Source organism: Micromonospora sp. NPDC049107, from assembly GCF_040648595.1.
Lineage (GTDB): Bacteria > Actinomycetota > Actinomycetes > Mycobacteriales > Micromonosporaceae > Micromonospora.
Map to the genome: position 1 here is coordinate 285,069 of NZ_JBEZEC010000010.1, position 57,671 is coordinate 342,739.

Below are 57,671 nucleotides of genomic sequence, written 5' to 3' on the forward strand. Positions count from 1 at the left end.
CGCGACCCGCTGGCGCCGGTCGGGCGCGGCGCGGTCGAGACGCAACCGCAGCGCGTCGTGCTGGGCGGTCAGCGCCCGCAGAGCCCGTCCCAGGCGGCCCGGATCGGCGGCGCCGTGCCAGTCCACCTGCACCGACTGGTTGTAGTGGTCGTGCGGCACACGTTGGTCGAGCAGACGATGCTGCGCCGGAGTGAGCGGTACCGCCGACCAGGGGTCCGGGTGCTCGGCACGCGGGGCCGCCACCTCCACCGCCGCGCCCGGCGCCACGGTGGCGGCCAGGTCTCGCAGCCTGGTGTCGCGCAGCACGTCCTGCACAGTGATCGACAGGCCGGCACGCCGCCCCAGGGTGACAACCTGGAAGGCGAGGACCGAATCGCCACCGAGGGCGAAATAGTCGTCCTCTGGCCCCACCCGGTCGAGGCGCAGCACGCCCTTCCAGATCTCCGCGAGCACCCGCTCGGCCTCCGTGACGGCGGCGGCGAGCCCCGTCCCGGCCGGCCCGGCGGCGCCCGACGACGCGGCCGGAGCCGGTTCCGGAACGACCGGCGCGGGTACGACTTCGCGCCACGCGGCGACCGGGTCGTCGGCGGGCGCAACGGTGACGGCCTCGAGCAGCATTCGGTAGTGCCCGAGGAGTTCCGCGACCGCGTCCCGGTCATAGACTGCGTGCTCGAACTTCAGTCCGAGCTCGAGGTGACCGGCGACGCTCACGGTGAGCACCAACGGGAACGCGGTCTCGCCCGGAGCGCCGTCGCTCTGGTCGACCCGCAGGCCGGCCCACTCGCCCTCCTCCTCGTCGGCGGCGCGCTCCAGGACGAACAGGTTGGTGAACAGCCGTTCTCCGCGGGGCACATCGACGCATCGGGCAATCTCCACCAGGGATGCGCCGGCATGCTCCTGTTGGGTCAGGCGGCCTCGGTGCACCTCGGTGAGCCAGTCGCCGATCGACATGTCCGGGGACACGCCGATCCGGGTGGGCAGGGTGTTCATCAGCATCCCGACCATGCGGTCGATGCCGGGCACGTCGGCGGACCGGCCGGCCAGCGTGGTGCCGAAGACGACGTCATCGGTGCCGCAATGCCGGCTCAGGAGCAACGCCCACGCCCCCTGCAACAGATTCGGCAGGCTGATCCGGTAACGAGCTGCGGTGTCGCGCAGAGCCTGGAACAGCGAATCGGCGAGAGTGCTCTCCTCGACGCCGATGCCGGTTCCCGGGCGTCGACCCGCTGCGACGGCGGGTAGCGGCGTGGGACCGCGCAGGCCGGCCAACGTTCGCCGCCAGTAACCCATGTCCCGGTTCGCCGGGTGGCGGTCGAGCCAGGACAGGTAGTCACGGAACGGTGCCGGCGGATCGGCCGGCAGGGCACCGCCGGTACGCATAGCGGCGTATGTCTCCAGCACCTCACGGCTCACGATCGACCGGCTCCAGCCGTCCAGCACCAGGTGGTGGACGTTCCACAGCAGGCGGTGGCGCGTCGAACCGGTTCGGATCAGAACCAGCCGCATCGGCGGTCCGGCGGTGAGGTCGATCCCGCGCTCCCGTTCGTCCGCGGCCAGCCGCTCCAGCCAGCCCACGCGCTCGCCGTCAGGAGTGGAACGGCAGTCCCAGCGTTCGACCACGATCGGCTGGGCGCGGACGACGACCTGCACCGGGTGCGGCAGGTCCTGCCAGATGAACCGGGTCCGCAGGGCCGCATGCCGGTCGATGACCCGCTGCCACGCCGTCACGAACGTTCCCACGTCGAGATCGCCGTCGAGGTCCCAGATGAACTGGCGGAAGTACTCGTCCCGCTGCGGGTCGGCGAGCCGGTGCAGCAGCATGCCGGTCTGCAGGTGGGTGAGCCGGTACACCTCGGCCGTGTCCAACTCCCTCAGCTGGGTACGCAGGACGGCGGCAGCCTCGTCGTCCAGCCCGGTGAGCGGGTCGGGCCCGGCCACCGGTGGCTCCGCAGCCGATCGCTCCGGAGCGGGCTCCGCCGCTGCCGGCTCCGCGAGGGTCACCACGGCCGCGAGACCGGCGACGGTCGGATGGCGGAACACGTCACGCGGGTTGACGGCGAGACCGTACTCCTGTGCCAGAGCGACCAACCGCACCGAGACGATGGAGTCGCCACCGAGCCCGAAGAAGTCGTCGTGCACGCCGACCCCGGTCACACCGAGCGCCTGTTCCCAGACACTGACCAGGCGTCGCTCGGTCTCGGTGCGGGCAGCGACGTACCCGGCTTCCTCATCCCGGGTGACCGGGCCCGGTGCCGGCAGCCGGCTGCGGTCGACCTTGCCGGCCGCCGTGAGCGGCAGCTCCGGCAGACAGACGAACTGTGCGGGACGCATGTAGGTGGGCAGGTCGCGGGCCAGCCATTCCTGCAGGTCAACGGCGCTCGGCAGCTGCCCATCGGGGCGGGGCACCAGGTACGCGACCAGCCGACGATCGCCTGACTCGTGGGCGAAGGCGGCGACCGCACCCTCGACGATGTCGGGATGAGCCAGCAGCCGGGCCTCGATCTCCCCCAGTTCGACCCGGTATCCGCGGATCTTCACCTGATCGTCGCAACGGCCCAGGAAGTCGAGGTTCCCGTCGGCGCGCCACCGGGCCAGATCCCCGGTCCGGTAGAACCGGGCGCCCGGCTCCGACGCGTACGGATCCGGCAGGAACCGCTCCGCCGTGACCGACGGCCTGCGATGGTAACCACGGGCGACACCGTCACCGCCGATGAACAACTCCCCCGTCACACCGATCGGTACCGGGGAGAGGTGACGGTCGAGCACGTACATCCGGATGTTGGCGATGGGCCGGCCGATCGGGAGCGGCAGCTCCGGATCGACTTCGTCCGGCAGGACATAGGTCGAGCAGCCGACCACCGTCTCGGTCGGGCCGTACTCGTTGATGATCCGTGCCCGTGGAGCCGCCTTACGCCAGCCCAGGGCGGTTTCCGTACGCACCTCGTCGGCGCCCACCACGAAGGTGCGCACCGAATGGACGCTGTCGGGCTGCACCATCCGACGCAGCACGTCGAGATGCCCCGGCGTGATCTTGAGCAGACTGAAGTCGGCCGGCTCGGTGAGCAGGTCGGCGAGATTTCCGAGGCCCTCGTCGGGCGGCAACAGTGTCACGCTCAGCCCGGCCGTCAGCGGCAGGAAGAAATTGGGAACGGAGAGGTCGAACGCGATGGAGCCGACCATCGGAGCGCCGTCCGCGCCGTCGATCCCATAGCCGGAACGCGCCCACCACAGATAGTTGATCAGACCTCGATGGTCGATCAGCACGCCCTTCGGCCGTCCGGTCGAGCCGGAGGTGTACATGATGTAGACCAGGTTGCGCGCCGTGACACCCGTCTGGGGCGACGTGGCCGGTCGCTCTGCGATCTGCGCGGCCTCGGCGTCGAGCAGCACCGCGGGCAGGTTCTCGCCGTCGGTGGCCAGCGCCGCGAGGTCGGCCCGGGTCACCACGAGCCGGGCACCGCTGTCCCGCAGGTAGTACTTCAGCCGGTCACTTGGATGGCCGGGGTCTAGGGGGAGATAGGCGCCGCCGGCCTTGAGCACGCCGAGCAGGGCCACGAACATCTCGACGGAATGGTCCAGGAGCACGCCGACGATCTGCTCGGGGCCGACGCCTCGGGCACGCAGGTGGTGCGCCAGCCTGTTCGCGGACTCGTCCAGGTCGGCGTAGGAGACCGAGGATCCGTCGACATCGACGATCGCCGTAGCGGCGGGATTCTCGCGAGCCGCCTGCTCGAACAACTCGTGCAGGCACGTCTCCGACGGGTACCACGCGTCGGTGTCGTTCCATGTCCGGAGCACACGTTCGCGCTCGACGTCGGGCAACGCGTCGAGCGTGTCGATCGAGCCGGACCGGTCATCGGCGATCGCGGTGAGGATGATCGCCAGGTGCGCGAGCAGCCGCCGGATGGTCTCCGCCTCGCCGCAGGTGCGTTGGTACGCCAGTTGCAGGCACAGCCCGTCCCCCGCCGTCACGTCCAGCACCAGCGGGTAGCCACTGTCCAGCGCGGTGCTACCGGGCACCGGGGACACTTCCGGCGGCAGCGCCGGTTCGCGCTCCTCGTGCTGGAACACCACGATGCTGTCGAACAGGCGCTCGTCCGCCCGCACCGCGCTCTGCCGCTTGGCGTCGACCAGCGAGCAGTGGACGTGCTCGTGCAACTCGGCCATCTGATCCTGGACTGCGCGGGCCACCGCGCCGGCGGTGATCCCCTCTTCGATCCGCATCCGGACCGGGAGGGTGTTCATCAGCAGGCCGACGACCTGTTCGATCCGAGGGAAGTCCCCGGACCGCCCGTTGACGGTGACCCCGACGACCACGTCGTCCCCGCCACCGAACCGACGCAGCAGCAGTCCCCAGGCCACGGTCACCAGCGAGCCCAGCGACACCCGCCAGCGGCGCGACACCTCGGTCAACCGATCCAGCTGGCCCCGGTCCAGGTTCAGCAGTTCGAGCGCCGTACCCGCCCGGCCGCCTTCCTCCGTCGGCAACCGGTTGACCGGTAGCGCGGTCGGCGTGGTGAATCCGCCGAGCACCTTCTGCCAGTGCACGGCGTCCGCGTCGCGGTCGCGTCCGGCGAGCCACGCCCGATGTGCTGCCGCCGGCACCGGGTCGGGGAGGTCGACGGACGTGCCGTTGCGGAGGCCGCCGACGATCTGGAACAGTTCCCGGACCACTATCTCGGTGCTCCATCCGTCGAGCAGGATGTGGTGGGTCCGCCACACCAGCCGGTAGGACGAGTCACCGGTGCGCAGCGCGGTGAATCGGTTGGTCGGACCGGTCAGCTCGATCGGTTCGGCCCGGTCCTCGGCGAGGAAGTCCTCGTACCGCCGCGGAGACGCGTCGGCGCGCCAGTCGAGGACGACCAGTTCCGGCTCTGCGCGACAGTGCACCTCCTGGACCGGATGTGGCCGCCCGCGCCAGGCGAACCGGCTGCGCAGCGCGGGGTGCCGGGCGCAGACCTCGCGCAGCGCCGAGGCCAGCGCCTCCTCGTCGAGCGGCTGGTCCACATCGAAGGCGTGGTACTGCGCGTACCGGTTCTCCGCCGGGAAGGCGATCGTCTCGAACAGCATCCCTTCTTGGAGGGCGGAGAGCCGGTGCACGGACTCCACGCCGTCCGGTAGCGGTTCGGCAGCGCGGGCCGGGGCGGCGCCGTGGCCGTCAGCGGCCGGGCCGTCCGTGGCGCGGAGCGCCGCCACCACCTCGGCCACCGTCTGGTGCCGTAGCAGCAGACGCGGGGTCACCGGCAGGCCGGCGGCGCGAGCCCGGTTGGCGATCCGCACCGCCAGGATCGAGTCGCCACCGATGTCGAAGAAGTTGTCCCGCACGCCACAGAAGTCGAGATCGAGCAGCTCGGCCCAGATCGCGGCCAGCACCCGCTCGGTCTCGTCGCGTGGCCTGGTCGGCTCCGCTCGCGATGCGGCTGCCGGTGACACGTCCGGCAGCGCCTTCCGGTTCACCTTGCCGCTCGAGGTCAGCGGCAGCGCGTCCAGGGGCACGTACGTGGCCGGGACCATGTACTCCGGCAGCGTGCCGCGCAGATGGGCCGTCAGATCGCTCGCCGACAGCACGTGCCCGGGCGTCGGCACCACATAGGCGACCAGCCGCAGAGCGCCGGCCGAGGTCTGCTGTGGCACCACTGCGGCCTGCGCGATGTCGGGGCGGGCCAGCAGGGTCGAAACGATCTCATCGAGCTCGATGCGGTGGCCGTGTACCTTGACCTGATCGTCGATCCGTCCGAGGAATTCGAGGGATCCGTCGGTACGCCACCGCGCGACGTCGCCCGTCCGGTACATCCGGCCGCCGTGGAACGGGTCGGGCACGAAGGAGCCAGCGGTCAGTACGGGCCGGCCGACGTATCCGCGGGCGAGGCCGACACCACCGATGAACAGCTCGCCGGGCACCCCGACGGGCATCGGGCGCAGGGCGTCGTTCAGGACGTACAGCCGCGTGTTGTCGATCGGCCTGCCGATCGGGACGGTCGCCTCGCCCGGCGCAGACACACAGGTGTACGCGGACACGTCGATCGACGCCTCGGTCGGGCCGTACAGGTTGTGCAACTCGGCCGTGAGCCGGGAGCGAGCCTGATCCGCCAGCCCGGCCGGAAGGGCTTCGCCGCTGCAGATGACGTGGCGCAGGCTGGGAAGGTCGTCGACCGTGGGATCGGCGAGGAACTCCGCGAGCATCGAGGGCACGAAGTGCACGACGGTCGCGGCGCTGCGGCGGATGAGGTCCGCCAGGTACGCCGGGTCCTGATGTCCACCAGGCTCGGCGACCACCAGACGCGCGCCGACGGTCAGCGGCCAGAAGAACTCCCACACCGACACGTCAAAGCTGAACGGCGTCTTCTGGACGACAGTGTCGCCGGTGCCGATCGGGTAGGCCTTCTGCATCCACTGCAGCCGGTTGACCACACCCCGGTGCGGTACACAGACGCCCTTGGGCCGCCCGGTCGAGCCGGAGGTGAAGATGATGTATGCGAGGTCGTCCGGTGACACTGCCGTCAGGCCGGAAGTGCCGTCGTCGGTGATCGCCGCCTGCCGGTCCACGTCCAGCACGACGACCTCGTCGCCGGTCCAACGACCGGCGGTCTCCTGGTCGACCAGGACGACGGACATCCCGGTGTCGGCGACGATCATCGCGTGTCGGCCGTCGGGATGATCGGGATCGAGCGGCACGTACGCGCCACCTGCCCACTCGACAGCAAGCAGCGCGGTCACCAGCCTGAACGAGCGCTGCAGGCAGACCCCGACCGGCACATCGGGTCCTACCCCGGCTCGCCGCAGCCCCGCGGCTACCCGGCTCACTCGGTGCGCCAGTTCCGCGTACGTGAGCGTCTCCTGGTCGTCGACGACGGCGCAGGCATCCGGGGTCCGGGCCGCCTGCTCGGCGAACAGGGACGCCAGGGTCGTCTCGCGCAGCGGCACCTCGGTGTCGTTCCAGGACCGGAGCTGCCGGTGCAGGTCGTCGGCCCCCAGCAGATCAAGGTCGCCGGTCCGGCGTGCGGGATCGGCGGCCATCTGCTCCAGGACGGCAACCAGACTGCGCAGCAGCCGCCGTGCGGTATCGGCCTCGAACAGATCCGTGGCGTACCGGAGCTCCAGGCGGATCGCGCCGTCGTCGTCGCGCGCCACCAGCGTGAGTTCGAACTTCTCGGTGGCCTCGTCGAGGTCGACCGGCTCGGTGGTGATACCCGGAAGGTCCCACCAGTCCTCGTGGTCGTCCAGGTATTGGAACAACACCTGGAACAGCGGGTTGCGATCCGGCGCGCGTCGCACGTTCAGCGCGCGGACCACCTCCTCGATGCTGACGTCGGCATGGTCCAGCGCCCCGGCCACGGTCCGGCGCAGGCGGATCATGAGGTCACGCAGCTCCGGCCCGTCAGCCAGATCGACCGGAACGGCGACGGTGTTGACGAAGAGCCCGACAGTCTCGTCGGTGCCGGCCGTGCCACGGCGCGACATGGGCGTCCCCACCGCGAAACGCGTTTGCCCGCTGTAGCCACCAAGGGTGGCCGCGAGCCCCGCCAGCACCGCGACGAAGGGCGTCACGCCGGCCTCGGCAGCGACCTGCCGTAGCCGGTTCGCCGTGTTCGGGGGCACGGTCATCACGACCCCGTCGCCGCGGTATGTCGGTTCGGGCGGGTGCGGCCGGTCGATGGGAAGTTCCAGGTACGGGTCGACATCCGAGAGGGCCCGGCGCCAATGGTCCAGGTGGGTCTGCCGGCCGTCGGCAGCGCCTTCGAGGGCCCGGCGCGCGTAGTCGGTGTAGCGACCCGGCGCCGCGACGTCCGCGACGCCGCGATAGAGCCGGCTGAGGTCGGTGGCCAGGATCTGGCAGGACCATTCGTCGGCGATCAGGTGGTGCAGGTGCAGCACCAGGAGGTGATCGCCGTCCGCCTCGACGAGAGCAGCGCGGAACAGCGGTCCCGCCTCGAGGTCGAAGCGCCGCGCCAGCTCGGCCCGGACCGAGGCCATCGGGTCGCCTCCGTGCTCGGTCCGGTCCACCACGGTGAAGGCGGCCGGCCCCGGGGCGCGGACGATTTGCATCGGTCCGTCCTCGGTCTCGACGACGACGGTACGTAACGCCTCGTGCCGGGCCACCAGACGATCCAGCGCGGTCCGCAATCTGCTGACCTCTACGGCCCCGTGCAGTCGCACGACCTCATGCACGCTGTAGAGCCCCTCGTGTGCGCCGAGCATCTCTCCGACGAGCCACAGAGAATGCTGCTCCGGCGACAGCGGGACGGGCTCCTCGGGCGACCGTGCGGCGTCCGGTGTCTGCACCGGGCTCGCGGTCGGCGCGGCTCCGCGCAGCAGCCGTTCCGTGACACTGCGCCGTGCCGCGGCCAGCAGATCCTCGCGCTCGTCAGGAGTGATGGTCATGGGCCGACTCTCGGCCGGTCGCCTATCGGCCCGCTGTCCCGCCGTTACCGGTTGGAGGCGCCGGTCCGGGATACGTGGACGATAGGGGGTGTCCACCGCGCTCAGGCCGTAGACTCTGGTCGATGCTCGCGACTCTGCTCCCGGCCGCCGTACGCACCGCTGAGGCGTTCTCCGACATACCCGGCGAGCCGGTGTTCCCTGGCGAGGAGGACCTGGTGGCGAACGTCGTCGACCTCCGGCGCCGGGAGTTCGTCACCGCCCGCCGCTGCGCGCGCGAAGCCCTGCGGCGGCTCGGTGTGGCTCCGGCACCGATCCGGATCGGTGCCGAACGGGCGCCGGTCTGGCCGACCGGGGTGGTCGGCAGCATCACGCACTGCACCGGCTACCGAGCGGCCGCCGTCGCGCGCTCGGCCGACCTGATGTCGGTTGGCATCGACGCCGAGCCGCACCAGACACTGCCGGCCGGAACCCAGGACTACATCGTCGCGCCCGGCGAGGCCGACATGCTGCGCGACCTGCGCAGTGCCCATCCTCGGACGCATTGGGACCGGCTGCTGTTCAGCGCGAAGGAAGCGGTGTACAAGGCGTGGTTTCCGCTGACCGGACGGTGGCTCGGACTGCCGGACGCCCGGCTGACCATCGACCCCACTGCGGGCCGGTTCAGCGCGCAACTGCTCGTCGACGGACCGCGGTCCCGGTTCTCCGGACGCTTCCTGGCGACCGACCGGTTGATCCTGACCGCGGTGGCGGTCGGGTCAGGCGATTGACAAGCCCACCCCGCCCGCTCGACGGACGCCCCGAACGGGCGGCCGGTCGACCTCTGAACGCTCCGGTACGCATTGATCGACAGTGGGCGCCGGCGGCGGACGTCCGTTGAACAGACACCCTGGGCCGACCCGGCGGCTGCCCGTGACACGGCCCTCGCGGCAGGTGACCTGGCGGCGGCCGAGGTGCCGCCGGGCGGCCACCCGAGCGGTCGGTCGCACCTCGGTCGGCGGTGTCGCTGTCGTGCAGCATGCGCGGACCGTCGAGGTACGAAGAGTGGGTCACGACCCGCCTATGGGACTCGGCAACCGATGAACTCGGCTCAGAGCCGCTCCGCGTCGACGGCGGCCAGTCCCGCGGTGTGGTTCGCGTGCCTCTCCACGCACCGCAGCGCGTCCTCCGTGGTGCCGGTCACCGAGCAGAGCGAGCCGAGGTCGGGATCGGTGAAGCCCCAGTCGGTCAGCTCCTGCGCCATTCCGAGGAACCGATCCCAGAACCCGTCGGTGTTGACCAGCACGATCGGCTTGGTCAACACTTTCAGCTGGTTGAGGCTTATCACCTCCAGCACCTCGTCGAGAGTCCCGAACCCGCCGGGCAGGGCGACGAACGCGTCGGCCTGGGTGAGGAACGCCACCTTGCGCTCGCCCAGCGTCGAGGTGACCACCGTCTGCTGCGGTGGTGCCGCGATGCCTCGCTCCTTCTCGACCAGGAACGTGGGAATGACCCCGGTCACGGGCGCACCGTGCCGCTGCGCGGACCACGCCACCTCGCCCATGAGCCCCGAACCACCACCGCCGTAGAGCAACCGGTGACCGCGTCGGCCGATCAGCAGACCCAGGTGCCGGGCCGCCTCGGTGTCGGCCGCCCGCCGGCCCGGCCGGGCGCCGCAGAAGACACAGATGGTCAGGGGACGCGCCGCAGCGCCTCGGGGATCAGGCTCGGTCGGCGCCGCCGACATGACTCGCAGGCTCATGACACTGCATTGGGGACGCCGCGTCTATCACCAAGATATCGACGGCGAGCAGGACGACAAGAGATCGCCGATAGGGCGGCGACAGGTCAGCGGTGGACGGTGATCCCACGATGAAGGAAACCCGACGTCCACGAGCCCCGTCCCTCTCGGGCGCGGTGGAGATCCACTTGGGGATCGCCTCGACTCCTACGCGTTGGCCCTGCCTCGTTGCCGTCGGCATCAGCACGAGACGGGATCCGGCGGCTCGCACCCGATCCGCGCCCCGGGTGGGGAGCTGATCGGGGACGGCCACCGGCTGGACGGCCACCACGATGCGGACATCGACAGGACGACCGACCGACACGTAGGAGGGACGTCATGGGTACCGTGCTCAGCTTCGACCAGTACGGCAAGGCCGAGAACCGCGTCGTGCGCATCTACCGGGACAACCCGCGACACGAGATCTGGGATCTGAACGTCTCCACGGCGTTACGCGGTGACTTCGCCGCGGCGCACGTCGAGGGAGACCAGCGGGATGTGCTACCGACCGACACCCAGAAGAACACCGCCTTCGTGTACGCCAAGAAGCACGGCGTCACGTCTCCCGAGGACTACGCGATCGCGGTCGGCCAACGGCTGATCGAGGCGTCCCCCAAGGCGTCCGGCGCCCAGGTCCGCGTCGAGCAGTACGCCTGGGACCGAATCGACGTCGACGGGGCCGGCCACGACCACGCGTTCCTCCGCCGCGGCGGAGCCGTCCGGACGACCGTGGTCACGCTCTCCGGGCGGAACGCCGAGCAGCTGGTCCGCGTGGTTTCCGGCCTACGTGACCTGGTCCTGCTCAAGTCGACCGGTTCGGAGTTCAAGGGTTTCCTCCGGGACGAATACACGACGTTGCAGGAGACCGACGACCGCATCCTCGCCACCTCGCTCGTCGCGAGGTGGCGGTACGCGGGTACCGAGGTCGACTGGAACTCGACGTACGGCGCCATCAGTGCGTCGCTGCTGGAGACCTTCGCCACCACCTACAGCCGGGCGCTACAGGAGACCCTCTATCTGATGGGAGCGCACGTGCTCAAGGCTCACGAAGAGGTGGCCGAGATCCGCTTCTCCGCACCCAACAAGCATCACTTCCCCGTTGACCTCGCCCGATTCGGCCTGGAGAACAGCGGCGAGGTGTTCACCGCCACCGACCGGCCGTACGGGCTCATCGAGGCCGCCGTGACCCGCGACGACGCGCCCGAGCCGGGCGACGCCTGGCTCGCCGTGCCGTCCTTCCTGTGAACTGACGAGCGACATGGCCGACTCCGGGCGTCACCGCCTCGCCATCTGTTGTCCGCTGATCGCCGGACGGCCCGACGAGGCGCGATCATGATGCTGGATCTCGTCCTTCGCAGTCGACGCGTGGTCATCGAGGGCACCGAGACCGCGGGTGTGATCGGTGTGCGTGACGGGCGCATCGCCGTCGTGGCACCACTCGACGCGAAGCTGGAAGCCCAGGAGTCGATCACTCTCGCTGATGACGAGGTGCTTCTGCCCGGCCTGGTCGACACCCATGTGCACGTCAACGAGCCCGGTCGTACCGAGTGGGAAGGCTATGCCAGCGCGACCCGGGCAGCCGCAGCCGGCGGAGTGACCACCATCGTGGACATGCCGCTCAACAGCATTCCACCGACGACCACGCCCACCGCGCTGGCCACCAAGCAGGGCTGCGCCCGCGGCCAGACCTACGTCGACGTGGGCTTCTGGGGCGGGGCAGTGCCGGGCAACATCACCGATCTGGCGGCCCTGCACGACGGCGGAGTCTTCGGCTTCAAGTGCTTCCTGCTCGACTCCGGGGTGCCGGAGTTTCCACCGCTGGACGCTGCGGAGTTCGTCGCGACGATGGCAGAGACGGCTCGCCTCGGTGCGATGCTGATCGTGCACGCCGAGGACGCCGAGGTGGTCGCACTGGCGCCACGCCCCACCGGGCCGGAGTACGCGGCCTTCCTGCGTTCCCGCCCGCACCAGGCCGAGGATCGCGCGATCGACCAGGTGATCAACGCCGCGCGCGCGACCGGTGGCCGGGCCCACGTCCTGCACCTGTCCAGCGCCCACGCGCTGTCAGGGCTCACCGCAGCCAGGGCTGCCGGTGTCGATGTCTCGGTGGAGACCTGCCCGCACTACCTGACGTTGTCCGATACCGATATCCCGGATGGAGCGACCCAGTTCAAGTGCTGCCCGCCGATCCGCGACGGCGGCAACCAGGACCGGTTGTGGCAGGCGCTCGCCGCCGGAGACATCGACATGGTCGTCTCGGACCACTCACCCTGTACGCCCGAGCTCAAGCTGCTCGAACACGGCGACTTCGGCAAAGCGTGGGGTGGCATCGCGGGCCTGCAGCTGGGACTGCCGGTGGTATGGACGGCGGCCCGCTCGCGCGGGCACTCGCTGGCCGACGTGACGCGTTGGATGGCGCAGCGCCCAGCCGAGCGCGTCGGGCTGCCGTACAAGGGTCGCATCGCCGCCGGCGCCGACGCGGATCTGTGTGTTTTCGCCCCGGACGCCGATTTCGTGGTCGATCCGGCGAGCCTACTGCACCGTCACCAGCTGACGGCGTACTCGGGTCGACGGCTGGCCGGCATCGTCCGGCAGACCTGGCTTCGCGGGCGGCGCGTACGTACGGAGGGACAGCCGCTCGGGAAGCTGTTGATGAGGGGAAGAAGATGACCGGGACGCACCATGCATTCCGACCGGACCTACCCGGTCGGCAGGAGCCGACCGCGGGCCGAGCGGTGTCGACCGACACGCCCCCGCTGCCTGACGACACCACGCGGAGCGGCGGCGACATCACGGTCAACGGCCGGATCACTCCACTCGGGGATGTCACGCCACACACCACGGCGCTGGAATGGCTGCGTGGACGAGGCCTCACCGGCTGCAAGGAGGGTTGCGGAGAGGGTGAGTGCGGCGCTTGCGCGGTGCTCGTCGCCCGACCCGGCGTTGATTCGCCCACCGAATGGGTGGCGGTCAACGCATGCCTGTTGCCGGTCGCCGCCCTGGATGCCCAGGAGATCCGCACTGCCGAGGGGCTGGGCAGCCCCGACCGCCTGCACCCGGTCCAGCACGAGATGGCCGTCCGCGGTGGATCGCAGTGTGGCTACTGCACACCCGGCTTCGTCTGCAGCATGGCTGCCGAGTACTACCGGGCCGGAAGACGGGCGTCCCCGGACGGCGACGTGACCGGACACGACAAGGGGCCCAACGGCTTCGACCTGGACGCCCTCAGCGGCAACCTGTGCCGCTGCACCGGATACCGGCCGATTCGCGACGCCGCGTTCGCACTCGGTCCACCGGTGCCCGACGACCAGCTTGTGCAACGCCAGCAGGCGCCCACGGCGCCGCCCCGGCCCGTTCGGCTGCGGCACGGGGGCCGGGAGTTCGTCCGGCCGGCCTCGCTGCCCGACGCCCTGCGACGGCTTCGCGAGCAGCCCACTGCCACCGTGGTGGCCGGCTCCACCGATTGGGGTGTGCAGGTGAACCTGCAGGGCGCCCGGGCCGAGTCGGTCCTCGCGATCGACCGCCTCGCGGAGCTGCGGAAGCTGATGATCACGCCGGAGAGCATCGAGGTCGGTGCCGGACTGACCCTCAGCGAGATCGAGCGCCGCCTCGCGGGCCGGGTGCCGCTGCTCGCCCACATGTTGCCCCTCTTCGCCTCCAGGCTCATCCGCAACAGAGCCACCATTGGCGGCAACCTGGGCACCGGATCCCCGGTGGGCGACACCGCGCCGGTGTTGCTCGCGCTTGCCGCCGAGGTCATCCTGGTCAGCGTCGACGGCGAACGCAGGGTGCCGCTGGCGGACTACTTCACCGGGTATCGGCGCAGCGTTCGTCGCTCCGACGAGCTGATCCGGGCAGTGCGGATCCCACGCCCGCTCGCCGGCCTCGTCGCCTTCCACAAGATTGCGAAGCGGCGGTTCGACGACGTCACCAGCGTCGCCGTCGGCTTCGCCCTCGACGTCGTCGGTGGAACGGTCACCCGCGCACGCATCGGCCTGGGTGGGGTGGCGGCCACACCGATCCGGGCCCGGGCGACCGAGGCGGCGCTGGAGGGCAACCCCTGGTCCGCAGCCACCGTCGCTGCCGCCGCTCGGTCTTTGCGCCGCGAGGGCACACCGCAGGACGACCACCGGTCCAGCGCCGAGTATCGAGCCGCGATGCTCGGCCAGAGCCTACTCAAGCTCTACGCCGAGAACCCGGCCCCGTACGAGATCGCCGCAGTCCCCGGCGGACGGATCGCCGCGGCCACCGAGCACCAGGCCGAGAGGAGGCCACGGAATGAGCGCGCTGTCTGAGAGGCCGGAGAGTCCCGCGGTGGGTGCAGCGGTCCCGCACGAGAGTGCGCGGCTGCACGTCACCGGTGCGGCACAGTTCACCGACGACCTGATCCCTCGTACCAAGGATGTGCTGCACGCCCACCCGGTACAGGTGCCCCAGGCGCACGCCCGGGTCACCGCGCTGCGAGTCGCCCCGGCGCTCCGCGTGCCAGGTGTCGTCCGGGTGCTCACGGCCGCCGATGTGCCCGGAGTGAACGACGCCGGGATCAAGCAGGACGAGCCATTGTTCCCCGAGGAAGTCATGTTCTTCGGCCACGCCGTCTGTTGGGTGCTCGCCGAGACGTACGAGGCGGCACGTGTGGGCGCGGCCGCCGTGGAGGTCGAGACGGAGCCGTTGCCCTCCTACGTGACCGTGCGGGAGGCGATCGCCGCCGACAGTTTCCAGGGCGCCATGCCGCAACTGGTGCGGGGCGACGTCGAGACCGGTCTGGCCGACGCCGTGCACGTCTTCGGTGGGGAACTCGAAATCGCCGGGCAGGAGCACTTCTACCTGGAGACGCACAGCTCGCTGGCCCACGTCGACGAAGCCGGGCAGGTCTTCGTGCAGAGCAGTACCCAGCACCCCTCGGAGACCCAGGAGATAGTCGCCCACGTGCTGGGCCGGGCCAGCAACGAGGTGACCGTCCAGTGCCTGCGCATGGGCGGCGGCTTCGGCGGCAAGGAGATGCAGCCACACGGCCTCGCTGCCATCGCCGCGCTGGGCGCGACGTGCACCGGCCGCCCGGTACGGGTGCGCCTGACCCGCGCCCAGGACCTGACCATGTCGGGCAAGAGGCACGGGTTTCTCGTCGAGTGGCGGGTCGGGTTCGATGCGGCGGGCCGGCTGCTCGCGCTCGAAGCGACCCTGACCTCGGACGGCGGCTGGAGCCTCGACCTGTCCGAGCCGGTGCTGGCCCGCGCGCTGTGCCACGTTGACAACGCGTACTGGTTGCCACATGTACGACTCAACGGCCGCATCGTGCGCACCCACAAGACATCCAGCACTGCCTTCCGGGGCTTCGGGGGCCCGCAGGGGATGCTGGTCATCGAGGACATCCTCGGCCGCTGCGCCCCACTGCTCGGCATCGACCCGATGGAACTGCGCCGACGCAACTTCTACCGCCGCGGGCAGACCACGCCGTACGGCCAGTTGGTCCGGCACCCGGAACGGCTGGACAGGCTCTGGCGTCAGGTCGTCGACACCGGTGACATTGCCGCCCGGCAGCGGGAGGTCGCGGCCTTCAACGCCGCACATCCGCATGCCAAACGTGGCCTGGCCGTCACGCCGGTCAAGTTCGGCATCTCGTTCAACCTCACCGCGTTCAACCAGGCCGGCGCACTCGTGCACGTGTACCGGGACGGGTCGGTGCTGATCAACCATGGCGGCACCGAGATGGGTCAGGGCCTGCACACCAAGATGCTGCAGGTAGCAGCAACCGAGCTGGGCATTCCACTGGGCCGGGTGCGGCTGGCGCCCACACGTACCGACAAGGTGCCCAACACCTCGGCGACCGCAGCGAGCTGCGGTGCCGACCTCAACGGTGGCGCGGTCAGGCAGGCCTGCGAACAGCTTCGCGAGCGGCTGACCCGGGTGGCCGCCACCATGCTGGGGCTGAACGCCGCCGACATCAGCATCGTCGACGGTGTGGCGCGGGGTACCGGGGCCCCTACCGGCGTCGAGTGGAACGATCTGGTGCGGACCGCGTACTTCCAGCGGGTGCAACTGTTCGCGGCGGGTTTCTACCGCACCGAGGGGCTGTACTGGGACTCAGCGGCGATGCAGGGCTCGCCGTTCAAGTACTTCGCGTACGGGGTGGCCGCCGCCGAGGTCGAAGTCGACGGGTTCACGGGCACGTACCGAACGCGACGGGTGGACATCGTGCACGACGTCGGGGACAGCCTGTCACCGCTCATCGACATCGGACAGATCGAGGGCGGGTTCGCACAGGGCGCGGGCTGGCTGACCCTGGAGGACCTCCGTTGGAACACCGGCACGGGAGCCGCGCGCGGCCAGCTGGCCACGCGAGGGGCCAGCTCGTACAAGCTGCCCAGCTTCTCGGAGATGCCGGAGGTCTTCAATGTGACGATGTTGGCCGACGCGGCCGAGGAGGGGGCGGTCTACGGCGCCAAGGCGGTGGGCGAGCCGCCGCTGATGCTCGCCTTCTCCGTGCGCGAGGCCCTGCGCCAGGCGGCGGCCGCGTTCGGGCCCGCCGGCATCAGCATCGACCTCGCCTCGCCGGCCACCCCCGAGGCGGTCTTCTGGGCGATCGAGCGGGCCCGGGCGTGCGGCGGGCACGGCCCCACGGCGGACGCGGACCTCGCTCCGGGTGGGGCGGCGAACGCCGGGCACCCGACGCCGGAGCGGGCCCCGCGGACGGTGAGTCATGTCTGAGGGAACCTGGCTGGCAGCGGTGGCGCACCTGCGCAGCGTCCGTGAGCCCGGTGTACTCGTCACGCTCGTGACGGTCCGCGGCCATGCCCCTCGCGCGGCCGGCGCGAAGCTCGTGGTGAGCGAAACGCAGACGTGGGGCTCGATCGGCGGCGGCAAGCTGGAAGCGGTCGCGATCGACCGGGCCCGTACGCTGCTGGCCGCAGGCGGCCCGACGCCCGAGCTGTTCACGCTCGCGCTGTCCGACAAAGCGCCCTACGAGCACGGGGTGCAGTGCTGCGGAGGGACCGTCACGGTGTTGCTCGAATCGCTACCCGTGGCGCCGGTGGTGGCTGTCTTCGGCGTAGGGCACGTGGGCCTGGAGCTGGCTCGTGTCCTGGCTCGGCATGATATCGACCTACATCTCATCGACACCCGCCCGGAGCAGCTCACCGAGGACCGGTTGGCGGTCTTCTCCGATGCGGTGGCCCGGGTGCACGTCCACCGGGTGGCAGTGCTGCCGGAGACCGTGCTCGGCGAGCTGCCCACAGGCACCTACGCGTTGATCATGACGCACGACCATGCGGAGGACCTCTCCCTCTGCGACGCGATGCTGCGCGGCGGTGAATTCGGCACCATCGGCCTCATCGGTTCGGCGGGCAAGTGGGCCCGGTTCCGCACCGAACTCGCCGCACAGGGCCACGACGCCACGGCCATCGCCCGCATCACCACGCCCATCGGGCTCGCCGACATCCACGGCAAGGAGCCCGCGACGATCGCCGTCAGCGTCGCCGCCGATCTCCTGGGCAGGATGGAACATCACCAGGCGATGGCCGACGACCGCGCTCCCTCGGCGGCCCGGCCATGACCCTCTACCGCGCTCAGGTCGTCGACACTCCCGACGACCCGTTCCGCGGCGGCGCGCTCCGCTGTGACGGCGATGCGGGGCTGCTCGTCGAGGACGGGCGGATCGTCGAGCGGGATGCCTTTGCCACGCTGCGCTCCCGACACCCGGAGGCACAGCTGGTCGAGCTCTCCGATGGAGTCCTGCTACCCGGCCTGGTGGACGCCCATGTGCACTTCCCGCAGGTCCGCGTCATCGGTGCGCTCGGGATGCCGTTGCTGGAATGGTTGGAACGCTGCGCGCTGCCCGAGGAGGCACGGATCGCCGAGATCGACTACGCGCGCGTGCTAGCCGGCGAGTTCGTCTCGGCCCTCACCTCGGCAGGCACGACCACCGCTCTGGTTTTCGGCTCGCACTTCGCGCCGGCGGTGGACGCACTGTTCCAGGCGGCCGCGGGGCACGGCCTACGGATCACCAGCGGCCTGGTCGTCGGTGACCGGATGCTGCGGCCGGAGCTGCACACGTCCGCAGAGCGCAGTTACGACGAAGGCCGCGAGCTGGCACGGCGCTGGCACGGCGTCGGACGCAGTCGGTACGCGGTGACCCCCCGGTTCGCGTTGTCGTGCAGCGACGAACTGCTCGCGTCATGCGGGGAGTTGCACCGGGATGTGGTGGGCAGCTGGTTCACGTCGCACCTGAACGAGAACCTCGACGAGGTCGCCACGGTCCGGCGACTGTCCGGCACCACCAACTACCTGGACTGCTACGACCGGCACGGACTGGTCGGCCGACAGAGCGTCTTCGCACACAACGTGCATTCGACTGACACCGAGCTGACCCGGCTGGCCGAGGCCCAGGCCAGCGTGGCGCACTGCCCGACGAGCAACGCGGCGCTGGGCAGCGGCATGTTCCCCCTCAACCGCCACCTCGCCCACGGCGTCCTTGTGGCACTCGGCTGCGACGTGGGTGCGGGCACCGGCTTCTCGCTTCTCAAAGAAGGGCTGCAGACGTACCTCCTGCAACGTTTGCGCGGCGCGGACGGCGTGCCACTCACTGCTGCCCATCTGTTGCACATGGCCACGGCGGCGGGGGCACAGGCCCTGGGCCTGCGGGACCAAATCGGCGACCTGAGCGCCGGCAGGCGGTTCGACGCGATCTGGATACGACCCCGTCCGGGCACGGTCCTGGAGATTGGCATACGCCACTCGAACGGACCAGAGGATGCACTTGCGAAGGTATTTGCGCTGGCCACGGCGGACGACCTGGGGCAGGTGTGGATAGACGGAGCACCGGTCAGGGCCAAAGCCATCGACGCTCGCACCCTACGCCCTCGCCCCGTCGGCAACCTGACCATTTTTGCGGCGAACAAGGCAGCCCAGCGCACCGACAGCGACGAGCGGACGCGTCATCGCAGTCGAGCCGGCACCGACGGTGGCGTGAGCCGATGACGACCTGGAGTCTGGATCGGTTAAACACCGCGCCCGAAGACGAGCGCCTCCGGTCGGCCCTACGCCGGTGCTGCTCGGCAGAGGCATGGGTGACCGAGGTCATCGTCGGGCGGCCCTACGCCAATGAGGACGAGCTCTGTGCGGCCTCCGACGCCGGCACCGCCATGCTCGACGAGGCCGGCTTTGCCGAGGCGTTGGCCGGTCACCCACAGATCGGCAAGCCAACGAGCGGCAGCGGTGGACAGTGGTCGCGGCGAGAGCAGGCAGGAGTCGGCACCGCGGACGAGGAGCTGCTGACGAGTCTCGGCCAGGCCAACGCGGCCTACGAAGAGCGCTTCGGGCACCTGTACCTGGTTTACGCGAACGGACGATCAGCGGCGGAGCTGCTCGCCATCTGCCGCTCCCGGTTAGCGAACGACCCGGCGACCGAGCGCCGGGTAGCGCTCACAGACCTGGCCGCGATCAACCGCCTCCGGCTGGGCAAACTCCTGCGATCGGAGGGCTGATGAGTCTCTCGACTCACGTATTGGACATCACCACCGGCCTCCCCGCGCCGGAACTCGCGGTCGTCGTCGAGCGCTGTCATGGCGACGCGTGGCAGCACCTCGCCCGGGCTTGTACCGACGCCGACGGGCGCGTCCGCGAGCTGTACGCACCCCAAGCGGGCGTACACCGACTCCGGTTCGACACTGGGCGGTACTTCGTCGATCGCGGCGTCCATACCTTCTACCCCGAGATCGTGGTCACCTTCCAGGTCGTCAACAAAGGGGCGCACCATCACGTACCACTGCTGCTCGGGCCGTTCGGCTACTCGACCTACCGGGGGAGCTGATGGGCGCGGATGGTCGTCATGAACGACACCTACAACTCAGGAGGTTCCGTGGGCTTCACGACTACTCCGGTGCGATCGTTCTGGCTGACATGGCCAGCAGGAATAATTGCTGCGATCAGCTGGGCCCTCGGCCACTTCACACGAGTTGCGACCTTTGATCTCGCGTTCGTCGCGGGTCTGTCGTGGATGCTCGGCGTGCTCCTAAGCGACGGCGCAAGTCGCTACCTCGTCGCGGGCGACGAGCGTCCTCGCGGCGACACCGACCCTCAGCCGGAGACCGAGCAGTCACCCTGAGCGATCTGGCAGCGCCTGCGGCGGCCGCCCAACAAGTGCCTGTGGGTGGCACCAAGTAGCACGTTGCTCGGCGTGACGCAGCGGACGGCACCCGCACGACCTCGTGAAGCTGTACGCCCGCGAACAGCGGGTCTTGCCGCCTCGATGAGGTAGCTGTGCTCCTCGAGGGCTTCGGGTCGTGGCGCGTAGGCGAGATGGGCGAGACCAGCGATGGTGGCCATGTCGGCAGAGGCAACCCAGGCGCCGGCGTTGTGGTCCTGGTTGGCGGCCGCAAATAGTGCGATCGGGATCCAGTGGCAGTGATCGGGATCTTGGCTGGTCTTGGCGAGCGCGGCGAGAAACCCAGGCAGAACGGCAACGCGCCGAGCAACGCCACCAAGCGCCAGCCGAAGAAGAACCCCGCATACCCGCTCGCCTCAACGAGGATCAGATCATCGCCATTGTCGAGGAGCTCGGAGACCTCGTGGACGCCCTGCGGGACGCCGAGCCGGAACACAAGCTGGAGGTCTACCGCAGCCTCGGGTTGCACCTGACCTACGACCCGGAATCACAAACGGTGCGGGCAAATGTCGATCTTGCCACGCACCGTTGGGATTCGGTTCGTGTCCGAGGGGGGAGCTGAACACATATTTAGAGCATCCACGCTTAGCGTGGGTGTTCATGCATTCAACTTACCAGCTCACGGGACTGAAACAAGCATCCCGCCCAACTCCTTCATAGGGCGGCCCTTGACAGTGCTGTGAACTCTCCGCAAGGAGTCGAACCGCACGACGGGCTTGGTGAATTGTAGTCCAATCAGCAGGATCCTTCCGTCATCGTGTCCGGCCGGCCCGGCCAACGCCGGCCGGATCACCAGCAGGCCGAAGCGGGGCCGCTGCGGCTCGCTTGCAGGCCGCGTTGCTCAATAGGGAGAGAAATTGAGCAACGTCACGCCGCAAAAACATGCTGCGGCCTAGGCGTCGGTGATGCCAGCGAAGGCGACACGCACCTGAGCTGAGATGTGGGTTCGGAGCGGCCGGAGTTCTTCGAAGCCTGCCAGCTGCGGATGTTTGGCCGCGGCGGCCGCCACAGCCTGTGCGACCAGCACTCCACAGTCCTCGATGAGGGACGGAAGTTGTGTCCGCGCAACTGCGTCTCCTGCGGCAGCTCTCTCGGCAATCACGCGCCCTGCGGTTGCCCGCACTCGCGGCTCCGCATCGCCCGACAGGGTGATGAGAACGCCCATGCTCAGCTCGTCACAGGTGCCGTGTGCAAGCAGTGCAGCGGCGCTACGATCGTCGACGTTGCCGCGGGCCAACCTGGAGAGGTGTCCGACCGAGGGCTCTCCCGTGCCATGTTGAAGCGTGGCCTGGAGTCGTCGTGCGAAAGGGCGAGGGTCGGGGCCTGGGATTAGGCTAGGACGTTGGTCCGGGCTGTCTGCAATGGCTTTGGCTAGCAAGGCGAGTTCGGCCGCGACTTCCGGGGCCAAGTCAGTGGCCTTGTTCGCCAATAGGTCGAGGGTGCCAGCGAGATATTTTCCCCAGCGGACTGAGGCCAGTAGGCGATAAATGATGTCCCAGTTGGCGCATTCGGGGTGCCACAGGTTTAGAAGCGTGATGGTTCGGCCGAGGTCAGGGCCGCCGCCGGATAACCGGCCCTGCGCGGCGTCCTTGATTCGGGTTTCGAGGCTGCTGCTAGTGCTTTCGACCAGCGACCTTACAAGCTCAGCATCAAGCTCTCGGACGTCTCCCAGCGCGGCGAGCGCCTCCAGCGATCCTTCGTGCGCCTCTGTCTTCAGACGATCGCGAACCTCAGGCACGTGTAACGCGGCCGCTCCTAAAAGTGGGTAGGTAAGCTCCCAATTGTCGCCTCCTGCTCGGTCGACTGCGCGCTGTGCACGCTCCGGCGTCCACACCGTCGCGGGGAGGCGTCCGACCAACGACGCCAGGCGGTTGGCGATGCTCTGGTCGAACTGGACTGGAAGATTAAGGACGAAATCGACCATATCGTTTCGGACGGTATCGCCGATGGCATGAATAAGGGAGGTCATCAGGTCGACCAACATGGGACGAAGGACAAAGGTGGGACGGGTGCGGTTCACGTACCCGTCAGAGTCAAGGAAGGTGCGTTGAGCCCACCCGGCCAACTCTTCTGCCCGATCCCGCGGTAGCAGGTCCCCAGCCTCGATCAGCAGACGGATGTCCGCCTGCGCCGAAGTGTGCGTAGATCTTCCCGGTTTGACTTCAAGGGCAGCAGCCCGGGCAGCCGTCGCAGGACCATCGATGACGACGCGTCGGGCTGCAAGCCGGAGCCCCTTATGCTCGCCGCACCGACGCAGAGTGGTCAGCGCCCCCGCCACGACATCTGCGTCCATGCCGTGGTTACGGTGGGTCAACATATGAATGGCCAGTTTCCTGGTCGTGTGACACCAGGCGCTGTGCTGACCCAACAGGCCTGCGAGCAGGGATGCCGATCGCAAGTACCGCCAAGCTTCGTCTCCCCCGCCCAAAGTGACGGCATTGTCGCGGCCCCACGCTCGGAAAAGCTGCTCGGCCTGTTCTGACAGTCCCCAACTGCTGACCTGCTGACGCCACCACGAGGCAGTGGTGTCCGAGGCTGTGATGGTGGCCTGGAGGTCGTTGGCGTTCCAGTCGGAGACAGTAAACACGGTCTCGGCAGCGGCGCCGCCAATCGCTGCTGCGGTGACGTCTCCCGGTGCCCGTCGCGCGACCCTGACAAGACCCAGAGCTTCGTCGCGGGCCTCCTGGCGACGGCCAAGTTCGCCAAGGGCCCTGACGTGTTGGAGCTGAACCCAAGCTTGGTCAACCACGTCCAACTCATCGCGACCAATGAGGACGTCGAGCGCGTCGAGGGCGTCTTCCGCGCGCCCGTCCTCAAGCAGCGCCGCTGCGTATGCCACTGTCGCTGCGGCCTGCTCATGCGGCGGCCGGGTGGTGTCCACGAGCGCTTTGAGGACGTCGGGATCTCCTGACTTGATGAAGTTCGACATGCCGGCCGCGAGCTTCCAATCCCATCCGGCATCCGAGCCCAGGGCGTCAAGGTCCGGCAGGGACGCATGTTCGTCACGCAGCCTGGAGACGTCCCAGAGCCTGACCTGAACGAACATGGCGACCACCTGCACGGCGGTCGGTGGGAGCGTGACGCCACGATTCGGATGCGGTGCGATGAGCCGGGGCACGAGCAAGGCATGACGCAGCTGATGGTTCGGTGACAGTTCGGCACCGGCCCAGGCTGACCCCTCCCAGTTCACGCCGGACGCGTTGCTGGCTGCGACCTCGAGCAGCTTGTCAGCGTTTGCCGCGTCGACGGTGTTGGCAGCCGGAACGAATACCTTCGCGCCCTTATCGGTGTAGGTGACGGATTCGTTCGTGATATGGGCCCAGTAGGAGGCACGCGTCTCAATATTGTGAAGGACAATGAGGTGGGGCAGCTGATGGGTGAGCCAGGCGTCGAAGTGGTCGCGCCGCGACTCACGGAACCACCAGCCGGTGACATTGCCATTCTCGCCGCGGACCTCCTCTTCGAAGAAGGTCGGGCCGCCTTTGACTTGGGCGCCAACTACCATGCCGAGATCGACGAGCCGGTGGTCCCGCGCCATCAGGAACAAGTCCGTGCCTAGGTCATGCTTCGAGTTCTCTGCCACGCCCCAGCCGATGCGCTCGAAGTTGGCTGCGACTTCGTTCGCGCCGATGCCGCCCTTCTGCTCCTGAATCGATGCCCGCATGCTGCTATTCAACCCCGAGCGCTGGCACAGAACGCAGAGGCGCGAGTGCGATCTGGTCATCAGGCTCGGCGCAAGCGGTCGGCGCCGGGCACCTGGCACCTGGCACCGACTAAGTCGACCTCGAGGGTGATGTTGTGTTCCGTCTCGTCGCCGGTCAGACCGGAGTCAGAACTTTCCTGGTCTAGCACATGCACCTACGGGTCTCGATGTTCTGGGACAGTGATTGGGTGAGTGCGGCAGAGTTGATCAGACGGCTTCTTCAGGCCAAGGCGCATCTTGACCGGGCTCGGGAACTGATACGAGCTGCCGGCTCCGAGCTTCACCAAGCGCGGGCGTTGATCCAAGCCGGGTTGCAGGGCGCCGCTGATCAGAGCGCTGCCGGCAGCGGTGGACCGCAGCTCACAACAGCTCGATGGAGCGGGCATAACGGTTGGTGAGTCAGCGGGCAAGGTTGAGGAGATCCTCACGCGGGTGCGTGGGCTGGGCGGCCTGGGAAACTGACTGCGGGTGGCGGCGGGATCCGTCGACCACCCGCACCTGCTGACCCGCCGCAGGCGGTCCTTCGGGCGGCCGCGAGTCTGGCCCGTCGCAGCGAACCACAGGACAAGACCGAGGCCTTCCTGCTCGCCGACGGGGCGATCATGAGCGATCCTGACTTCTCCGCGGAGCCAGACGGTCGGCTGCGCAGCCGGCAGATCCGGATGGGCAGGCTTCCCGCCGCCGGGGTGGGACTCAAGCCGCCGTTGGCTCAGGCCATCGTGATGGACCACGCCGAGGCGCAGGCCGCGGCCGTGCTGCGCCGTCCGGGCAGCCCGTCAGAGGCCACGCTCGTGCTCAATCACACCCCGTGCGACGATCCGGTCAGACCTCTGGTCTGCGAGAAGATCCTCGCCACGATCCTGCCGCACGGAACACGCCTGACGGTGTTCCTCACCGACGGCGACCGCACGTGGCTTCATAAGCTGTACGTCGGAACAGGAGAAGGGATCCGGCGATGAGCATCGACATCACCTGGGGGCGCGGCGACGGCGCCGCGTCGGTCAGCACCGTCGCCGAACTCGACGTCACACTGGACACGATCAGTCGCGCCCACAGCGCACAGCTGCCCTACTGCGTCACCCTCATCGCTCCCGGCGGCGGCGAGTTTCCCGTCATGCTCGACATCTGCGTCGGGCACCCCGATCGGTCGTTCGTCTATCACGTCGCTGCCGACGGCAGCAGCGCTTGGGGATACCAGCCAGACCTCGAACCCGGGCCCGCGTTCACCTTCGACTACGCCGGCACGCCCACCGACGCCTGGCCTGAACGCACCCGCGTCACCAACGCGACCGCCCGGCAAGCGGCACGACAGTTCCTCACCAGCGGCGGGCAACGAACCGCCGCGCTGGCCTGGGAAACCGCCGAATAGCTTCGAGCGTGGCCACGGCTCACAGGGCAGATGCCGCGACCACGGTAGGGCGTCAGTCGCGGGGCCGTGCCGCGTGCGGTGCACCCCGGAGCTGCCGACGTCCCGGGAGCACCGCACGCGGCCCCCATCCCTTACTCGGTCGCGGGTGAGACGGCGCCGCTCGCCTGCGACCACCCGTCGACGTGATCCGTCAGACGGGCCAGCGGATGGGGCTGGCCGGTCATGGCTGACAGCGCGCTGGCCACGTCGTGCAGATCAGCCTTGATGTAGGTGGTGGTGGAAGATCCGGGGCTGTCGGTGTGACCGGCGTAGGCGCGGGCGATGCCGTAGCCGAAGTGCCGTTCCACCCAGGTGAGCGTGGTGTGGCGCAGCCAGTGGGTGGATACGCCGTGCACAGCGACCCACGGCAGGCGCTCACCGAGGCGTTTCCACAGGTGGTCGTAGCGGCGGCTCGTAATCGGTTGGCCCGCACGGTTGCGCAGCAGTGGGTCGGCGAGCAGGACCGCGCCGCGGGCGCGGGCGTGCTCGTGCAGGTGCTCGGCGAGGTCGAGGGTGATCGGTTGCCACCGGATGGTGGCGCCTTTCTCGCTGAGGCGGACGAGTCCGTTGGTGTCCAGGTCGACCAGGCGCAACGCGAGGGCTCCGCCGCGGCGGCAGGCGGTTTCGGTGTGCAGGCGCAGGAGCAGTGCATCGAGGATGACATCGTTGCCGCTGGTACGAGCCTCGATATTGATTTCATCCAGCTCGTGTGGGGTCAAGGCGCGGCGCGTGCTGGGCAGGCGGCGGGGTTTCGCGACCCGGTGGGCGGGGCTGGCGGAGGCGTCGATCAGACCGTCGGCGATGGCCCGGGTGTAGAAAGCGCGCGCGGCGGCGACGACATGCTCGCCAGCATGCCGGCCGCTGCGGCTGTTGCGCCGCGACACCGCGCTGGCCATCATCCGTTGTTTCAAGGCCTCGATATCGCTGGCGGCAATGCTGTCCAACGGTCGGTCGGGCCAGGCGGCGGCCATTCGCTCCCAGTAGGTGCCGTACGTGCGGCGCGCTCCAGGCCCGGCTGCAGCAAGAACGCGCGGCAGGTACTCCGCAACCGTGGGTAGGGCGGCCCGAGCGCAAGGGTGGGCTTGGAGGTCGGCCACGGTGACGCCCAGGTGAGCCAAGACCTGGTATGCGGCGGCGACAGCAGACGGGTCAGCGGTCACTGTCGCCTCCTGCCAACTGGCGGTGCAGGTCGGTGAGGAGGCGGGCGACGGTGCCGACGGGATGAACGACGAGCAAGTCATGCGTGATGAAGGCGGCCAGGAGCACAGGCTGGCCGGGCTCGATCCGGCACAAGTGTCGGGCGCTCGCCGGCAGGGGCAGTTCGCCTCGGCTGCCCACCTGGTACCGGTCGTCCTGCGCGGAGGTGATGACGACCATGCCTAGGCGCAGCTGGATGTCGAGGTGATGTCCCGGCGACCAGCCGATCGAGTGCAGGAGGTGCTGCGCAGTCACCCGGCCACAGCGAGTGGGGAGAGCCATCCACAGCAGCAGCCCCGAGGCGTCGATGATTGCCGGCGGGCAAACGCGGGCGGGTAGCGCTGGCAGCGGCATCGGGCGTGGGCTCGGCCGCGCGGGCGAGGTAGCAGGGATGAGCGGACGAACGAGTTGCTCAAGGGCGTGGGTAGGTCGTGTCATGACGACACAACGTCGCGACTGCCGACACACCTACGGCCTGCACGCAGGGGCTTGGATCGGCGATTGGCGCCTGCGACGATGAGTTGGTGTTGCTCTACGTCGATGCCACTGCCGCGTACCGCGACGACGAAAGGTGGGGCTTCCACCTGGCTAACGAGATGGCCCGACGGCTCCGGGTCTCCTTCGGCGCGGACGAGGTGACGCGGATGCTGGAGCGAGCCGCGCTGTTTGCTCCTCCTGAGGGACCGCACTTCGTGTACGAGGAGAATGTGCGGCTCTTCGCGGGACGACGAGGGCGAGGTCCCCTGCATGTCGCCTGGGACACGAATCTGTTGATCGATTACTTCACGTATGGGCATCGGCTCTGGACGGGCGACAGCGTCGTTGGTCTTGTGTCCGGCGAGGATTACGCGACAGACCTGGAATCGCTGCAACTTATTCTTGCCCTGTGGGCGGTTCGAGACATCCGCTTCATCATACTCGCGGCGTCCGTCGACGATGCGAAGAAGACCCTGTCCCAGGAGCGTCGTGTGCACCGGCTGCTTGCCTTCGAGGAGTTCACCGCCGCGCTACGTCTTCTGGGATGGGGGGAACCGGAGGAGCGCCCCTCCCGCGAAGGGCTGCTGATCCTGCCCGAGCGAGAGATGACGCGAGCCTTGACGGCTGTTCCAGCCGGGAACGACCGCCAGCTGGTGCACGACGCGCTCCAGGTCGGTGCGAACGTGTTCTTGACGCGCGACGTCGGGATCCTCAAAGCCACGAACGCGTTGCGGCCGTTTGGTCTGCTCATCGCGACGCCCGCTGACCTGTTCGAGGAGCTGTTCGCCTGCGGGGCTTTCCATTGCTTCCTCGGTCCGCGATACCTGTACTGGCCGGCACCCGACCAGCAAAGGATCGGACATCTCATCCACGCCCTCGATCCCGACAGACGACCGTAGCGCGACCGCATCAGCGTCGACAGCCCCTCCAGGGGCCTGCTGCTGTTTGGCAGGATGCCTCGGTTACCGGTACGTCGGTCCGATACACCTTCTGACGTCAGGGGTCGCTGTCATCCCTGAAGGGCTAGACGGACCGAACGTCATCACGGCCGGGACGTCGCAGCTTCTCCTCGCCGTGGTCAGTGGAGGCAAGGCCGTTCACCTCGTACGCCGCAACAACCCGGCTGAAGCAGGCCGCGGCGCCCTGTCCGACGCGCACTTTTATCAGGCGGACAGCGACCGGGACCTGGTCGAGCGACGATACGACCTCGCTGCGCTTGAGGAACCGGGCTGGGAGCAGACGACGATGTGTGGTCGGGCCTGGTTGGTGATGGCCGGCGGTGATGATGGACCCGTCGGCCGGTACCGGAAGCCGGCGTTTGCGCCAACGTGTCGACGATGTCTGGCGTTGATGGACCGTCTGTTCCCGCCTCCTGCGGTCGATGAACGGGTGCCGGTCGTGGCGCAATTGGTCGTAGACCTGTTGCGGCAGCACGGGTATGCCGAGGTGCAAAGGGTGCCTGGCGACCAACTTTCCGGACTGCGCAAAGCCATTCAATTAATGATCAAGCAGCAGCTAGGCCAGCCGTGTCGGACGTTCGTACACGACGACCTGCTGATGGTGGTACGCGAGTCACTCGGCGACCGCGAAGCCGAACAGCAGGCTGCCGTCGAAGCAGTCGAAGCAGTGCTGCCGGGGCGAGAACAACTGCCCGCAGCCCGGCCAGGACCGGAATGGGCTGTCTCGTGGAGCGCCTGGAAGCGAGGGTGACGTACCCGTTGCACATCTCCCCTCCCCCTTGTGCCTATGCCCGATTCGCCCGTGCCCCTCATCGTGAGCATCGAGACGCGAAGGATGCTGCCCAATATTGACGTTCAGGTCCTGAGCTCTTATGGGTCAGGCGAGCCGCGTCTAGATGGGTAACATCGTCCCCGCCGGCGACGCACCGTCAATTTCGCTTGGTCGGCAGAGCAATGGTCACTAGCGTCGCGGCCATAATGGACAGGGTGTTCAACGAGCCGCGTATGACTCGATAGCGTGGAATCAGCCCGGCGGAACCACCGGTGAATTGATTCTTGGAGTGCACCCGGCCGCAGGCCGCGCAGGGGCGGCGCATCATCAACGAGATATACTCGCGGTTCCCCGACCGAAATGGGCGGCTGCACGCCGAGCTGCGGGCGCCGGACGACACGCGGCTGTACCGCGTCGCATCTTCGACCCGGGAAGTCCTCGCCGATGTGCTCACCCCCATTGGCGGAACCGAGATAGATTTGGCGGTCATGGCTTAGATTTTTACTTGCGACGGTTGATGTAGAGAACTCTACCGCTCGCCAGGACCGCGCCACCAGAAAGCAGATTCGCCGTGACGGCGGTTCCGACACTGTGGTCGTCCCAGCTGTCGGTTACGGTCGCGGCTATCACGATGGCTTCGAGAAGCCCGGCGAGGATCCCGAGGGCCCACAGTAGGCCGCGTCCGATTGTTGCCCAAGCGCTGTTCTTGGCTGTTGATGCGCGAAGGGCGCGTGGCGGGATACCGATGGCTGTTTCGATGGCATCTCGCATCTGCTGCATCTCGGCGTTGACGGATCTGGCAAAGGAGACTGAGGCACCGTCCTCCATGGGAGGCCGTCCCGCGCCAGGTCCGAATCGGCTGATCGGTGCTGGCTGGACGCCTTTCTGGATCACCTGAAGGTAGCCATAGTGCAGGGAGGTTGCCGGCTTGAACGAGACCCCGGCGACATCGCTGACGTGTAGGCGGCGCTCGCCCTTCATGACGGGCCCGAAGCCATCCTTGCCGATGACGACGGACTGGCCATCAAACGCCGCATAGCCGAGGACACCTCGCGCTCGAAGGACAGGCGCGGCGGCTCTGCCCGTCGGGGGTGATACCTGGGCGGGTATTCGCACCGGCTGTCCCAGCGGCTCAGCAACCACCATCGTCCCCTCGCCCATTCCAAGCTTGCGTGGGCGTTGGGGCGACGGCCCGTTCACGACGTGGTGGTAGACGTACTCGTACAGTTCATCGACAGTGATCCGACCGTCGCGGTTCAGGTCCGCGGCGCCGGTGGCGACGCCAGCTACAACGGCTTCTGTGAAGTAGGAGGTGCGCGCCGTGGGTGATTCGACGTCTTCGAAACTAGCCTCATGCTCACCCGACGCGGTAAGTACCGCGACCCCGCTGCCCTGAGGTAAGCCTCGGACAAGCACGTCAACGTCGGGTTCGCCGCTGGACCGGGCCTGCATGCCCGTGATGAAACTCCCGCTGAAGCAACAGTCAACAAGGATGAGCGTGGACTTTGAGCGGCTGTCATAGACTCGGTCGCGCACCCACTCGGCGCCCACCGCAGTAGCACTCAGGTATCGCTTCTCAGTGTCAGTGAACGCGAAGTACAACTTACCCTGCCTGTCCTGAAGCCCGTGCGTGGAGAAGTAGATCAAGTTCAGGGCATCATCAACCCGGGCTTCAAGCAGGAATGCTTCGACGGCACGCTGCGCCGCACGGGTGGTGCAGTCAACGTCAGCAAACACCTGCGCGTACCCCGCCTCGTACAGCATGCGGCTCATGTCCTCGACGTCGCGACGAGGCGATCTGAGCTGTGCCAGCGACGAGTCGGTGAACGTCCCGCAACCGATCAACAGCGCCCTACGCTGGCGGGTCACCTCTGTCATGACCCGCTGTTCATCCGGTTCAGGTAAGCGGCGACGAGTTCGTCGCGCTGCGCCTTCGACACACGCCCCTTGAACCGACGGCCGTCGATCTCAATCTCGACGTCGGCCGGCTGCCGGCTCAGCCACGACGCGATGACGCCCATCAGACTCTCGACCACTATCGGCGCCAGCGTCACCGCCAACGCACCACCCGCGACCGCGATCCCAGACTTAGCCCCGGCCGGTGCATCCCCAGCCGCAGCCCACTCGGCGCCGGCTACGTCCGTGGTGAGAACCTCTCGTCGAAGCCCAGCGGTCAGGCCCTTCACACCATCTGCGTCCAACTCCGAGCAGCCCACTCGCACAGACATCCGAATCTGATTCATTAAATACCAATCCCGCCGGCGTGTCGGGGCCGGACGACCGCGGTCCCGTGGCCTGCGGCGCATACGCCCTCTACTCACCGGCGAAAGGTCTGGCCCCACACGCAGCTCGGGCTACGTGTTCCTGGAGCACGCTGTCGGAGCCAATACTCGATGCAGGATACGCGGCATCCCACCGCAGACGCGCTTCCTGTCGTCGGCCCGCCGTGATGACCGGTGGCCGTCCGCTGTTCACAGCGCTGCGACGGAGAATCGCTCAGACGGGGACGATCATTGGCGTGCCGACGATCGGGACGGGTACGACGAGGCAGCTCGGACCGTAGAGCTGCTTGACGAGGTCGCCGTTCACCAAGTTGACGAGGTCTCTTTCGGATCGCACCGTTGGACATTGCGATGAGGTGGTCGCAGTTCGATTTGGCGAGCCATTCGAGGGCTATATCGACGGTAGGGCTCCCTTTCCGGCCGCTTTCATGATCATCGAGCCGTACAGCTCGTTGTGCTCTGCGTCGAGGATGGCCGGGAGTGGTGGGTGATGTGGACCGGTCGGTCCGACATGGTCACCGGCCAGCAGACCGGTGTGTGGCGTGACGACCTGGCTGGCGTCCACTGCGTCGAAAGACCTTAAGCCCAGCGAATCCGCTGCACCCCTCGGGGCGGTCTTTTAGGCTGCGTGGGCGGACGGCCGTCCAGTTTCACGCAGGCGTCGCATTGCCGTGTCTGGATTGGCCGGGCATCCTCGTTCACGGCCTGCCCGGCTACCGGTAAGGAGCAGCGGTGACCCAGAGCGAGCGACATCGCCCGGAGATTGTCGTGGGACTGGTAGCAACCCCACCGGACCACCCGGCCCGAGTGGCGGGCAGAGTCACGGCGGAGCTTGCCCGGGTGCTTAGCGAGCGGGTGAGCCCGGACGTGCGGTGGACCGTCCGGGAAGGCTGGGGGGAGGTGGCGCCCCGCCGCGATGGCGGCGCGGAGGCGCTGCTCGACGATCTTGCCCGGCGGCGCACGGACGATCGATGGGACGTCGCCATCTGCCTGACCGACCTGCCGCTGCATGCTGGGCGGGCGCCTCTGGTCGCTCAGACCTCTGGTCGGCGCTACGTCGGGATGATTTCTCTGCCCGCGCTGGGACTACGCCAGATGCGCTCGGTCCGAGCAGCCGTCCCGGATTTGGTGGGCCAACTGCTGGCAGACGCCGCCGATCACCGGGTGCCGGCGGCCGAGACGACGCGGCGCCTTCCCGCTGTCCGTCGAATGATCGACGGGGCCGACGCCGGTGAGCGGCGCTACGTCGCCTCGGGGCTGATCGGCCGGGCGCGACTGTTGACCGGCATGGTTCGCGCCAACCGTCCTGGACGGGCCCTGCTTGGCCTGTCCAAGCTGTTGGTCGGCGCATTCGGCACGGCGGCGTTCGCGCTCACCACGGACACCATCTGGCAGATGGGCGATGCCCTCGGCGGACTCCGGCTCGCCGTGATCATGGTGCTCGGGTTAGGCGGGTTGGTGGCCTGGTTGATCGTTGCGCACGACCTGTGGGAGAAGCCGAGCCGCGAGACACCGGCCGAGCTGGCACGGCTGTTCAACCTGGGTACGATCCTCACCCTCAGTCTGGCCACAGCGGTGTCCTACGTGGTGCTGTTCGTGGGAACGGTGCTCGTCGGGGCGCTGCTGATCGACACGTCCGTGTTCGAACAGGTTCTGCAGCGGCCGGTGCACGCCAGTGACTATCTGACGCTCGCCTGGATCACCAGCTCACTTGCCACTGTGGGCGGCGCGATCGGCTCAGGGCTGGAAAACGAGAATACAGTGCGGGCCGCCGCATACGGCTATCATCCCCACCCCGGCGGCTGGCAGGACGAGAAGAGCAGGGAGCGGTCCAGCGGCGCGAGCTGAGCGGGGCCACGCTGCCGGGGCCGCGGTAAGCGCGACGGGTACTGGCGACGGTATCCTTAGTTGGTGGGCTGGAAGACGGCGCGCACGCATCCGTCGAGTTTCTGTTTGAACATCTCGTAGCCGCGCGGCGCCTCGTCCAACGGCATCGTGTGTGTCGCGAGATGTTCGGTGACCAGTTCGCCGCGGGCCATCCGCTCCAGCAGCATGGGAATGTAGCGCTGTCCGTGCTGCTGTGCGCCACGCAGCGTCAGCCCTTTGTTCATCACCGCACCGAGCGGAAACTTGTCGACCAGGGCGGCGAACACGCCCAGGATGAACACGCTTCCACCTTTGCGGCAGTTGTAGATCGCCTCCCGGGCGGCGATCGGTCGGTCGGACTCGATGCGCAGCTGCTGCTTGACCTGGTCGTACCAGAATTGCGGACCGCTGCTGTGCGACTCCATCCCCACTGCCTCAATGCACACGTCGGGGCCTCGGCCACCACTGCGCTCCAGCAATTCGCCGCTGACGTCCTGCTGCTCGTAGTTCAGCGTCTCGACACCGAGATGTGTCTGGGCCATCTGGAGCCGGTTGTCGAGCCGGTCGATCACGATCACCCGATCGGCACCAAGCAGCACGGACGCCCGAGCCGCCATCTGTCCTACCGCACCGGCACCCCAGACCGCCACGACATCGCCCGGCTTCACCCCGGCGAGGTCAGCGCCCATCCATCCCGTCGGCGCCGAGTCGGAGGCGAAGAGCGCGCGCTCGTCGCTCACCTCGTCCGGGACGGTGAAGGCGCCCTGGTCGGCGTAGGGGACGCGGATGAACTCGGCGTGGCTGCCGGCGAAGCCCCCGAGCGCGTGCGAGTAGCCGTAGCAGCCTCCGGGCGCGGCGCCCCAGACGTTCTCGGTGATCATCGGGTTCGTGTTCCCGTTGTCGCACAGCGAGAACTGTTGTTGCTGGCAGTACCAGCACTTGCCGCAGGAGACGAACGAGCAGACGACGACGCGGTCGCCCACTTTGTGGTTGCGGACCTGAGAGCCGACCTCGACGACATCGCCGAGGAACTCGTGCCCGAGGACGTCACCGCGTTCCATGAACGGGATGTACCCGCCGAGCAGGTGCAAATCCGAACCGCAGGTCACCGTCCGTCGGACCCGCACGATGATGTCCTGCTTGTTGCGGATCTGCGGCTCCGGCACCTGCCGCACCGCGAGTTCGTTGGCTCCCTCCCACACCAGCGCCTTCACAGCCGTCCCTCCCGTCGACCCTGTGCGGTGGCCACTCGCAGTGGTTTGTTGATCGGAGTCGGCTCGGTCGTGGGCGGATAGTCCGGATGCAGGACCTCGCTGGTTTCGATCAGCTGCTTCGACTCTCGCAGCGCAGCCCGGATGGCCTGGTCGGGATCCCGGCCGATGACCCGTCGGGCCGCGACGGCAACAGGGAGTCGGGCGCCGTCGCGCAGCCGTACGGCGATCTCGGTTCCCCGGTCACCGGGGGCCGGCCGGACCTGGACCTCGACGGCGTCGCCAAGCCCGGCAAGCGGCTCGGGGAACCGGCCGCCCGGGGCGACATCACCCGCCGGGCGGTTCACCGTCGCCACATGCCACCGCGTCCCGCGCCGCCGGCCCTGAACCCGTTGCCACTGGTCACTGCCCCGGCCAGCCCCACCGAGCAGGCGCCGGACCACCATCCCTCCGGCAATCGCGACCGCACCACCGATCAGCCATCTCATGTCCGCCCCTGTCACCTGGTCTGCTCGTTCGGCACCGTCGAAGATCGGTAACCTTCAGAGCAAACCCTTTCATAAAGGGCGAGCCCCGCAGGGGCGTTTGTGACACTCGCGGAGTTCGCGCTGGTCAGGGCACTGGCACTGCTCCCGCTGGAACGGCCACCGGCCCTACAACATCTCCAACGGTTGCGCGCCAGCAGGTGGCGGAAACGCCCTGTCGAGGGCCGCGGTGTCGTCCTCGGTCAGGTGCAGGTCGCGCGCCTCCGCGTTCTGGCGGGTGTGTTCCGACTTGGACGATCGGGGAATGGCCGCGACCATCCCCTGCCTCAGCACCCAGGCCAGTGCGACCTGAGCGGGCGTCGCCCCGTGCCGGGCGGCGACCTCTGCGACCTGGTCGTGGCCGAGTAGTCTGCCCTGCTCGATCGGGGAGTACGCCATCACCGGGATCCGGTGTTCACGGAGCCACGGCAGCAGGTCGTACTCAGGCCCGCGCCGGGTGAGGTTGTACAGGATCTGGTTGGTCGCGCAGTGGTTCCCGCCCGCTTCGAATAGCTCGGTCATGTCGGAGAGGTCGAAGTTGCTCACACCCCACTGCCCGATGTCGCCGGCGTCGATGAGTTCAGCGAACGCCTCGATCGTCTCCGCGAGTGGATGCGTGCCGCGCCAGTGCAGCAGATAGAGGTCGATGTGGTCGACGCCGAGTCGTTGCAGGCTGCGGCGGCAGGCCTGCACGGTCCCCTGCCGGCTGGCGTGTGACGGCAGCACCTTGTCGACCAGGAACACATCGCCCCGTCGTCCGACAATGGCCTCGCCGACAAGCTCCTCCGAGGCGCCGTTGCCGTACATCTCCGCAGTGTCGATCAAGCTCATGCCCAGGTCCAGGCCAGCCTGCAGGGCGGAAATCTCATCCCGTCGCCGCGCAGGGTGCTCACCCAGGTACCACGTGCCCTGGCCGAGCACGGGCATGCTCTGGCCGGACGGCAGTTCGATGGAAGCGGTAGGGAGAGTCATGTCGGCCTTTCGGGGGCCTCGGCGCCAGTGGTTCAGTGCGTTACCCGCTTCGAGCGAGGGCAGTCTCGTTGGGCGACCCATCCTCCGTCGCCCGCCGCATCGGCGGGCGCACCTATCCGTCCATCCCTGAGCGACCTTCGGTGACCTGTTTCCCGGTTCCAACACCGGGAAGGCGGCCCGCGAGCGAACGATGCGCCGTCGACGGGGCGGCGCCGCGAGGGAGAGGCCACCCGATATGGCGCAGAGCCAGCAGCCACTGACCGGCAAACGAATCGCTTGCCTCGCCGCCGACGGAGTGGAGGACGTGGAGTACACCCAGTCCCGGGCCGCCGCCGAGCAGGCGGGCGCCGAGGTCCACCTGATCTCCTTGAACTCCGGCGAGATCCAGTCGATGAACCAGGACATCGACCCGGCCAACCGCTATCGGGTGGACCGGACCGTCAACGAGGCCAACGCGGCCGACTACGACGCCCTGCTGCTGCCGGGCGGGACGGTCAACCCCGACCGGCTCCGGATGAACCCGCAAGCCATGGACTTCGTCCGGGCGTTCTTCCAGCAACAGAAGCCGGTGGCGGCGATCTGCCACGGCCCCTGGTCGTTGGTCGAGACCGGCATGGTCAGCGGCCGGACCGTCACCTCGTTCCCCAGTCTGCGCACCGACATCCGCAACGCGGGCGGGAACTGGGTGGACCAACAGGTACAGGTCGACAACAGCCTGGTCACCAGCCGCAACCCCAGTGACCTTCCGGCCTTTTGCGCCAAGATGGTCGAGGTGTTCGCCCAGGGCGAGAACGTCCGCCAGATGGCGACCGCCTGACGCGGTGAAGGGTCAAGACCCAGAGGATCAGAACCGGGCTCCTAAGCCCGCACACAGCGGCGGCGCTCTGCCGGTCGAAGCGCCGCCGCTGCGAGGCTCTTGGGCCGACGTCCGGATACGGGCGCTTGGCAGGGGTCGACGACGACCTGGACGTACCGCTGCTAGCGGTAGCGGCCCGCACGCCCTGCTGAGCCGCAGGACAGGGATCACCTCCGTGCCGCGACCGATGCGCGGATTGAGGTGATTTTCGAGGGGTATGCGGGGCCTCTGTGGGTCGGGTCCGGGACCTCTTGAGCCGGAATGGCTCGGCCGGGCTGCGACCGGATACGGAGGCGACCCGTGACTCAACTAGCAACCCGAGAGGCCGCGCAGGCCAGGCAGGAAGACGTACGACGGCGAGGGCGCCGGCTCGGCTGGATGAGTCTCGGTCTGGGGGTGGCACAGCTGGCGGCACCGGACACGGTGCGCCGGATCAGCGGGGTGGATGACTCCTCGACCTCCCGGGCCGTGGTGCCACTGGTCGGAGCACGGGAGTTGGTCCATGCGGCCGGACTACTGACGAGCCGGCGCAAGGGCATCTGGGCGTGGACCCGGGTCGTGGGCGACGCGATGGACCTCGCCTCTCTCGGGGTGGCCATCGCCCACCGTAGCGGGCACCGCCGGCGTCGCCTCGTCGGTGTCACCGGCGCCATCGTCGGGATCACGGTGGTGGACCTGCTGACCGCCGTGCAAGCCACCCGCGACACGAGGATCGGTTCGGCGCTGCCGGTACGAGGCCCACGCGAAGGAGGATCCATGGAGCTGACAGCCACGACAACCATCCGCAAACCCCCACCCACGGTCTACGCGTTCTGGCGTGACCTGGACAACCTCCCCACGTTCATGGCACACCTTGAGACGATCCGCCCCACCGGCGACCGTACGAGCCACTGGTCCGCCAGCGCGCCCTTCGGCAAGAACGTCGAGTGGGACGCGGAGATCATCGACGAGGCACCCGGGAAGAAGATCGCGTGGCGGTCCACCGGGAACGCCGACGTGCCGAACGCCGGCACGGTCCGGTTCGTACCCGCCCCGGATGGAGTCAGCACCGAGGTGCACGTCGTCATGTCGTACGACATCCCGGGGGGCGCGGTCGGCAAGGCGGTCGCCAAGTACTTCGGTGAGGAACCGCACCAGCAGCTCGACGACGACCTGCGCCGGCTCAAGCAGGTGCTGGAGACCGGGCAGGTCGTCCGATCCGAGGGCGCCCCGTGGGGCAAGCGGGCCCGCAAGGAGTTCCCGCAACGTCCGGCGCAACCGCTGTCGGACTCCGAGCTCGCGAAGGGGGCAGACGCGTGAGGGCGAACACCTGGGCAGGCCGCAACAAGGTCAAGGTCCGTGACGTACCGGACCCGAAGATCCTCAACGACCGCGACGCCATCGTACGGATCACCTCCACCGCGATCTGCGGCTCGGACCTCCACCTCCTCGATGGGTACGTGCCCACGATGCAGGACGGCGACGTCATGGGCCACGAGTTCATGGGCGAGGTGGTCGAGGTCGGCCGGGGCGTCGACCCGGGCCGGCTGCGCGTCGGGGATCGGGTCGTTGTGCCGTTCCCGATTGCCTGCGGCGCGTGCGGTGCCTGCGCCGCCGAGCTGTGGTCGTGCTGCGAGAACTCCAATCCGAACGCCGGCATCGCCGAGAAGATGTTCGGCCACCCGGTCGCCGGGATCTTCGGCTACTCGCATCTGACCGGCGGCTTTGCGGGCGGCCAGGCGCAGTACGCGCGGGTGCCGTTCGCCGACGTCGGTCCCCTGAAGATCGAGTCGGACCTCACCGACGAGCAGGTGCTGTTCCTCTCCGACATCCTGCCCACCGGCTACATGGGCGCCGAGATGTGCGACATCCAGCCCACCGACGTCGTCGCCGTGTGGGGCGCTGGTCCGGTCGGGCAGTTCGCGATGGACAGTGCCCGGGCGCTCGGCGCCGCGAAGGTCATCGCCATCGACAAAGAGCCGTACCGGCTGCAGATGGCCGAACGGGCGGGCCACACGCCGGTGAACTTCGAGGATGTGGACGTGCGGTCCCGGCTGCTGGAACTCACCGGTGGGCGGGGACCGGACAAGTGCATCGACGCGGTCGGCATGGAATCCACCCACGGTGCCGCGCACGTGCACGCCTACGACCGGATCAAGCAGGCAGTCCGCTCGGAGACCGAGCGGCCGCACGCGCTGCGGCAGGCGATCCTGTCCTGCCGCAGCGGCGGCATCGTCTCGGTCATCGGCGTGTACGGCGGCTTCCTCGACAAGTTCCCGGCCGGAGCGTGGATGAATCGCGCGCTGACGCTGCGTACCGGTCAATGCCACGTGCAGCGCTACATGAAACCGCTGCTGCAGCGCATCGAACGGGGGGAGATCGACCCGACCCGGGTCATCACCCACACCCTGCCACTCGACCAGGCAGAACGCGGCTTCGAGATCTTTAAGAACAAGCAGGACAACTGCGAAAAGGTCGTCCTCAAACCCTGACCACCACCCGCATCCGGCCACCGCGGCACGCCCGGTGGCTGGATGTGGCGTCTGTCCGCGGGCACCCATCTTTAAGGACGGCCTGCATTCGCAGCCCCGGCTCTCCATCTGTTTGCCATAGACGACCCTGGGTAGGCGCAGTCGGTGAGCGGGCCAGAGGCAGACCTAGGCACCCGGTCAGACACCAGCCGCGCGGTGGCGTTCAGCGACGCCATCTTCGCCATCATCATCACGTTGCTGGTCCTGGACCTGCGGGTGCCGGACGTTCCTCCTGGCCGCCTCCTGTCCGGCCTCCTCGAGCAGTGGCCCTCGTACGCCGCGTATCTCGCGTCCTACTCGTATGTGGCCGTCGTCTGGCTCAACCACAAGGCGGCGTTCAACCGCATCCAGCAGGTCGATCGCGGCCTGCACTGGATGAACCTTTTCGTGCTGTTCAGCACGGCGCTACTGCCGTTTCCGACCTCCGTCGTGTCGGACGCGCTGCAGAAGCACAACAACGCGGACCAGCGGGTGGCAGTCGCCTTCTACGCGCTGATCGGCGCGTTGCTGTGCGCTACCTGGCTGGCGTTCTACCACTACCTGGCAAAGAACCCGGACCTGCTCAAGAACCAGGCCAAGCGCGGCTTCTTTCCCGTCGAGCGGTTCAGAGCCCTCGCCGGGGTCGTCCTGTACGTCCTCGCGGGGTTGGTCGACTACCTGGTCGCACCGTTGATCGGCCTGGCCATCTTCATCCTCCTGCCCGTCTTCTACGCCATCACCAGCGCTGGCCTGTACCAGTCGCCCGTGACCCGACGTATCACCCACAGTCCTCCGCCACGGCCCTGAGGGCGGAGGAACCGCCGTTTCACCCCGACGGCGGCGGGCACCCGCCGCAATCCGGTTCGAGAGAGGATCCGAGGTGAACTACAGCGAGTTCATTCAGTCTGTGGCAGCACGACCCACGGTTCCGCACGAAAAGGCCGAACCGATCACCCGCGCCACGCTGGAGAGCGTGGCAAGACGGGTCACCGGTGGCCAGGCGAGGGACCTTGCCTCCCAACTCCCCCAGGAGCTACGCGGCCTGGTGTCCAGGCCCACCGAAGATCCGGATCGGTTCGGCTTCAGCAAATTCCTGGAACGGGTGCAGTCCCAGGCAGGGGTGGATCACCAGGTGGCCACCGATGGAGCGCGAGCCGTGTTGGACACCCTCCGTGAGGCTGCCAGCGCGAAGGAGTACGGGGACTTCGTCGACCAGTTGCCGCAGGAGTTCTGGCGGTCGACCGGGCCGGGGTCGGGACAGCTCCAGCCCCGCCGGATCGGCACCTAATCCCGTTCGGACGGTAGGCGAGGCCCGAGGAGTACGTGATGACCGAACCGAAGAGCCGGGACACGGGCGCACAGGAGCCGCCGACGCAACCGCGTGAGCGGGTTGATGGGCAGCGCAACGCCGGGGACGGCGCGGAATCCGCCGTTCCGAGCGAGAACCGCGGTGTCGGCGCCGGGCCGACGGATGCCGAGCCCGGCGAACGCCCCCTCGCCCCGGAGAGTGGTGCGCACGGCCTTCCTCAGCCGGCTGGCGGGCGCAGCAGCAAGACGATGTCAGACCCGGACGTCGTCCTCCAGATCCCGCAGGTCAAGGTTGAGCAGATCTACGTCGAGGTAGACGATCTGGACACCTCTGTTTCCCTGCGAGCACGGCTGGGCAGCCTGCTCCAGCTCGACGTGGGCGTTCAGGCGCATCTCGGCACGGTGAAGGTCGACATCAAGGGCGTAGAGGCCGAGGCGATGCTCGAGGTTCGCCTCGATGAGCTCCGGGGCATTCTCGACAGCGCCCTGCGTACGATCGAGCGCAACCCCCAGATCATCGAGTCGCTGGTGAAGACGGTGGACAACGCCGTCAACGAGGTCGGGCAGACGGTGCAGGAGGCGCTGGGACCCGATGGACCGCTGTCGCAGACGCTGCAGCAGGCGACCCAGCAGGTCGGCCAACAACTCGGGCAGGCCACCCAGCAGCTCGGACAGAGCACCCAACAACGTGCGCAGAGCAGCGGGACGGTGGCTGGCGGCGGCGTGGGGGGTCTCGGCGGAGTGCTGGGAGGGTCTCCGGCCCACGCCTCGTGGCAACGGATGAAGAAGATCATCAACAGTAGCCAGCCACTGAGGCAGGTCACGAGGTGGCTGGGCGGACCGCAGGGGCAACAGCCGCCGAGCTGACCGGCGCCTGCCGTGGTGGTGGCGGCAGAGCAACTGACCAGGTCACACCCACTGCCCGCAGGTCACGACTGGCCCAGATTGGTGACCAGGTTGACCGCGACGGCCAGGATGCCGGTTCCGAAGGTGTAGGAGAGCAGCGCGTGCCCGAGCGCGATCCGGCGCACCCGGTTGCTTGTCGGTTCGTTCTCGCCCGGGGCGTAGGACATGCCGACTGTGAAGGCGACGTACGCGAAGTCGGCGTACGCCGGCGGATCCTCCTGCTTGAAGTCGATGCCGCCATCGTGACGGTAGTACAGCCGGGCGTACTTCAGCGCGAAGACCGTATTCACCAGCGCCCACGCCAGGACCACCGCGACGACGCTGAGAATCACCAGCGTGACAGCCACCACGTCCTGCTGGTCCGAAGCGCGGATGAGCGCCTCGGCCACGGCGGCGAGGCTGATGGCGGACGCGATCAGGATCGCCGCGTCGGTGGACCGGGACTGCTGCTCCGCCTCGGCAAGCTGCTCGGTACGCCGTGGGTCCGCCGACCAGCACACCCGCCACACCCAGACAAGGATCGTGCCTGCCGCGATCGTCCACATCACCAGCGGCGCCAACTCCGGTGCCCCGACCAGCGCGGTGGCGGACCCTGCGACGACACCGACGGCTAACGACCACAGGGCACGCCGGACCGACAGCAGCCGTCCCCACGCCGGTCGTCCCGATTGCTGCTCCACCTACTCAGCGTTCCAGGTCGAGCGGATCATATGGGACATACCCGACGGGATTACCGGTTCAGGGTGTCAACACGCCTGAACCGTGCAGGCACCCCGGGCAGACTGACCATCACCCGCCAGAAGCTGCTCAGCCTCACGACGCGAGTACGAGGGCAGCGACGCTCAGCCGTCTACTCCGTTGGAGGTGTGCGCCGCGCCAACCGGCTTGGACTGCGAGGACCCCCGTTGTCGCAGGTAGATCGACAGCACGACCATCGAGGAGACGGCCAGTAGCTCCGACTGCCAGTTCTCCAGCGTGCGGTTCCAGAAGTCGGGCCGGAGGAGGTACTGGCCCCAGGACACCGGATCTTGGAGATTGCCGAGCTGATGCTCGTTGTAGGCGGCGACCCCGGTGACGGACTGGGCCAACCACGACAGCATGAAGATCGCGCCGAGAACCAGACCCAGCGAGCGGGAGAACAGTGCCCGTCGCAGGCCACCGACCCGGGCCCACGTCGGCGCGGGGGCGTGAGCGCCGACCATCTGCTCCTCGTCCGATTCGCGGCCTGCCTTGTCGAGCTCTTCGGATTCCGGTGATCCCTTCTGCAGCAGCCAGACGGTCAGGAGGATGTAGAGGAAGAACTGCAGGTACTCCGATTGCCAGTTCTCGGTGACGTCGACGGCGAAGCTCGCCGACGTGAGGTAGCGGCCGAGCGAGATCGGTCGCAGGCCTTCGCTGAGTTGCTGCTGGTTGAAGTCGGCATGTCCGGCGAACGCCTGGCCAACCAGCGCGATGAGGAACAGGAGACCGAACACCAGACCGAGGGAGTTCTCGTACAGGAATCTCCTCACCGGTGCAGCACCCCCAGCGCGCAGAAGTAGACCAGGCCCACCGCCACCACGAGCAGCAACATCACGAACTGGGCGCGCATGAGTCAACCACCCTGCAGCACGCAGTCATATGGCTTGTCGCCTCGAGCGGTGCACCCGGCGGCGACAACGCGCCAGCCACCGGGGAAGACGGCAAGGAAGACGGTGTCGCCGTCGAGTCGCACCTGCGCCTGCTGGCCGTACACCTCGCTGGCCAAGACCTGCCCGGCCCCGGGCAGGTCCTCGTCCAGGATGGCCTCGGCACACGGCCTGTCGACGGAGTGCTCAAGCCCGGCTGCGGTATCGGGTGCCAGAAGAGAGCACGCCCCAACCCCGTCCTTCTCGGCGATCGCGCTCAGCATCCGCAGAGCGACGTCAGCCGCCGCGTCACCCCGAGCGGTTACCAAGCCGCATCCTCCGGTCGCCACCGCCACCGCCACCGCCAGCGCCGCGCCCATTGCCACCCGCACGGCGCGCCAGTGGGATGCGTCGAGTGACGTTCGACGTGATCGAGCAGCGCCCCACACCGGGTGCTCCGATGCTCTGGCATCCGCCCCGTCGAAGGCTCCAGGCGGGGTCAGCCGACCGGCTCGCTTACATCTGATCCGGCATAAGCGTCGGCGAGGAACCGTCGATAGACCGCCTCGTAGCTGTACGCCATCCGGGTGGTCGAGAAGTTTTCCGCCACGTGCGCCACGCAGTCCGCCGGATCGAGCCGCTCCACGGCGCGCAGGGCGTCCGGTAGCTCATCGGAGTGTTCGCAGACCAGCCCGGTCACCCCGGAACGGACCAACTCCGGTACCGCGCCTCGGGCGAGCGCGACCACGGGTGTTCCGGTTGCCATCGCCTCCACCATGACCATGCCGAACGGCTCGTCCCACCGAATGGGCATGATCAGGCACCGGGCCTCCAGCAGCATCCGCAGGGTGGCATCCCGGTCGGCGTTGAAAACCACGCTGACGTCGTCGTCGAGCATCGGCTCGATCACCTCGTCGTAGTACTGGCGTTCGGCCGGCTCGTTGCGCTTGCCCGCGAGCAGCAGCGGCAACCCGGCCGCCCGGCACGCGCGAATCGCCACGTCCGGGCCCTTGTCAGGGCTGAACCGGGCCAGCCACAGCACCGGTCCGGCGCCGGGTTCGGCCTTGTACGGGATAAGCCGGGGGTCCAAGGCATTATGCACAGTGCCGGCCCACGGCAGCCCCGGATTCAGCCGACGCTGCCCATGAGAGATGGCGACCAAGCCGACTCGTCGGTCGGTGTCGCTGAGCACGTCGCCGTGCTCGCCCACCGGATTGCCGTGCACGGTGGCCACCGTCGGCACGGCGCGGCGCCCGGCGACCAACGGACCGACCACTGTGTGATCGTGGATCAGATCGAAGTCCGCCGCCCTGATCAGGTGGTTCACCCGGGCCAGGTGAGCCAGCTCCGGCAGAGACTCGCCGAGCCGCGCGAACTGCAGCTCGGGCGCGGTGGAGACGAAGCTAGGGGCCGCGGTGCCGTGCTGGTCGCCGGTGCCGAACAGGGTCACCGCGTGGCCGTGCTGCACGAGTGCGTCCACCAGTCCGGCGACGACTTGCTCCACCCCGCCATAGCCCGGCGGCGGCACAGGCAGCCAGGGTGGAACGACCATCGCGATGCGCAGGGGTCGATCACGGGTGAGTGCAACTGCTTGGTCAACGGCCATGAGTCCTCCGATTCGGTCATTGGTGCGTGGCTCGCCTGCTGGCTTCCCGCCAAATAGCACCACTAACCAGTCACTCAGCCCCGTGAACGCTGACTGATCGGTCGCTCAGTGCGAGGTTCCGCCTTAGCCAGCCACTCAGCGCTACGAAGCTCGGCGATTCGCCCGCTCACTTCTCACGCAGGCCACGGGTTCCCAGCCCACCTGCCCGCGGCGATCACGGACCTGACCCAGGCGCTCGACGGGCAGGCATCAACGGCATCGCGCTCTCGGCCTCCGCCGCCGCAGGCCCGCGATGGCCGCAACCACAGGACGGCCATCCGCCCCTCGGAACTCCCCAGCGGGCCCTCGGTCGTCGCGTCGCGGCCCGACGCCGTCGTCGCCAACTGAGTGGCGACTCCGGATAAGGCGCCGACCGGCGTCTGGATCCGATGACAGCACGCTCCTCCGCCAGGCGTGGACGTCCGAGCCGGCGAATTACCGGATAAGCAGCTTTCGTAGCGCTTCGCCGCGTTTACGATCGTTGAGCTTCTTACGGATCCAGGTCTCGGAGTAAGTCATGCCAAAGCCGGCGAGCACCAAGCCTGGTCAACACCGTCAAGCGCCCATCCTGGCCCCGGCGGAGTTCGGCGGCTATCCCGGGCCGCTGCGGCGCGCAGTGCCCGGCAACACCCTGCTCAGGCTGCTCGCCACGACCGACGCCAAGCAGATCGGCTTGCTCTACCTGATCTCGTCGTTCTTCTTCTTCATCGCCGCGGGCATCGAGGCGCTGCTCATGCGCGGCGAGTTGGCCCGCCCGGGGATGCAGTTCCTCTCCCAGGAGCAGTACAACCAGCTGTTCACCTCGCACGGCACGATCATGATGTTCCTGTTCGCCACACCGCTCGCCTTCGCGTTCGGGAACTACCTCGTGCCCCTGCAGATTGGCGCACCTGACGTCGCCTTCCCCCGGCTGAACGCGTTGGCCTACTGGCTGTACCTGTTCGGCGGCCTGATGGTGCTCGGCTCCTTCATCAGCCCGGCAGGCGCCGCGGACTTCGGATGGACGGCCTATCCACCCCTGAGTCAGGTGGAACACACACCCGGGGTGGGCGGCAACCTCTGGGTCATCGGGCTGGTGCTCTCGGGTGTCGGCACCATCCTCGGGTCGGTCAACCTGATCACCACCACCCTGACGCTGCGCGCCCCGGGGATGACGATGTGGCGAATGCCGCTGTTCACCTGGGCCATGTTCATCACCGCGTTGATGGCGATCGTGGTGTTCCCGCTGCTGTCGGCGACGCTCCTCGCCCTGCTGTCCGACCGTGTGCTCGACAGCCACATCTACGACGCCGCCAACGGCGGCCCGCTGCTCTACCAGCACCTGTTCTGGTACTTCGGCCATCCCGAGGTCTACATCGTGGCGCTGCCGTTCTTCGGCATCATCAGCGAGGTGCTGCCGGTCTTCTCGCGAAAGCCATTGTTCGGGTACAAGGGCATGGTCCTGGCACTGTGGGTGATCTTTTTCTACTCCCTGAACGTGTGGGCGCACCACATGTTCGCCACCGGTCAGGTCCTCCTACCCTTCTTCTCAGCGACCACCTTCATCATCGCCGTGCCTACCGGGGTTAAGTTCTTCAACTGGATCGGCACCATGTGGAAGGGGCAACTGACCTTCGAGACCCCGATGCTGTTCGCCATCGGGTTCCTCGTCACCTTCCTCTTCGGCGGCCTCACCGGCGTGCTGCTGGCAAGTCCGCCGGTCGACTTCCACGTCCACGACAGTTACTTCGTCGTCGGGCACTTCCACTACGTCCTCTTCGGCACCATCGTCTTCGCCGCGTTCTCCGGCGTGTACTTCTGGTTCCCGAAGATGACCGGCCGGCTGCTCGACGAACGACTCGGCAAGGTCCACTTCTGGACCATGTTCGTCGGTTTCCACACCACCTTCCTGGTCCACCACTGGCTGGGCAACCGCGGTATGCCCCGCCGCTATGCCGACTACCTACCGCAAGATGGGTTCACCACCCTGCACACCATCTCCACCATCGGGTCGTTCGTGCTCGGTGCATCCACGCTGTTCTTCATCTACAACATCTGGAAGTCCTGGCGCTTCGGTGCCGCCGTCACCGTCGACGACCCCTGGGGGTACGGAAACTCCCTGGAATGGGCGACAACCTGCCCACCACCGCTGCGCAACTTCGACCGCATACCCCGGATCCGCTCCGAACGCCCCGCCTTCGACGCCAAGTACGGCACCCGGGTCGCCGACCTCGGCCGTGACCTGCCGCAACGCGCCGCCAAACCTGCACAGAGCGTCAGCGAGGAGCTGCATCGCGAGGGACACGCGCCGGAGCCGCTCGCTGTCGAACGAGCCCACGGCGGTGAGGGCGCGGCCGGTGACCAGCCGATCCCGCAGTCCGGTGCCCGCCCCATCGAGGTACCCGACCCGGAGCAGACCCGACGACCGAGCTTCGAGCCGACCACCGAGACCGACGAAAACCCACTGGACTCCCAGCGGGGAGAGGAAGCCCCGCCGCAGTGGCGCCACCCCGGTCAAGAGGACGACGAGAGAAGGTGAGGAGGTCAGGTCGCCATTGCCCGCCGACTCCCCATCGACTAGCGCCCCGTCCGCCACGCCGCGTGGCAGCGCATCGGACGTCGTATCCGCGACGAGCGACCTCCGGGTCAGGCACCGGCAGACGGCCAGGCTGCTGCGCAACGGCAGTCCGCGGGGCTCTCCCTGTCGAGCGGCAGGGCAAAGCAACCTGTGCCGCCAGAGGAGGGGGTCATCTCCTCTGCCATCTCACGGGCTTTCGCCGTAACGTTCCCGAGTCAGCCGGTTGGCCGTCTCCGGATCGAGACCGCTGGCGCGAAGCAGGTCACTCGCCGCGACCCGCGTCTGAGTGACCAGGGTCTGGCTGAACCGGCCGGTGGCAACGTCGCCGGCCCTGCGAGCGCCGTGCATGGCCGCCAAGGCTGTCGCTCGCGCCCGCTGCGGATCACGGCCCGACCCGCGTTCGGCCCGAAGGTGCTCGTTGGCGTCGGCGAGTTGCCTGAGCGTCGTGGTCAGCTCAGACGGAACCGCCTCGTCGTACTGCAACACAGTCGCCGAGGTACGCGCCAGATCCTGTGCGTCACCAATCAACCGTTGGGCATGCGCAGCGAAATGGGCGAACTGTTCCACGTCATCTCGCCGGAGCCATCTCACCGGCGCCAGACTCACCACCTCCTTCGCCCCATCGAGCGCCTGCGACAATCGTGCGAGATCGGGTCCCGAGTCCCGCAGGCGCTGCAGGGACGCAGTCGCCCGCTCAGCGTCACGCTCGTTCAGAGCGGTCGCGATGGTGCGGAGTTCTGCACTGATCAACTGGACGATCGGCGTGGCCGCCCGGTTGAGAACGCGCATCGGGTTGACCGGAAACAGGAGCGTCACCACCACCAACCCCACCGCCCCACCGATGACGGCATCCAGGATCCTGGGCCACTCAAGGTTGGGATCCACCGGCGACAGGGTCGCGATCACGACAGCCGAAGCACCCGCGTGGGCCACGGTCGCGCCGCTGCCACCGGAAAGGATCAGCGCGAACGCGATCGCGACACCAACCGCCAAGCCGATCTGCACCGGTCCCGGGCCCACGGTATAGAGCAGAGCATCCCCGATGAGGATACCGATCACCACGCCAACCAGCGTCTGGACGGTTCGACGGACCCGCTGGCCAATTGCGGCGACGATCGTCCCGACCGCCGCGGACGGAGCGAAAACCGGCGCAGGGATGCCCAACACGTCGTGCCCGATGAACCAAGACAACGACGCCGCCAGCGCCGCCTGCACCGTGATCACCAGGATGACGTTCGTCAGACGCAGCCGCACCCGCCAACCCTGACGCCCACGCTGGCGAGCCCGCTCTGCCGCCTGCCGCACCTCGGCCGCTACAGCGTCGACACCGGAGGACGGATCGGGCGAAGGTTCCTGGGCACCACGCATGGGGGTAGCTACCCGAAGCAGCGACAAACAAGTCAGCAACGAGTGCCATCAGGGTCGCTCGTGGTGTGGCACAACAGCTGCAGCCAGCCGGACCGGTTACGGGCCTGGTGATCACCGACCATTCGTCGCTCAGCTCGCCCGGGTCTTCCAACCTCAAGCCGATGATGAACGCGCAGCGTCCACCGGCCACTTACGGCTGCCCGCCGTGTTCAACAGCATTCTGTGCCAGCCCACAGATTCCGACGGTTCCGGCACGCAGAAGAGGTCCCCACCTGAATACCCCGAGCAGGACGTTGCCCGTGGGGAAGATGCCTCAGACGACGGACCCGCGGGGGCCTCGGACCACGAACCGCAACGCCGATCACAGGGCGTGTGCACTCTGAGGTAATGGAAACCAGGTCCATCCACTGCATCAACGACGTCTTCCGCAAACACCATCGAACTCGAACAGCTCGGCGTCCTTCGCCGAAGCCGTCCCGCCGGAAGCATGGGCGCCGAGGCATGGGGTATCCGCCGCAGCATGGGTAGCCAACAGCGCAACAAGCATGACAGCGGTGGCGAGTCGGCGCGGGGCCGCCGGCACCCGGGCAGCGGCGCACGGGGTCGGCAGGGGGCCACGGTGGAGCACTCGCCGAACCAGCGGCACGAGCGCACCGCGACGGGATCAGCCGGCACCGAGCGCGACCACAGCCGGTCGAAGGCGGCCCGGGAGGGGCGGGTAAACCGCCAGGGTACGGCCTGATCCTCAGTTACCATCCTCCCGCGCTTGTCGGCTGCCAGCCTGCGGCAGCACATGCCGTACAGCCGGGAGAGAGGTGCAGTTGGCCGTGGCGAGCACTCCCTTATCGGCATCTGTCCGTGCGGCCGTTACGGATGCCCGCCCAACCAGGTTCGGACGGTGATCATTCGGCACCTCGGCCGCCTGCCACTGCAGCCAGCGTCGGCAGCCGATTACCGCGTCGCACCAGCAGCGTTAGTCGAACCACCTGGCATCGAATGACACTCGAAGCCCGGATCGCGCTGTGCGCGTTGGCCCTCGCCCTCCTCCAAACGATCACAGCTCTCCTCGCCTTCGCTGAACACCCCGCCCTGCCCTGGCCCCTGCCGCCGAGCAGTCGAGCGCTGAGTACGGCTCTTGTTGGGGAACCACTGCTCGCTCTCACCTAGGCCAGTGGGTGCGGCTGACCGCTGAGGGCTGCCAGGCGGTAGCGACGGCGTGCAGGTCGGCTTTGATGTAGGTGGTGGTGGCGGGTCCACGGCTGTCGGTGTGTCCGGCGTAGGCGCGGGCCACCCCGTAGCCGAAATGCCGCTCGACCCACGTCAGGGTGGTGTGGCGCAGCCAGTGCGTGCTGATCCCCTGGGCCGCGACCCACGGTAGCTGTCGGCCGATGCGTTTCCACATCAAGTCGTAGCGCCGGTAGGAGGCGGGTTGGCCATTGCGGTAGCGCAACAGCGCATCGGTCGGTGCGACGGCGCCGCGGGCTCGGGCATGGTCGTCCAATCGGCTGGCGAGCATCGGTGTGATGGGCTGCCAGCGTTGCGTGCCGCCCTTCTCGGACAGGCGGATCAGCGCGTGGTCGGTGTCCAGGTCGATCAGGCGTAGCGCGAGGGCGCCGCCGCGTCGGCAGGCCGTTTCGGTGTGCAGGCGCAGCAGTAGGGCGTCGAGCACGATGTCGTGGCCGCCGCTGCGGGCGGCGGCGTTGATGTCGGACAGTTCATCCGCGGTGAGAGCGCGGCGGGTGTTGGGCAGCCGGCGGGGTTTGCGGACCCGGTGGGCAGGGCTGTCCACGGCGGTGAGGTAGCCGTCGGCGATGGCGCGGTTGTAGAAGGCGCGGGCGGCGGCGATGAGATGCTCGCCGGCATGCCGGCCGTTTCGGGAGTTGCGGCGAGGGCGGGCACCGGCGGCGGCCCGTCGCATGAGGGCTTCGAGGTCAATGGCCCGCACCGCGTCGATGCGCCGATCGCCGAGGGCGGCGGCCATGAGCCGCCAGGAACTGCCGTAGGTGCGTCGGGTACCCGGGCTCGCCGCGGCGACAACAGCAGGAACGTACTCAACGACCGTCGGCACGGCAGGCGGGTCAGTGCCAGTGAGACCGGCGGCAGCGAGGCCGAGGTGCTCGAGAAACGCTCGGGCGATGGCGACACGATCGGGATTCGCGGTCATCAGGCCTCGCCGAGGATGCGATCGTGCAGCTCGGCCAGACCCACGGCGATGGTGTTTGAGGGGTGCACGACGACACGGTTTCGGCGTAGCAGGGCAGCCAGGAGCACGGTATCGCCGGGACCGATGCCGCACAGGCGTCGAGCGGCGGCCGGCAGGGGCAGTTCCGCGCGGGTGCCCACGACGTGCGCGCCATCAGGTGCGGGTGTGATGAGCACGGTGGCGTACGTGACGTCTATGTGCAAGGCGAGGCCGGAAGTCCAGCCCAGGGCGCGCAGCAGCGGGCGGGTGGTGACCCGGCCTGCGGCGTCGGGGCGTGCCACGTCGAACAGCATATCGTCGGCCGGTGGGACGGCAGGTGGCGGCAGCGTCGGTAAGGGTGCCGGCTCCGGCGGCACGACCGGCAACGGGGTGGGGACGAGCGGTTCGACGAGCTGCTCAACATCCCCGCACTGAGGGCGACGTCGGCGAATCATGGCCGCCACCAGCACGGCCGCACAAGCATCAGCTCAGGCGGAACCGCCCCCCGATATTCGCTAGGAGCATGGATGCTTCGTGACTTCGTCGAGAGATTCGCGGCGATCGGTTGATCTTTCGCGAATCTCCACACGAACTGGTGTCCGAGGGGGGAGGCGAACACATTTCTGTGGTGAGTACACCACGTAGGTGTACTCATGGCCGAAAAGAGTAGCGCCCCTCCGGCGCGCTGTCAAGATCCCTCCGATTCAATCCTCGCGCTCTCCGACTCGGGCGCGCCGCCCGCCTGGTGCGCCAATCGCGGTTCACACACGTCTCCCCGTTTACACCAGAACACCCAAGGCGCCCTCTCATCACTCTCTCGGGTCCCGCCGCGGGGGATGTCGTCGAGGCATCGAAAAGTGGGACCAACTTCATCGTCATTGCCTTCATGGTCGTCGTTGGGCTCTTCGCCGGGGCCTGGTGGGTGGGGCGGCAGGGTGACCGCTGCTTATCGAGCTGCGGATACACCCCGCGCTCGGGTTACTGCTGCGAGGCAGCCTGTTCGTGGGTGCGTTCGTCTTGGCCTACGACGAATACCCCCGTGGGGCATAGTGGATACAGCAGGCGTTTTCGTCACGCCGGCGCGGGCTGGTGGCTGATGGCCACAGACGAGTCGTAGCTGCATCGGCACCCTGCCCATCAGGCTCGGCCCGTCACAAGGCGGCGCGGCGGGCCGAAGAGCAGGTCGAGCCCTTTGCGCGCTCGACGGTGCACTGGTCCGCACCGCAGCGGAGAGACACCGGCATCACTGAGTTGCGAGACGTCCCTTAGGTACGACGAGGCCGCAGGGGTCTTAAGGTCGCAATTTTCGGGCCGATGCCGAAGGTCAGCTGAACGAGATGTGAGAGAATAAGGCAGCCTCGGCCTCAGATAGTCGGCCAGGATCTGCCTTCGCCGCGTCGAACGCCTCGCAGATTTGGCGCCACCTGACAAGAACAGGGGCATCCGCCTTCAATCTATGCAGATGCTTGCCGATGGCAGCAGCCGCCAGGTCTTCGACTAGTTCACGAGGCCCGAGTCCACAACGGAATCGGTATTGCCGGAGCTGCACCTGTTCGAAACAGAAAAGGTCGCCCTGAATCCGTATCCAAGCCCACCCCTCAACCCAACCATCCTGCCGCTGGAAGCAAATCCCTTTAATAACCGGCGAATGGATCAACCCTCCTTCCCACATCTCTTCGGCCTCCACTCGGGCCATCGCGCCGAGGTCGTTCACAAAGCCGCTCCGACCATTCGGCAGTCTGCCGATGATATTTCGGTAATCGAACGGCTCGTCGAGCGGCAGAGCCCCCGCTTCTTGTTGCTCCGAGACTTCGTGCATGAAATCTCGGGCATCAATAAGGTACTCGATAATCTTGCGGCCATGGGCGCCCTGATGTAGAGCTGTGGACTCTATGCGCAGCAGCTCAAGGCCAGCAGCTGCACAGATGGCGTCCTTCATGTCGTCACGCCTACGTGCATCGGGCGTGCGGTGGGTCGGATCGTCAAGCTCCACCGCAAAGTCGGGCATGCGAGTCGCGAGGTCACACACGATGAAGTCGAGCTGAGCCCGAGTCGCGTAGCTCCACTCGAGATCAGAGATGCCGCCGGGACGCTTTCCGATAATCTGACTCAGCTTCTGATTAGGCCATACAGCCCGACCTCTCCGCTCGAATAGGGTCTGAAGCTGAGCCAGCGCGTCGTGCTCCGACAACGAGACTACCGGTCGAAGGTACTTGTGCTCACCGCGGCGTGGGGTCACCACTTGCCCCTACCGCTAGCCACCGAAGATACTGACAGGCACCGTCGAGTCATCCAGGACAGACCACACCGTGCTTACTTGAACACGCGGATCCACGTCCCGCCGCATCCGATCAACCATCCGGTCATACTCGGCTGAGTCACGAAACGGTCGACTTGCGGAAAGCACGGCGTGAATACACAGGTTGATGTCATCACAGATCCCAGCCGGGTCGTCGACCGCAGGAAATGAGAAGCTGACGTGCGCCGGAGTAGTCTGGGAGACATATACGACGCGATCGTTCAACCTCTCGCCACGGACATATGAGTCGTTCCAGACCTGGTCAGGAAGAACTCCCCTCCCGTTCATGTAAAAATCGACGTGCCACAAGTAACCCGGAGTGCCCGTCACCGAGTCGCCAGCAGGCAAGTCGTCTGCCCAAGGCCGCCGACTGTATGAGATGCGCGTCTGGACGTCGTACTTCCGCTCGGCGTGCTCCATGATGTAGCTCTTGGGGTGCTTGCCGCGAAGCCAGCCATCGACCACTGGATCCATCCAGGTTACTGCCGGGTCATGGAGCCTGTTGTAGCTGGCAACGGCCTGGAACGCACCCCTCTCCAGGTCACGCAGCATCTGCTCGATCCGCGATAGGTCGTCGGCATGCGGCCGCCGGCAGTGCGCCATCCGGTGTCGAACCTGCTTGAGCTCGCGAACGCGCCCCTTCCAGATTTCCCGGTCGATGAGGGAAGGGCCGAAGAGTTGCCAATGATCATCAAGCATCTGCAGCAACGGCGTCACATCGAGGTGTGCGAGCACCAGGTTTGTATCAGTGCTTGTCATGTGCGTGTACCGCAGCTCAGCGTCCGCCCTGCTCGCGGCCCTACCGATAACGTCCGTCCACTCCGCTCCATAGGCGGCGCGTAGCTCGACATAGCAGAGAGACCGTAGCCAGGTCTCTAGTTGCCACCACCGGCCGTGCACGGCACTAGCCAGGCCGGGAACATCTCGTTCCCACGCCTGCAACAGCGCAATCCGGACGGTGGACGGAAGGCCGTCCCAGCCGCCGGGGATCTCGTCGGGCTCGGCGTCGAGCATGCTGCATACGGTATGCCTAAGGACCCTCGTCCTGTAGTCCCGGGCGTGTTGGCAGCGGGAGCGATCGAGACACACGGCGCCAACCGACTGGTCTCGATGTCATGACTCCTACGCAGGGCCAACCGGAAACCCGAGCTTTCGCCCGACGTCGGCCAGCGACGAGGCAACCTCCTCGGAGTCATCGTCGTCGCCTCGAACCGTCATGCCCTTACCCTCGCGGATCTGCCGGTCTTCCAGCTCTCGGACCATCCTGTAAACCTGGGCATACACGAGCTCGTAGCGGCCCAGATAGGGCTCCAGGTCCGTGTACCGCAGACCGGTGAGGAAGAATCGGTGCACGATCGCGTTGCGGTGCTCGTACAGCTCCACAACCTCCGCCTTCAACTCGGCGTCGATCAGCCCTCGCCGCAAAGCCTCGTCGTAAATCGCCTTCTCGGTGAAACGGGCTCCCCCCCGGCACCTGCTGCACGTACTTGTCGAGGTCGTCGCTCTGCCCCGCAAGTTGCTTGTCGAGGATGATCGCCGTACGCAGGAACCCGTCGATCAGCGAGACATACAGAACCATGCCCTCAATGAGACTTCCGTTCTCGTGGCTTGCTGAAGCAGGTGACGTGCCGCACCGAACGAGGCGATGAAGTCGGCCATGGGGTGCTTCGGGGAGCCGGTCATTCAGTCAGCGTAAAGGCCGGCGAGTAGCGGAGCTGGGTGGCGAGCGATCGCTAGCCACCTGCTCCAAGCCGGGGGGCCCCGACTGTTCCCCTCACCTACGGGCGCGCGGCCGCCGGCGTCGAGCTGATCGAGGTGCCAGACACCAGCGGGTTCTCGTCGGACGACCTGTCCGACGCCGAGCGTCTCCGACCGCTGCGTCCCTTCCACCCGTGCTACGTCATGTACACCTCCGGCTCCACGGGGATGCCAAAGGCGGTCGTCATGCCAGCGGCCCGCGGCCAGTTGGTCAAGCCGGTGAGCGAGGATCCCTACAGTGGGTTTGCCGAAGCCCAAGGCCTCTCCGGTGTGCACTGCAAGCCGGCGACCGTGACGGCACAGTTGCGACCGAGTCACTGAGCGTGTGCTGTCGGCCGACTGACTAGCCAGTTGCTGGCAGGGGCCAGAGGCCCCTGGGGTGTTGGCGGAAATGAGTTCGCGGTGGCGCTACGTAAGCGCGACGATGGCCCGGTGATCAATACGGTTCCTGGGCAGCAGGCTGAGGACCATGCACGGCGCTTGGCCGGCGACCTCGGTGTCCCCGACTTCGTCTATCGGCCGACCGTGGTCCGGAAAGGTAAGGGTGTTCGCGAGATCAGCGATGGTCTGCTCGTGGCCGGAGCCGAGGGGCTGATCCTCCAGGTCAAGAGTCGCGACCCGCGGGCGGCAACGTCGGACGACCCGGCGAAGGCAGGGGCGTGGTGCGTCAAGAACGCCGCCGCTGCGGTTCGCCAGGCAGCCGGAACGCGGCGCTCTCTCGCGGCTAGCGAAGTGTCGGTGCGGTCGCTCCGGGGGTTCGAGCGGATTCTGCCGGACGCATCGAACTGGGCATCGGTGATAATCGTTGATCACCCAAGGGATCCGCAGGTCGCGCTTCCGCCCACGCCGAATACCCTGTACATCTCCGTCAACGACTGGCGCAACCTTCACCGCTGGCTGAGGTCAACCTGGGGCGTGATCAGCTACGTGCGGCGCGCCGTTGAAAGCGGTGTTGAAGTCGCCCTCGGGCGCGAGCAGGACCGCTACCGCGTTCTCGCGGATGCGGACCTACGTGCCCCCGGCTCCCTAACCTCGTTCCCGACCCTCCCGCCTTACCGCATCGGTGGAGCCGAAGCATGGGACGCGGCCCTGTTCGAGGAGCTGATCGAACAGGTTGCCGACCCCGAGGGAGCGACGGGCTGGGACGCTCAGCAGTATCTGTGGATCGTCGAAGAACTCGACCGCGTTTCCCCGATCGCCCGGGTCCGGCTCGGTGCGAAGATGCGGGAGACCTTCCTGGAGATGAAATCCGCCCGTTCACGGCGAAGTTTCCTGGCGCAGGACCCGGGAAACCCGAGAACGCGCATCGCTTTCCTCTATGAATACGACGCGTCCGGTGATCCATCTGGCGACTGGTTCATGGCCCGGGTAGCCGCGTACGGCATCCTGCGAAATCAGCATGCGATCAGGGCAGGGGCGGACCCGTCGTCGGTCACCTTGGTGATCGGCGTGCTTCACCATCCGGGCCGAGGTCGCCGCCACGTGTTCTTCTACGCGACGCAGACCGATGTCTCTCTGCCGGATGAGCTTCGTGATCAACTGGAGGCGGAGTTTGGAGTGTTCGACGGCACGAGGGTGCGCAACGTTTCCTAGGGTTCGCTTGTGGTTCCGGCACGCGCCAGGATGGCGCTGAGGCAGCAAGACGGAGCCAAGCAGGTGTGCGACAGCCGTCTGCTCGCACCTGGATTTGGTCTGCGGCGGCGCCCGGTTTGCCCTGCCGCCGATGCCAATCGAGGGTTCCCCCTCGTTGCCGGAGGCGACGGGCAGTCCCGACCAGGCGGTTTGCGGCAGGTCGGGCACCACGGCGGGAACGCTCTGCCAGGCATGCGAGCCAGGCCCGCCATCACTTCCCGGCCCCCGGATCAACCAAGAGCACCGCGCTTCGCAACACTTTCTCATCTACACGCCAAACGTGATAGTCGCTGCCGTAAGACTCCGGCGACGCAAGGTAGAGCTGGGAAACGTCGCCGGTCAGCAGCAACGCCTGATTGGGGCGGGGGAGCGACGGATCGTAAAAATCGCCGTAGTAGAACCGACCGTAGCTGGCTCCCGAAACGACGCTCAACGGCGGCACTCGCCCACCAACAAACACGGCGTTGTCCACCCCGACCCGAGCCTCCACAACTCTCGGTGGCTTGCCCTTGTGGTAGTGGCCGAGATAGCGGTCACCCGGCCTCACCTTGTGGCGCAGTCGGTCGTCGCCGAAGCGGGGCGGCGGGCTGGTGAAGTCAACGAACCGACCCTCCACTGTGAGGAAGTACGGGCTGAGATTCCACCCTTCGGCGATTGTCTCCAGCACTGCGCCTCTGATCATGGCGTCTTTGCCAGCGATGGCTCTCCGTGGTGGCACACCGCGCTGGGTAAGGAAGTCGCGTGTTTCAGTAGCGAGGCGGCCGAGTCTGCGCGCGGCTTCGGCTGGTGCGGTGGCGTGAGCTTTCCGGAAGGCGTTGAGGAGCTGCGCCGCGCCTGCGGTGGCGTGATGGCGGGCTGCTGCGGCTCGGTTGATCCGTTCGTTGAAGTCCGACATGTTGGCCCCTTCGCGGGTGCGAGGTTGTGTTGTGGTCACCATGGCCCGTCGCCGTACAGGTGGCGCACGCCTCAGCCACCTTCAACGCCGCCGCCGGTTCAGGGGCCGCGACGTCGCGTCGAGGATGTGGCCGAGCCCCCACACCAGCAGCAGGGCAACGAAGCCACTAGCCAACCACTGCATCCCGCCGTCGGCTACTTCTCCGCCGGTCACGTAGCCGACGACACCGAACACCAGCAGCGCGGTGATAAGCAGTAGGGCGAGCAAGCCCAGCCAGCCCAGGAACTCCTTCACTGGCCCGCCGCCTCGTGGCACTCGGTCTGCCGCCAGGCGCGGACCAACCACGCCCGGTCTACGCGCTCAGCGGCAGCATCCCAGCAGTCCCACCCGCCGGCCGCGTAGCCGCGCGCAATGTCGTCGAGCTGCCCAGTGTCAAGCAGAGTTTGAGGGCTACGCAGGGTCCGCAGCAGACAGGGCAGCAGGCCTCGCCTTGGTCGG

At 67.7% G+C, this 57,671-nt stretch carries 48 protein-coding genes (1 of these 48 only partly in view); 26 read left to right on the forward strand and 22 right to left on the reverse strand.

Annotated elements, in window-relative coordinates; all coding sequences use genetic code 11:
• Window positions 1-8,382, reverse strand: partial view of an amino acid adenylation domain-containing protein gene (locus tag AB0B55_RS24995; protein WP_357174179.1) — the 5' portion only. 2,115 nt of this gene lie to the left of the window's left edge; 8,382 of the gene's 10,497 nt are visible here — the first part of the coding sequence; its start codon is at window positions 8,380-8,382; the stop codon falls past the left edge of the window.
• Between the two features lie 122 nt (window positions 8,383-8,504).
• Between AB0B55_RS24995 and AB0B55_RS25000 the strand changes: the two genes are divergently transcribed.
• Window positions 8,505-9,149, forward strand: coding sequence for a 4'-phosphopantetheinyl transferase superfamily protein (locus tag AB0B55_RS25000; RefSeq protein WP_357128433.1), 645 nt, complete (start codon window positions 8,505-8,507; stop codon window positions 9,147-9,149).
• 320 nt (window positions 9,150-9,469) lie between these two features.
• Here the strand turns inward: AB0B55_RS25000 and AB0B55_RS25005 are convergent, their stop codons facing one another.
• Window positions 9,470-10,120, reverse strand: coding sequence for a TIGR00730 family Rossman fold protein (locus AB0B55_RS25005; RefSeq protein ID WP_091606509.1), 651 nt, complete (start codon window positions 10,118-10,120; stop codon window positions 9,470-9,472).
• 357 nt (window positions 10,121-10,477) lie between these two features.
• Here AB0B55_RS25005 and pucL point away from each other — a divergent pair, with 357 nt between their 5' ends.
• The 9 genes from pucL (at window position 10,478) to AB0B55_RS25050 (ending at window position 20,240) form a co-directional block, all read left to right on the forward strand.
• Window positions 10,478-11,383: a factor-independent urate hydroxylase gene (gene pucL, locus AB0B55_RS25010; RefSeq protein WP_091606513.1), complete on the forward strand. Its 906-nt coding sequence runs from the start codon at window positions 10,478-10,480 to the stop codon at window positions 11,381-11,383.
• 87 nt (window positions 11,384-11,470) lie between these two features.
• A complete protein-coding gene (gene allB, locus AB0B55_RS25015) occupies window positions 11,471-12,808 on the forward strand; it encodes an allantoinase AllB (RefSeq protein ID WP_357128426.1) in 1,338 nt (445 codons plus the stop codon).
• Window positions 12,805-14,433, forward strand: coding sequence for an FAD binding domain-containing protein (locus AB0B55_RS25020; RefSeq protein ID WP_357174183.1), 1,629 nt, complete (start codon window positions 12,805-12,807; stop codon window positions 14,431-14,433). The genes allB and AB0B55_RS25020 overlap by 4 nt, the downstream gene beginning before the upstream one ends.
• 19 nt (window positions 14,434-14,452) lie before the next feature.
• Entirely contained in the window at window positions 14,453-16,846 is a 2,394-nt protein-coding gene (gene xdhB / locus AB0B55_RS25025) for a xanthine dehydrogenase molybdopterin binding subunit (RefSeq protein ID WP_357174186.1), read from the forward strand.
• Window positions 16,847-16,865: 19 nt separating this feature from the next.
• Window positions 16,866-17,690 carry a xanthine dehydrogenase accessory protein XdhC gene (xdhC, locus tag AB0B55_RS25030; RefSeq protein WP_357128417.1) on the forward strand — a complete coding sequence of 275 codons (825 nt, stop codon included), beginning with the start codon at window positions 16,866-16,868 and terminating at the stop codon, window positions 17,688-17,690.
• Window positions 17,687-19,114 carry a guanine deaminase gene (locus AB0B55_RS25035; protein WP_357128414.1) on the forward strand — a complete coding sequence of 476 codons (1,428 nt, stop codon included), beginning with the start codon at window positions 17,687-17,689 and terminating at the stop codon, window positions 19,112-19,114. The genes xdhC and AB0B55_RS25035 overlap by 4 nt, the downstream gene beginning before the upstream one ends.
• Complete coding sequence (gene uraD, locus AB0B55_RS25040) at window positions 19,111-19,620, forward strand: 2-oxo-4-hydroxy-4-carboxy-5-ureidoimidazoline decarboxylase (protein WP_281593052.1); 510 nt, start codon at window positions 19,111-19,113, stop codon at window positions 19,618-19,620. Before AB0B55_RS25035 ends, uraD begins: the two co-directional genes overlap by 4 nt.
• Window positions 19,620-19,946 (forward strand): hydroxyisourate hydrolase, encoded by a 327-nt coding sequence (gene uraH, locus AB0B55_RS25045; protein WP_281593054.1) that lies wholly within the window; start codon window positions 19,620-19,622, stop codon window positions 19,944-19,946. The genes uraD and uraH overlap by 1 nt, the downstream gene beginning before the upstream one ends.
• A gap of 18 nt (window positions 19,947-19,964) precedes the next feature.
• Window positions 19,965-20,240 (forward strand): hypothetical protein, encoded by a 276-nt coding sequence (locus AB0B55_RS25050; protein ID WP_357174189.1) that lies wholly within the window; start codon window positions 19,965-19,967, stop codon window positions 20,238-20,240.
• 952 nt (window positions 20,241-21,192) lie between these two features.
• On the opposite strand, the gene AB0B55_RS25055 is transcribed toward AB0B55_RS25050, so the two are convergent.
• On the reverse strand, window positions 21,193-23,964 hold the full coding sequence (locus tag AB0B55_RS25055) for a DUF4365 domain-containing protein (protein WP_357128410.1): 2,772 nt from the start codon (window positions 23,962-23,964) through the stop codon (window positions 21,193-21,195).
• 641 nt (window positions 23,965-24,605) lie between these two features.
• Here AB0B55_RS25055 and AB0B55_RS25060 point away from each other — a divergent pair.
• Window positions 24,606-24,962: a DddA-like double-stranded DNA deaminase toxin gene (locus tag AB0B55_RS25060; protein ID WP_357128404.1), complete on the forward strand. Its 357-nt coding sequence runs from the start codon at window positions 24,606-24,608 to the stop codon at window positions 24,960-24,962.
• A complete protein-coding gene (locus AB0B55_RS25065) occupies window positions 24,959-25,372 on the forward strand; it encodes an Imm1 family immunity protein (protein ID WP_357174193.1) in 414 nt (137 codons plus the stop codon). The genes AB0B55_RS25060 and AB0B55_RS25065 overlap by 4 nt, the downstream gene beginning before the upstream one ends.
• 131 nt (window positions 25,373-25,503) lie before the next feature.
• Here AB0B55_RS25065 and AB0B55_RS25070 read toward each other — a convergent pair whose 3' ends face one another.
• Both AB0B55_RS25070 and AB0B55_RS25075 read right to left on the reverse strand, forming a co-directional pair.
• On the reverse strand, window positions 25,504-26,571 hold the full coding sequence (locus AB0B55_RS25070; protein ID WP_357128398.1) for a site-specific integrase: 1,068 nt from the start codon (window positions 26,569-26,571) through the stop codon (window positions 25,504-25,506).
• A complete protein-coding gene (locus AB0B55_RS25075) occupies window positions 26,561-26,962 on the reverse strand; it encodes a hypothetical protein (protein ID WP_357128395.1) in 402 nt (133 codons plus the stop codon). The genes AB0B55_RS25070 and AB0B55_RS25075 overlap by 11 nt, the downstream gene beginning before the upstream one ends.
• 170 nt (window positions 26,963-27,132) lie before the next feature.
• Between AB0B55_RS25075 and AB0B55_RS25080 the strand changes: the two genes are divergently transcribed.
• Both AB0B55_RS25080 and AB0B55_RS25085 read left to right on the forward strand, forming a co-directional pair.
• A complete protein-coding gene (locus AB0B55_RS25080; protein WP_357174196.1) occupies window positions 27,133-27,984 on the forward strand; it encodes a hypothetical protein in 852 nt (283 codons plus the stop codon).
• A gap of 175 nt (window positions 27,985-28,159) precedes the next feature.
• Window positions 28,160-28,795: a hypothetical protein gene (locus AB0B55_RS25085; protein ID WP_357128389.1), complete on the forward strand. Its 636-nt coding sequence runs from the start codon at window positions 28,160-28,162 to the stop codon at window positions 28,793-28,795.
• Between the two features lie 522 nt (window positions 28,796-29,317).
• On the opposite strand, the gene AB0B55_RS25090 is transcribed toward AB0B55_RS25085, so the two are convergent.
• The 3 genes from AB0B55_RS25090 to AB0B55_RS25100 form a co-directional block, all read right to left on the reverse strand.
• Window positions 29,318-30,694, reverse strand: a complete 1,377-nt coding sequence (locus AB0B55_RS25090) for a caspase family protein (RefSeq protein WP_357174200.1) — start codon at window positions 30,692-30,694, stop codon at window positions 29,318-29,320.
• Window positions 30,691-31,002 (reverse strand): hypothetical protein, encoded by a 312-nt coding sequence (locus AB0B55_RS25095; protein WP_357174203.1) that lies wholly within the window; start codon window positions 31,000-31,002, stop codon window positions 30,691-30,693. Before AB0B55_RS25095 ends, AB0B55_RS25090 begins: the two co-directional genes overlap by 4 nt.
• A 310-nt stretch (window positions 31,003-31,312) precedes the next feature.
• The gene (locus tag AB0B55_RS25100) at window positions 31,313-31,435 is read right to left on the reverse strand and encodes a hypothetical protein (protein ID WP_357128380.1); all 123 of its coding nucleotides are present in this window, start codon (window positions 31,433-31,435) and stop codon (window positions 31,313-31,315) included.
• A 395-nt stretch (window positions 31,436-31,830) separates the two neighbouring features.
• On the opposite strand from AB0B55_RS25100, the gene AB0B55_RS25105 reads away from it, so the two are divergent.
• Entirely contained in the window at window positions 31,831-32,946 is a 1,116-nt protein-coding gene (locus AB0B55_RS25105) for a hypothetical protein (RefSeq protein WP_357174206.1), read from the forward strand.
• A 56-nt stretch (window positions 32,947-33,002) separates the two neighbouring features.
• Here the strand turns inward: AB0B55_RS25105 and AB0B55_RS25110 are convergent, their stop codons facing one another.
• A complete protein-coding gene (locus AB0B55_RS25110) occupies window positions 33,003-34,178 on the reverse strand; it encodes a zinc-dependent alcohol dehydrogenase (RefSeq protein ID WP_357128374.1) in 1,176 nt (391 codons plus the stop codon).
• Window positions 34,179-34,264: 86 nt separating this feature from the next.
• On the opposite strand from AB0B55_RS25110, the gene AB0B55_RS25115 reads away from it, so the two are divergent.
• The gene (locus AB0B55_RS25115) at window positions 34,265-34,714 is read left to right on the forward strand and encodes a hypothetical protein (protein ID WP_357128371.1); all 450 of its coding nucleotides are present in this window, start codon (window positions 34,265-34,267) and stop codon (window positions 34,712-34,714) included.
• A 114-nt stretch (window positions 34,715-34,828) separates the two neighbouring features.
• Here the strand turns inward: AB0B55_RS25115 and AB0B55_RS25120 are convergent, their stop codons facing one another.
• The gene (locus AB0B55_RS25120; RefSeq protein WP_357128369.1) at window positions 34,829-35,671 is read right to left on the reverse strand and encodes an aldo/keto reductase; all 843 of its coding nucleotides are present in this window, start codon (window positions 35,669-35,671) and stop codon (window positions 34,829-34,831) included.
• Between the two features lie 235 nt (window positions 35,672-35,906).
• Between AB0B55_RS25120 and AB0B55_RS25125 the strand changes: the two genes are divergently transcribed.
• The 6 genes from AB0B55_RS25125 (at window position 35,907) to AB0B55_RS25150 (ending at window position 41,191) form a co-directional block, all read left to right on the forward strand.
• Window positions 35,907-36,488 (forward strand): type 1 glutamine amidotransferase domain-containing protein, encoded by a 582-nt coding sequence (locus AB0B55_RS25125; protein WP_357128367.1) that lies wholly within the window; start codon window positions 35,907-35,909, stop codon window positions 36,486-36,488.
• Between the two features lie 417 nt (window positions 36,489-36,905).
• The gene (locus tag AB0B55_RS25130; RefSeq protein WP_357174209.1) at window positions 36,906-37,826 is read left to right on the forward strand and encodes an SRPBCC family protein; all 921 of its coding nucleotides are present in this window, start codon (window positions 36,906-36,908) and stop codon (window positions 37,824-37,826) included.
• Window positions 37,823-38,998 carry a zinc-dependent alcohol dehydrogenase gene (locus AB0B55_RS25135; protein WP_357174212.1) on the forward strand — a complete coding sequence of 392 codons (1,176 nt, stop codon included), beginning with the start codon at window positions 37,823-37,825 and terminating at the stop codon, window positions 38,996-38,998. Before AB0B55_RS25130 ends, AB0B55_RS25135 begins: the two co-directional genes overlap by 4 nt.
• A 195-nt stretch (window positions 38,999-39,193) precedes the next feature.
• Window positions 39,194-39,823, forward strand: coding sequence for a TMEM175 family protein (locus AB0B55_RS25140; RefSeq protein ID WP_357128358.1), 630 nt, complete (start codon window positions 39,194-39,196; stop codon window positions 39,821-39,823).
• Between the two features lie 100 nt (window positions 39,824-39,923).
• Entirely contained in the window at window positions 39,924-40,304 is a 381-nt protein-coding gene (locus tag AB0B55_RS25145) for a DUF2267 domain-containing protein (protein ID WP_357128355.1), read from the forward strand.
• A gap of 38 nt (window positions 40,305-40,342) precedes the next feature.
• The gene (locus tag AB0B55_RS25150; RefSeq protein WP_357128352.1) at window positions 40,343-41,191 is read left to right on the forward strand and encodes a hypothetical protein; all 849 of its coding nucleotides are present in this window, start codon (window positions 40,343-40,345) and stop codon (window positions 41,189-41,191) included.
• 62 nt (window positions 41,192-41,253) lie between these two features.
• Here AB0B55_RS25150 and AB0B55_RS25155 read toward each other — a convergent pair whose 3' ends face one another.
• The 4 genes from AB0B55_RS25155 to AB0B55_RS25170 all read right to left on the reverse strand — a co-directional run bounded on the left by AB0B55_RS25155 (window position 41,254) and on the right by AB0B55_RS25170 (window position 44,443).
• Entirely contained in the window at window positions 41,254-41,910 is a 657-nt protein-coding gene (locus AB0B55_RS25155) for a DUF1345 domain-containing protein (protein ID WP_279516686.1), read from the reverse strand.
• 162 nt (window positions 41,911-42,072) lie between these two features.
• On the reverse strand, window positions 42,073-42,741 hold the full coding sequence (locus AB0B55_RS25160; RefSeq protein WP_357128346.1) for a DUF6766 family protein: 669 nt from the start codon (window positions 42,739-42,741) through the stop codon (window positions 42,073-42,075).
• Window positions 42,742-42,824: 83 nt separating this feature from the next.
• The gene (locus tag AB0B55_RS25165) at window positions 42,825-43,121 is read right to left on the reverse strand and encodes a hypothetical protein (RefSeq protein ID WP_357128343.1); all 297 of its coding nucleotides are present in this window, start codon (window positions 43,119-43,121) and stop codon (window positions 42,825-42,827) included.
• A gap of 215 nt (window positions 43,122-43,336) precedes the next feature.
• Window positions 43,337-44,443 (reverse strand): glycosyltransferase family 4 protein, encoded by a 1,107-nt coding sequence (locus AB0B55_RS25170; protein ID WP_357128340.1) that lies wholly within the window; start codon window positions 44,441-44,443, stop codon window positions 43,337-43,339.
• Between the two features lie 556 nt (window positions 44,444-44,999).
• On the opposite strand from AB0B55_RS25170, the gene ctaD reads away from it, so the two are divergent.
• Window positions 45,000-47,000 carry a cytochrome c oxidase subunit I gene (ctaD, locus tag AB0B55_RS25175; protein ID WP_357128337.1) on the forward strand — a complete coding sequence of 667 codons (2,001 nt, stop codon included), beginning with the start codon at window positions 45,000-45,002 and terminating at the stop codon, window positions 46,998-47,000.
• Window positions 47,001-47,225: 225 nt separating this feature from the next.
• Here the strand turns inward: ctaD and AB0B55_RS25180 are convergent, their stop codons facing one another.
• On the reverse strand, window positions 47,226-48,293 hold the full coding sequence (locus tag AB0B55_RS25180) for an FUSC family protein (protein WP_357128334.1): 1,068 nt from the start codon (window positions 48,291-48,293) through the stop codon (window positions 47,226-47,228).
• Window positions 48,294-48,927: 634 nt separating this feature from the next.
• Between AB0B55_RS25180 and AB0B55_RS25185 the strand changes: the two genes are divergently transcribed.
• Window positions 48,928-49,149: a hypothetical protein gene (locus AB0B55_RS25185; protein ID WP_357128331.1), complete on the forward strand. Its 222-nt coding sequence runs from the start codon at window positions 48,928-48,930 to the stop codon at window positions 49,147-49,149.
• Window positions 49,150-49,566: 417 nt separating this feature from the next.
• On the opposite strand, the gene AB0B55_RS25190 is transcribed toward AB0B55_RS25185, so the two are convergent.
• From AB0B55_RS25190 to AB0B55_RS25210, 5 genes are all read right to left on the reverse strand, one after another.
• Window positions 49,567-50,388 (reverse strand): site-specific integrase, encoded by an 822-nt coding sequence (locus AB0B55_RS25190; RefSeq protein WP_357174216.1) that lies wholly within the window; start codon window positions 50,386-50,388, stop codon window positions 49,567-49,569.
• Window positions 50,389-50,570: 182 nt separating this feature from the next.
• On the reverse strand, window positions 50,571-50,891 hold the full coding sequence (locus tag AB0B55_RS25195) for a hypothetical protein (RefSeq protein WP_357128325.1): 321 nt from the start codon (window positions 50,889-50,891) through the stop codon (window positions 50,571-50,573).
• A 1,022-nt stretch (window positions 50,892-51,913) separates the two neighbouring features.
• The gene (locus tag AB0B55_RS25200) at window positions 51,914-52,831 is read right to left on the reverse strand and encodes a DUF2726 domain-containing protein (protein ID WP_357174219.1); all 918 of its coding nucleotides are present in this window, start codon (window positions 52,829-52,831) and stop codon (window positions 51,914-51,916) included.
• 12 nt (window positions 52,832-52,843) lie between these two features.
• A complete protein-coding gene (locus AB0B55_RS25205) occupies window positions 52,844-53,902 on the reverse strand; it encodes a Swt1 family HEPN domain-containing protein (protein WP_357174222.1) in 1,059 nt (352 codons plus the stop codon).
• Between the two features lie 108 nt (window positions 53,903-54,010).
• Complete coding sequence (locus tag AB0B55_RS25210) at window positions 54,011-54,271, reverse strand: hypothetical protein (RefSeq protein ID WP_357174225.1); 261 nt, start codon at window positions 54,269-54,271, stop codon at window positions 54,011-54,013.
• 432 nt (window positions 54,272-54,703) lie between these two features.
• Here AB0B55_RS25210 and AB0B55_RS25215 point away from each other — a divergent pair, with 432 nt between their 5' ends.
• Window positions 54,704-54,967 carry an AMP-binding protein gene (locus AB0B55_RS25215; RefSeq protein WP_357174228.1) on the forward strand — a complete coding sequence of 88 codons (264 nt, stop codon included), beginning with the start codon at window positions 54,704-54,706 and terminating at the stop codon, window positions 54,965-54,967.
• An 81-nt stretch (window positions 54,968-55,048) separates the two neighbouring features.
• On the forward strand, window positions 55,049-56,239 hold the full coding sequence (locus tag AB0B55_RS25220; protein ID WP_357174231.1) for a hypothetical protein: 1,191 nt from the start codon (window positions 55,049-55,051) through the stop codon (window positions 56,237-56,239).
• A 250-nt stretch (window positions 56,240-56,489) separates the two neighbouring features.
• Here AB0B55_RS25220 and AB0B55_RS25225 read toward each other — a convergent pair whose 3' ends face one another.
• Both AB0B55_RS25225 and AB0B55_RS25230 read right to left on the reverse strand, forming a co-directional pair.
• A complete protein-coding gene (locus tag AB0B55_RS25225; protein ID WP_357174234.1) occupies window positions 56,490-57,173 on the reverse strand; it encodes a hypothetical protein in 684 nt (227 codons plus the stop codon).
• Window positions 57,174-57,254: 81 nt separating this feature from the next.
• Window positions 57,255-57,467: a hypothetical protein gene (locus AB0B55_RS25230; RefSeq protein ID WP_357174236.1), complete on the reverse strand. Its 213-nt coding sequence runs from the start codon at window positions 57,465-57,467 to the stop codon at window positions 57,255-57,257.
• Window positions 57,468-57,671: the final 204 nt, after the last annotated feature.

Bases quoted from the DNA above. Each gene is read 5' to 3' on its own strand.
- AB0B55_RS25130 (WP_357174209.1), top strand. From the start codon at position 36,906: ATGAGTCTCGGTCTGGGGGTGGCACAGCTGGCGGCACCGGACACGGTG.
- AB0B55_RS25115 (WP_357128371.1), top strand. From the start codon at position 34,265: ATGCAGGACCTCGCTGGTTTCGATCAGCTGCTTCGACTCTCGCAGCGC.
- AB0B55_RS25020 (WP_357174183.1), top strand. From the start codon at position 12,805: ATGACCGGGACGCACCATGCATTCCGACCGGACCTACCCGGTCGGCAG.
- AB0B55_RS25055 (WP_357128410.1), bottom strand. From the start codon at position 23,964: ATGCGGGCATCGATTCAGGAGCAGAAGGGCGGCATCGGCGCGAACGAA.
- pucL (WP_091606513.1), top strand. From the start codon at position 10,478: ATGGGTACCGTGCTCAGCTTCGACCAGTACGGCAAGGCCGAGAACCGC.
- AB0B55_RS25165 (WP_357128343.1), bottom strand. From the start codon at position 43,121: ATGCTGAGCGCGATCGCCGAGAAGGACGGGGTTGGGGCGTGCTCTCTT.
- AB0B55_RS25075 (WP_357128395.1), bottom strand. From the start codon at position 26,962: ATGCCGCTGCCAGCGCTACCCGCCCGCGTTTGCCCGCCGGCAATCATC.
- AB0B55_RS25190 (WP_357174216.1), bottom strand. From the start codon at position 50,388: ATGGCCGCCGCCCTCGGCGATCGGCGCATCGACGCGGTGCGGGCCATT.
- AB0B55_RS25185 (WP_357128331.1), top strand. From the start codon at position 48,928: ATGGGTAGCCAACAGCGCAACAAGCATGACAGCGGTGGCGAGTCGGCG.
- allB (WP_357128426.1), top strand. From the start codon at position 11,471: ATGATGCTGGATCTCGTCCTTCGCAGTCGACGCGTGGTCATCGAGGGC.
- AB0B55_RS25035 (WP_357128414.1), top strand. From the start codon at position 17,687: ATGACCCTCTACCGCGCTCAGGTCGTCGACACTCCCGACGACCCGTTC.
- AB0B55_RS25225 (WP_357174234.1), bottom strand. From the start codon at position 57,173: ATGTCGGACTTCAACGAACGGATCAACCGAGCCGCAGCAGCCCGCCAT.
- AB0B55_RS25005 (WP_091606509.1), bottom strand. From the start codon at position 10,120: ATGAGCCTGCGAGTCATGTCGGCGGCGCCGACCGAGCCTGATCCCCGA.
- AB0B55_RS25170 (WP_357128340.1), bottom strand. From the start codon at position 44,443: ATGGCCGTTGACCAAGCAGTTGCACTCACCCGTGATCGACCCCTGCGC.
- uraD (WP_281593052.1), top strand. From the start codon at position 19,111: ATGACGACCTGGAGTCTGGATCGGTTAAACACCGCGCCCGAAGACGAG.
- AB0B55_RS25065 (WP_357174193.1), top strand. From the start codon at position 24,959: ATGAGCATCGACATCACCTGGGGGCGCGGCGACGGCGCCGCGTCGGTC.
- AB0B55_RS25120 (WP_357128369.1), bottom strand. From the start codon at position 35,671: ATGACTCTCCCTACCGCTTCCATCGAACTGCCGTCCGGCCAGAGCATG.
- AB0B55_RS25000 (WP_357128433.1), top strand. From the start codon at position 8,505: ATGCTCGCGACTCTGCTCCCGGCCGCCGTACGCACCGCTGAGGCGTTC.
- ctaD (WP_357128337.1), top strand. From the start codon at position 45,000: ATGCCAAAGCCGGCGAGCACCAAGCCTGGTCAACACCGTCAAGCGCCC.
- AB0B55_RS25050 (WP_357174189.1), top strand. From the start codon at position 19,965: ATGAACGACACCTACAACTCAGGAGGTTCCGTGGGCTTCACGACTACT.
- AB0B55_RS25150 (WP_357128352.1), top strand. From the start codon at position 40,343: ATGACCGAACCGAAGAGCCGGGACACGGGCGCACAGGAGCCGCCGACG.
- AB0B55_RS25125 (WP_357128367.1), top strand. From the start codon at position 35,907: ATGGCGCAGAGCCAGCAGCCACTGACCGGCAAACGAATCGCTTGCCTC.
- AB0B55_RS25090 (WP_357174200.1), bottom strand. From the start codon at position 30,694: ATGACAGAGGTGACCCGCCAGCGTAGGGCGCTGTTGATCGGTTGCGGG.
- uraH (WP_281593054.1), top strand. From the start codon at position 19,620: ATGAGTCTCTCGACTCACGTATTGGACATCACCACCGGCCTCCCCGCG.
- AB0B55_RS25205 (WP_357174222.1), bottom strand. From the start codon at position 53,902: ATGCTCGACGCCGAGCCCGACGAGATCCCCGGCGGCTGGGACGGCCTT.
- AB0B55_RS25060 (WP_357128404.1), top strand. From the start codon at position 24,606: ATGAGCGATCCTGACTTCTCCGCGGAGCCAGACGGTCGGCTGCGCAGC.